This is a genomic window from Sphingomonas sp. NFR15 (assembly GCF_900103265.1).
Classification (GTDB): Bacteria; Pseudomonadota; Alphaproteobacteria; order Sphingomonadales; family Sphingomonadaceae; genus Sphingomonas; species Sphingomonas pollutisoli.
In genome coordinates this window covers 566,792-623,298 of the sequence record NZ_FMWX01000001.1, presented here as the reverse complement: position 1 = coordinate 623,298, position 56,507 = coordinate 566,792, and the positions used below count along the sequence as shown (strand labels likewise).

Genomic DNA, 56,507 nt, shown 5'->3' with positions numbered 1-56,507 from the left:
GTTCAAATGCATCGTCCAGCATGACGGCGTGTTCGATGCGCGCGCGATGGCGTATGAAACCGAGGAACTCTGGTTCGACGAATGGGAGCATGGCGGGCATCCCTATTACGAAGACCCGCAGGCGTTCGAGAAGTGGAACCCGGTCAACCACGTCACCGCATGGAAGACGCCGCAGCTCGTCATCACCTCCGAAGGCGATTACCGCATCCCCTATACGCAGGGAATCGCCGCGTTCACCGCGCTCCAGCGCCGCGATGTGCCCTCGCGGCTGGTCGTGTTCCCCGGCGGCAGCCACTGGGTGCAGAAGCCCAAGGAAAGCCGCCAATGGTATCATGAGGTGCTCGGCTGGCTCGACCGGTGGACCGGCAAGGCGACGCAATAAGGTTCAGAGCGTCGCCGCCAGCACCGGCCACAGCATCATCACGATTCCCGCCACGCTGACGAGGAACACGAGCGAGCGGAGATAGGGAATCCCGCCCGCATACAGCGGGATATAGACGATCCGCGCGACCAGCCACACGACCGCGCCGATCGCGGTCCAGCGCGTGTGGATGTCGGTGATGCCGAGCAGCGCCACCGCCGCGACGACGATCGGAAACGTTTCGAAGAAGTTCGCCTGCGCGCGTGCGAGCCGGCCGCCCAGCGGCGTCGGCGGCGGCATCGGTGCGTCGCGCGGGCCGGCGTTCCACGCCATGCCGAGCTGCGCAGTCCGCACCTGCGCGGCGCCAAAGATGTGGATGAAGCCGAGGACGCACCCCCAGGCGAGAACCGCATATTCGACGTGCATGGTCCGTTCCTTCGATCGCCCCGAGACACCCACAACGTCCGACGCGGCGCGACGTTGCTTTCATCGGCCGTTCAGCTTCGCGGAATACATTCCATGCGGTTCTTCAAGCACTGAGGAGGCATTCTCATGAACCTGTTTGCGAAGATCGCCCTGGCGGGGATCGGCACCGCCGCGCTCGCGGGCAGTGCGCTCGCCGCCGACCGCGCGATGCACATGATGGACGTGAACCTTCCAGACGGATCGGTCGCGCATGTTCGCTATGTCGGCGATGTCGCGCCGAAGGTCGTGCTCGTCCCCGTCGCCCAGTCGATGCCGGTCGCGCTGTTCGATCCGATCGCGTCGTTCGCCTCGTTCGACCAGATGTTCGCCGATATGGATCGTCAGCGCGACGCGATGTTGCAACAGGTCGCGGCGATGCAGCGCGCCGCACCAACGAACGGCAAGATCGATCGGGCCGCGCTCAACAGCTTACCTGCCGGCGGTACGGTCAGCTATTCGTTCACGTCGTATAGCAGCGGTGACGGCAAGGGTGGCGGTTGCACGCAAAGCTATCAGATGACGTCTTACGGTGCGGGCGCGCAGCCGAAGGTCGTGTCACAAAGCTCCGGCGATTGCGGCACCGCGCCGAAGTTCGGCACCGCGCCTACGCCCGTGACGGCGCCGGCACCCGAGCCCAAGACGGTGCCGCACGACGCCGTGTGAGCCAAGCCGCGCGCGCCTCGCGCCACGTCAGGCGCGCGCGAGCACCTCATAAGCCATCACAGCCGTCGCGACGGCGGCATTGAGGCTGTCGGCCTTGCCGAGCATCGGGATCTTCACGAGCAGGTCACAGGCTTTCGCATAGTCGTCCGGCATGCCTTGGGCTTCGTTGCCGGTGAGAAGGAATGTCGGCGCGGTGTAGTCCGCTTCGCGATAATGCTGATCGGTGTCGAGGCTGAGGCCGACGAGTTGGCCGGGGCCGGCGCGCAGCCACGTCAGGAAGTCCGCCCAGCCGCTTTGAACGATGGGCACGGTGAACAGCGCGCCCATGCTCGCGCGCACTGCTTCGAGCGAGAACGGATCGACGCACTCGCCGATCAGGATCAGTCCGCCCGCGCCGACCGCGTCGCCGGTACGCAGGATCGTGCCGAGATTGCCGGGATCGCGCAGCCGCTCGGCGACCAGCCAGATTTTGGCGGCGCCGCGATCGAGCTTGGTCAGTTCGGCCGCGAATTCCTCGAAGACGCCGACCACGGCCTGCGGATTGTCCTTGCCCGACAGCTTGGAGAGGATGTCGGGCACGGTCTCGATCGCCTCGCCACCCGCCGCCTCGACGTCCGCGATGAGGGCGCGCACCAGCGGATGCGCCGCGCTGTCCCGCGCGAAGAAAAGGTAGATCGGCAGGCGGCCGCTCTCGCGCGCTTCCGTCAGGATGCGCAGCCCTTCGGCGAGGAACAGCCCTTCTTCGCGGCGATGACGTTTCTCGCGCAGCGCACGCACGCGTTTGATGAGCGGGTTCGAATAAGCGGTGATCTCGCGCGGCATCGCCCGCCTATGCCGCAACCAAAGCGCCGCGTCGATGATTGAGCGACGCGCACGTGTTCTGCTACCGCGCACCAAACCGCTGTTTCCAAAGGCCCGTCGATGAGCGTGATTGCCGCCTACCTCTACCGTGACGGCAAAAAAGTGCGCGAGATCGACATCGATGAGAAGGTCGATTGCGCGCACAACAAATCGGAGTTCGTCTGGATCGGCATCGCCGAACCCGACGAAGCCGAACTGCGTACCCTGCAGAAGGCGTATAATCTTCATCCGCTCGCGATCGAGGATGCGCTGAAGGCCGACCAGCTTCCGAAAGTCGATGTCTATGGCGACCAGCTTTTCGTCGTCGCCCGCACCGCGCACCTGGAAGGCGACAAGATCATTTATGGCGAGACGTCGATTTTCGTCGGGCACAGCCACATCATCAGCGTGCGCCACGGCTCGCCGCGCAAACATCTGTCGTTGCGTGACAATCTCGAAAAGGCGCCGACGCTGCTCGCGCAGGGCGTCGACTACGTCCTGCATGCTATCCTCGATTTCATCGCGGACGGCTATCTGCCGATCGTAGAGACGATCGAAGAAGAGGTGATCGCGATGGAGCGCCGCGCCATCGACGCGTTTCTCAACCGCGACGAGGTCGCGCGGATCTTCGCGCTGCGCCGCGAGCTGATGCGCTTTCAGCGTGTTCTGGTGCCGATGGGGGAGGTTGCGGGCAAGTTCGTGCGGCTGGATCTGCCATGTATCGACGTTGATGCGCGGCCCTATTTCAGCGACGTGCTCGACCATGTCCGTCGCGTACAATCAATGGTCGAAGGGCTGCGCGAGGTGCTGACGTCGGTGTTCGAATTTAGCAATCTGCTCGAAGGGCAGCGCACCGGCGCGATCACCCGTCAGCTAGCGGCCTGGGCCGCGATTCTGGCGGTGCCGACCGCGATCGCCGGCATCTACGGGATGAATTTCGAGCATATGCCCGAACTGAAATGGGTATGGGGTTATCCGCTGACGCTGGCGGTGATCGTCGGGGTATGCGCCGTGCTCTATTGGCGGTTCCGGCGCTTGGGTTGGCTGTGAGCGATCACCGCCGCGGGCGGCGGTTCCGAAGGATCAGCAAACCGCCCGCGACCACGAGGACCGCGCCGTAGAGTACCCAGCGTCGGGCATCGATCATGAAGCTCGATGCCGGCCAACGGATCACCCCGAGACCTTGGCCGATCCACAGCAATCCCATCGCCAGCGCGAGCGCGCCGGCGATGAGGAGGACGATGCGGAGCGCGTCAGCGGGTCGCAAGGGGAACGTAATCGCGCTGCGTCGCGCCGGTGTAGAGCTGGCGCGGCCGGCCGATCTTCTGCGCCGGATCCGAGATCATCTCGTTCCACTGCGCGACCCAGCCGACGGTGCGCGCGAGCGCGAACAGCGCGGTGAACATCGTGGTCGGGAAGCCGATCGCCGAAAGGATGATGCCCGAATAGAAATCGACGTTCGGGAACAGCTTCTTCTCGATGAAATACGGATCGTTGAGCGCGATCTCCTCGAGCCGCAAAGCGGTTTCGAACACCGGATCGGTCACGTTGAGCGACGCGAACACCTCGCGCACGGTCTTCTGCATCACCGTCGCGCGCGGATCGTAGTTCTTGTAGACGCGGTGCCCGAAGCCCATCAGTCGGAACGGATCGTTCTTATCCTTGGCGCGCTCGATATAGTGCGGGATCTTGTCGGGCGTGCCGATCTCGCGGAGCATGTTGAGCGCGGCCTCGTTGGCGCCACCATGCGCCGGACCCCACAGGCAGGCGATGCCCGCCGCGATGCACGCGAACGGGTTGGCGCCCGACGAGCCGGCGAGCCGGACGGTCGAGGTCGAGGCGTTCTGCTCGTGATCGGCGTGGAGGATGAAGATGCGGTCCATCGCCTTTTCGACGATCGGGTTGACCTCATATTCCTCGGCGGGGACGCCGAAGGTCATGCGTAGGAAGTTGCCGGTGTAGCTCAGGTCGTTCTTGGGGTGCATGAACGGCTGGCCGATCGAATATTTGTACGCCATCGCCGCGATCGTCGGCATCTTGGCGATCAGCCGGTGGCTGGCGATCATACGCTGCATCGGGTCCGACACGTCGGCCGAATCCTGATAGAAGGCCGACAGCGCGCCGACCACGCCGCACATTACCGCCATCGGATGCGCGTCGCGGCGGAAGCCGCGATAGAAGGTCGCGAGCTGCTCGTGCAGCATGGTGTGGCGGCTGATCGTATATTCGAACTTGGTGAGTTCGTCGGCCGAGGGAAGCTCGCCGTTGAGCAGGAGGTAGCAGGTCTCCATGAAGCTTGACTGTTCGGCGAGCTGGCCGATCGGATAGCCGCGGTGCAGCAACACACCCTGGTCACCGTCGATATAGGTGATCGCGGAGTCGCAACTCGCCGTCGAGGTGAAGCCGGGATCGTAGGTGAACATTCCGGTCTGCGCATACAGCTTGCGGATGTCGATCACGTCCGGGCCGACCGTGCCCGAAATCACCGCGTTCTCAACGTCCTTGCCGGCTACACTCAGTTTCGCGGTGTCGGTCATCGATGTCTCTTCCTCTATTCAGTTCTGTATCTGATCGGCGATCCGGCCGAGGCTTTCCTCGCGCCCGAGCAGCACAAGCACGTCGAAGATACCGGGGGAGGTCTTGCGTCCGGTCAAGGCGGCGCGCAGCGGCTGCGCGACCTGGCCGAGTTTGACCCCCGCATCCTCGGCGACCTGCCGAACCGCAGACTCGAGCGCCTCCGTATCCCAGCCGTCGAGCGCGTCAAGCGCCGTGTGCAGTGCAGCGAGCAACGGTTGCGCATTTCCGGCGAGAAGCGGCGCGGCTTCCACCGCGATCGCGAGCGGGCGCTGGCGGAACAGGAATTGCGCGCCATCGGCGAGTTCGATCAGGCTGGCTGCCCGCGGCTTCAGCGACGGCATCGCGCGTTCGAGCAGGGCGCGCTGATCCTCGCTCAATGCGGGATCGAACCGCGCCGCGACCAACGCGGCCAGTCGGCCGTCGTCCGCCTCACGGATATAATGCCCGTTGAGGTTTTCGAGCTTCTTGAGGTCGAAGCGTGACGGCGACTTGCCGATGCCGTCGAGATCGAACCACGCGACCGCCTGCTCGCGGCTGATGATTTCGTCATCGCCGTGACCCCAGCCGAGCCGAAGCAGGTAATTATCCACCGCTTCGGGCAGCATGCCGAGTTCGTCGCGATAATATTCCACGCCGACCGCGCCGTGCCGCTTCGAAAGCTTGCCCCCGTCCGGCCCGTGGATCATCGGCACATGCGCGTAGATCGGCTCGGGCCAGTCCATCGCCTTGATGATCGGCAACTGGCGGAAGGCGTTGTTGAGATGATCGTCGCCGCGGATGACGTGTGTCACGCCCATATCGTGATCATCGACCACCACGGCCAGCATATAGGTTGGTGTGCCATCAGAGCGCAGCAGGATGAGATCGTCGAGCTCGGAATTTTGAACGGTGATGCTGCCCTGGACACGATCGACGATCGTCGTCGCGCCCTCGGTCGGCGCCTTGAGGCGGATGACGTAGGGCTTGTCGCCCGCTTCCGGCGCGCGGTCGCGCCACGGGCTGCGGACGCGCAGGGGGCGCTTGGCCGCCTCCGCCTCCGCGCGCATCGCCGCCAGTTCTTCGTGCGTCATGTAGCAGCGATAGGCGTGGCCGCTTTCGACCATCTGGTGCGCGACCTCGGCGTGGCGCGCCGCGCGTTCGAACTGGAACACGGCATCACCGTCCCAGTCGAGCCCGAGCCACCGCATCGAGGTGAGGATCGCGTCGATCGCCGGCTGGGTCGAGCGCGCGCGGTCGGTATCTTCGATCCGCAGCAGGAACTTGCCGCCCTTGGCCTTGGCGTACAGCCAGTTGAACAGGGCCGTGCGCGCGCCCCCGATGTGGAGATAGCCGGTCGGCGAGGGCGCGAACCGGGTGACGATGTTTGCGGTTTCGGGCGTGCCGGACGTGGCCGCCGCGCTATCAGATGTTGCGCCCAACCGCGCTTGCTCCCAGACATGAATATCGATGGCCAGCTCAGCCGCCGACGCCCCTAGCACGCGACCTTCGCCGCTTCAAATCGGCTGGCCGCCCGCTTGGGTGGCGGCGTTGGAGCGCTGGCTCGAAGCCGAGCGCGACCAACTGGTGCTGTGGCTGCCGGTGATGCTCGGCGCGGGTGTCACGCTGTGGCTGGAACTTCCCGATCCGTTGACATGGACCGTCGTCGCGCTGGGGGCGGGGGGCGTATCGCTCGCGGCCGTGGCGATCGGACACGGTGGACGCGCCGGGCGAGCGCTCGCGGTGGCAGCGATGCTCGTCGCGTGCGGCGTCCTGCTCGTCTGGTGGCGTGCCGAGTCGGTCGGCGTCCCGCCGCTGCCCGGCCCGGTGCTGGCCCGGTTCGAGGCGAAGGTGGAGCGGATCGACCCGATCGCGGCGCGCGATCTCGTACGGTTGCGGCTGGCGCCGTCGCGCGTGCTTGCGGAAGGCGATCGTATTGCACCGGTGTTGCCGCCGCACCTGCGCGTCAATCTGGCCGCCGCGGACGTGCCGGGGGGGCTGGGGGTGGGCGCGACGATACGGCTGCGCGCGCGGCTGCTCCCGCCGCCGGCGCCGGCGGTGCCGGGCGCCTATAACTTCGCGCGGGTGGCCTGGTTCGATGGGATCGGTGCGACCGGTCGCGGCATCGCCCCCGTGGCGGTGTTGAAACCCGGCAGAGAGACGGGTGGGGGTTTGCGGCAGCGCTTGTCGCGCCACATCCAAGCGAGCGCGCCGGGCGGGGCCGGCGCGATCGCCGCCGCGCTGGCGACCGGCGACCAGGGTGCAATCCCGGAGAGCGACGCGGAGGCGATGCGGCGTTCGGGGCTCGCGCATCTGCTGTCCGTGAGCGGGCTGCATATCACCGCCGTGGTCGGCGCGGTCATGCTGATCGTCGGACGGCTGCTCGCGTTGGTGCCGTGGATCGCGCTACGCTGGCGCGTGCCGTTGATCGCGGCGGGGGCGGGCGCGCTCGCCGCGATCGGCTATACGCTGCTCACCGGCGCCGAAGTTCCGACCGTGCGGTCGTGCGTCGCGGCGCTGCTGGTGCTGGTCGCGCTGGCGATGGGGCGCGAGGCGATCACGCTGCGGCTGGTCGCGGCGGGCGCATTCGTGGTGCTGTCGCTCTACCCCGAGGCGCTGGCGGGGCCGAGCTTCCAGCTTTCGTTCGCGGCGGTGGCGGCGATCGTATCGCTGCACGAGCATCCGGCGATCAAGCGCTGGTTCGGGCCGCACGAGGAGGCGCGCGCGCGGGCGATGTTGCGCGGGCTTGGCTCGTTGCTGCTGACCGGCGTCGTTGTAGAGCTGGCGCTGATCCCGATCTCGGTGTTCCACTTCCACCGCGCCGGTGTGTACGGGTCGGTCGCCAATATTGTCGCGATCCCGCTGACGACGTTCGTGACGATGCCGTTCGAGGCGCTGGCGTTGCTGTTCGACTGCGTCGGCGCCGGCTGGCCGTTCTGGTGGGTCGCGGCGCGGTCGCTCGATCTGCTGCTGTGGATCGCGCATTCGGTGGCGGGGTTGCCGGGGGCGGTTGCGTCGATACCGACGATGCCGGCGGGTGCTTATGCGTTGATGGTCGCGGGCGGGTTGTGGATCGCCTTGTGGCGGACGCGGTGGCGGCGGCTCGGCGCGGTGCCGCTGGTGATCGGCGCTGCATGGGCGGTGCTGACGCCGGCGCCCGATCTGCTTGTCACCGGGGACGGGCGGCACGCGGCGATCCGGACGGCGGGCGGCAACCTCGCGGTGCTGCGCGACCGGACCGGCGATTATACCGCGTCCACCTTCGCCGAGAATGGCGGGGTCGATGCGGTGCCGCTGCTGCTGTCCGAGCAGCCTGACGCGCGGTGCAGCCGCGATCTGTGCCTCGTTCGGCGCGGCGCTTGGCGAATCCTCGCCACGCGCAGCGCTTACTTAGTTCCGAGCGAGCAGCTCGTTCCGCTCTGCGCCGGCGTCGATATCGTCATTTCCGAGCGGCGGTTGCCGCGCGCTTGCTCGCCGCGCTGGCTGAAGCTCGACGCCGCCACGCTGGCCGAGACGGGCGGGGTGGCGATCACCTTTTCGACCCGAAACATCGCTATCGTGCGCCACAGCGAGGACCGTCACCCGTGGCGGATCAGTCGTAGCGGCGGAGCAGGCCGGCGAGTTTCCCCTGGATACGCACCTGCGCGGGGGCGTAGCGCTGGGGATCATAGGCGCGGTTGGCGGGATCGAGACGGACCATCGCGCCCTCGCGGCGGAAATATTTGAGCGTCGCCTCGGCGTCTTCGATCAGCGCCACCACGATCTCGCCGTCGCGGGCGGTCTCGGTGCGGCGGATCAGCGCGTAATCGCCATCGAGGATGCCGGCATCGACCATCGAATCGCCCGCGACTTCAAGCGCATAATGCTCCCCATTGCCGAGCAGCGCGGCGGGCACCGCGAGCATCGACTGGCCCTCGAACGCCTCGATCGGCACGCCGGCGGCGATGCGGCCGTGGAGCGGGATCTCGATCACGTCGTTGGCCGGCTCGGGCAGCGGGCGGAGGTTGGCGGGCGGCGCGACAGCCGCCTTCTTGGTGGCGGCGACCCGCTCGGGCATGCGCAGCACCTCGAGCGCGCGCGCGCGGTTGGGCAGGCGGCGGATGAACTGGCGCTCCTCAAGCGCGCTGATCAAACGATGCACGCCCGACTTCGACTTGAGATCGAGCGCGTCCTTCATCTCCTCGAACGAGGGCGACACGCCGGTTTCCTCCAGGCGATCGTTGATGAAGCAGATCAGCTCGTGCTGCTTGCGAGTGAGCATCGCGTTCCTCCGTCCGAACAGATGCGGAACCAATATGGAACGGTAGGAGCCAAGTCAAGCGGTGTCCATCAGCCGATCGGCAGGATTTCCACCGAGTCGCCGGCGCGCGCCGGAGGTGCGTTCGGTGCGCGGATCACCAGGCAATCGGCGCGGGCGAGCGTGCGCAGCATCGAACTGTCCTGAATCGCCGCGACATGGACGCGGCCCGCGCGCGTCTCGGCGCGCAGATAATCGGCGCGGTGATCGTTGGCGGGCAGGTCTTCGCCGAGGATCGCGGTCGCGCGGCGCGGCTGCGGATCGGCGGCGCCCGCCATGTGCGCGATCAGCGGGCGCAGAAACAATGTCGCGGTGACGAACGCCGAGACCGGGTTGCCGGGCAGGCCGAGCACCACCGCGCCGTTCAGCCGCCCCGCCAGCATCGGCTTGCCGGGGCGCAGCGCGATCCGCCAGAAATCGAGGCTGCCCCCCGCCGCCTCAAGCGCGGGCCGCACGAGATCATGATCGCCCACCGACGCGCCGCCGGTGGTGACGAGAATGTCTGCCTCGACGCGCGCGAAGGCGGCGGTGATCGTGTCGAGCCGATCGGGCAGGATGCCGAGATCGACGATCTCGACCGGCAGATCGGCAAGCATCGCGGCGAGCATCGCGCCGTTCGATTCGGGGAGCGCGCCGGGCGGCAGCGGCGCGCCGGGCGCGACCAGCTCGTCGCCGGTCGCGACGGTGGCGACGCGCACGCGGCGGCGGACCGGGAGCGTGCCGTGCCCGCCGGTCGCGGCGACCGCGATCCGCGCCGGGGTGATCCGCGCGCCCGCCGGCACGAGCACGTCGCCCGCGTGGAAATCGAGCCCCGCGCGGCGCACGTTGCGACCGGCATAAGCGGGGCCTGCGCCGGTGACGCTGAGGACCGCGCCGTCGCGCGCGGCCTCCTCCTGCACCAGCACGCTGTCCGCGCCGGCGGGCATCGTCGCGCCGGTGAAGATGCGGACCGCCTCGCGCGCGCCGACCGTCCCGTCGAAAGGCGTGCCGGCCGCGCTCTCGCCGATGACGGTGAAGGGGCCGGGCAGGTCGGCGAAGCGCAGCGCATAGCCGTCCATCGCGGAGAGATCGGCGTAGGGCTGGGTGCGGAGTGCGGCCACGTCCGACGCGGCCCAGCGGCCGGCGGCGGCGCGGATCGGGACGGTTTCGGGCGCGACAGGGTGCGCGAGCGCGAGGAGGCGGGTGAGGGCGGAGTCTACGGAGAGGAGGGGGGGCATGTGGTTGATTTTCCGGGGAGTCGTGGAAAGGCGGCTGTGAAGGTCCGGTATTCGGGTAACGCAAGACTGGCCAACCGCATAGTGACGGACATGCCAGCAGAGTTGTAGCTTGCCTGTGGGCAGCCGTTGGTTCAGCTTCGTAAAATCAACAGTGCTGCTGTCTAGGTGTTCTGAAAGTATGCGATTGACGCGTATGATGATGGGGTTGGCGGTCGCCTTTACGGTCGCCATCACGCAAAGCAGTGCTTATGCTGCCGACAAGATGGAGACTATTGCCGACGAGGCAGTTGCAGTCGCGATAGCTCTTCCGCCAGGATACAAACGCGACAGCGTACTTCGCGCTGTTTCAAGGAATCTGCGAGAGTTTGGAAAGCCTGTGGCCGGAACGCGGGCCGCTCGCGCAATGTCCGACGGTGGCGCTAGCGAGATTCCGGCCGAGGCCGTCGTTGGGCTGTCCCGATCGGCTCCGATACGAGAGGCTATGCCGATGGGCAGCCCGTGCGCGCTCGGGTTATGGCGTCAGGATGGCGGCGGCGAAGCGAAGACACCCAAAGACCGCGAGGCTTGGGCGCAAGCGTGCCTGTTGAGACGCGACGTTGATCTGTTCGGCTTCCCATCCGCAAATGAACTTCGTGAAATCGCTTTAGGCTTGCCCGCAGGTCGGATCAAAGGCGCTGTGTTGGCCATGTTACTTCGCGGTCACGGCGACGCGGACGCTCAGCGCTTTGTGATGGTCGAAATCAACAAGAAAGAGTTTCCGCTGCCGGATGATGTTAGAGACGCCTTGCGGAAGGTGCTCGCGGAGCCGGCATTTTTATATCGATCAGGCCAAAAGGAAGAAGCCTTGGCATCTGCGCGAAAGAGCCGCACTTTCGCTTCTCGCGCTGAGATCATCTATATTCTTGCTGGCGCCGGAGACACGGACGCTGCAATTGAAATCTTTAATCTGCTCGGTAGCACGCCGCCGAGATTTGGTGACGAGTGCTTTGGATGGTTTGGACCGTTCGGAGGTCTTGACCTGTCGCGTCTCGGGAGCGCGTCAGCGCCTTCGCATGCGCTGGGAGCATTTATCGACCGACTTCCAGCTTCAGCGCTTTTCAGGAAGGTTTGCCCAAGCGGTTTGAACGCTGATCTTTTCGTGGAGTACCTGCTTGCGGCTGGAAGATTTGATGAAGCGATCGCACGTGCTCGTCAGGAGAGAACGACACCATTCCTGCTGATCGACGCCCTCCTGAACATCGGCGTGACACGACTCCGCAGCGGGGATCACGGTGCTGCCCAAGCCCTTGCCAAAGAGGCTGCGGCTGTTCTCCCGCCGTTCGACCCGGGTGATCCGATTGTGGGGGCACGGAGCACGGACTCCATGACTGACCCAACGCCTGACCATCCCGCACGGAAGCAGGGAGAACGTGAGGGCGACACTCGTCGGCGATTTGAATTGATCCAGCTTCTTGCCGCGACCGGAGCTGCGACCGAAGCAGAAGCGCTCGCCCGCAAGCAAACCGGCGCATTGCGCGCCGTGGCGCTCTCTGCAGTTGTCGCGGGGGCCGCTGGGCTCCGATTTGATGATAAGGCGCCGATGCTAAGCACGATCGACGCAGATGACCTCTGACTCCGGGAGGCGCATGCTTGCTACCGCGCTACAATAGTCGTACGTTACATGTGACGTCTGGACGAACCGCATCATGCCAGCACCTCTAAACGAACGAGTCCGCAAGCGCCGCGACGCACTGCGCGCCGCCGGTTTGCGACCGATCCAAATTTGGGTACCCGATACGCGCCGCGCCGGATTCGCCGAAGAATGCCGGCGACAAGCGCGTATCGTCGCGGCGGCCGATGTGGCCGATCCCAATCTGGATGCGTTCCTCGATGCCGCACTTGCCGATGTGGACCCCGCAGGCGAGGCGTGAAGCGGGGCGATCTCGTCACGATCGCTTTGTCGGGGGATTTCGGCAAGCCGCGTCCGGCGGTCGTCATCCAGTCCGATCAGTTTGCCGAAACCGGCACGGTGACGGTGCTGCTTATCTCCAGCACTCTGGTGGACGCGCCGCTGATCCGCACGACGATCGAGCCGACGCCCGATAACGCGCTGCGGGTTCGGTCGCAGATCATGGTGGACAAGGCGATGTCGGTGAAACGCGACAAGATCGGTGCGGTGATCGGCAGCCTTGATGCCGAAGCGATGCTCGCGGTTACGCGTGCGCTGGCGGTGTTCTTCGCGATCGCGTGAGGGCGGGCTTTGTCTGCGCGGGTTACGCGCGCGGCTTGTCCTTCGATACGCGTCTTCGACTTCGCTCAGCCGCTACTCAGGACGAACGGAACTGGTTACGTCTTCCGTGGGGGCGAGCCACCCCCCCGATTTCCCCCCACGCTTCTCCAGCAGCCGCACGCCGGTGATGACCATCGCCTTGTCGATCGCCTTGGCCATGTCGTAGATCGTCAGCAGCGCGACGCTGGCGGCGGTGAGCGCTTCCATCTCGACGCCGGTCTTGCCCTCGGTCGCGGCGGTGGCGGTGACGGTGACGCCCTCGGCGTCGGGGGCGAGATCTACGCGCACACGGGTGAGCGGCAGCGGGTGGCAGAGCGGGATGAGGTCGCTGGTGCGTTTGGCGGCCATGATGCCGGCGATGCGCGCGACGGCGAGGACATCGCCTTTCAGCGCGGTGCCGTGGCGGATCGCGTCGGCGGCGGCGGCGGACATGGTGATGCGGCCGGTGGCGATCGCCTGCCGCGCGGTGACGGGCTTGCCGCCGACATCGACCATGTGCGCGGCGCCGGTTTGGTCGAGGTGGGTGAGGGCGGTCATGTGCGCTCCCCTTTCGGAAAGGTCGCGGGTGGGTTGGCCTGAGGGGATCGCAGCGTTTCCGCGCGGGCCGACCCACCCCTCGGTCCCCTCCCTTCCAGGGAGGGGAAGGGAAGTGCGGACGCCGCGCTCATCCCACCAGCGCGCGGGTGGCGGCTTCGAGGTCGGCCTGCCGCATCAGCGCTTCGCCGATCAGGAAGCAGTGGATGCCGTGTTCGGCCATCGCGTCGAGATCGGCGCGGGTGGTGAGGCCGCTTTCGGCGACGAAGGTGCAATCCTTGGGCGCCTTCGACACCAGTTCGTAGGTGCGCGCGAAATCGACGGTGAAGTCGCGCAAATTGCGGTTGTTGACGCCGATCAGCCGCGACTGGAGCTTCATCGCGCGCTCCATCTCCTTGGCGTCGTGGACCTCGACCAGCACGTCCATGCCGCATTCGGTCGCGCTCGCCTCGATCTCGGCGAGGAGGCCGTCGTCGAGCGCGGCCATGATGAGCAGGATGCAATCGGCGCCAAGCCCGCGCGATTCGGGCGCCTGCCACGGATCGATCATGAAATCCTTGCGCAACACCGGCAGCGTGCAGGCGTCGCGCGCGATGGTGAGATAGTCGTCGGCGCCCTGGAACCATTCCTCGTCGGTCAGTACCGACAGGCAGGCGGCGCCGCCGGCCTGATAGGCGATGGCGTGCGCGCGCGGATCGAAATCGGCGCGGATCAGGCCCTTGGAGGGGCTGGCCTTCTTGATCTCGGCGATCAGCGCGTGGCCGGTCTTCGCCTTGGCGTCGAGCGCGGCGCGAAACCCTCGCGGCTTGGTCTGGCGCGCGATGCGCTCGTCGATCTCGGCGAGCGAGGTGGTCGCCTTGCGCGCGGCGACATCGGCGCGCTTGGTTTCGAGGATACGGTCGAGCACGTCGGTCATCGGTAGGCGATCCATCTGTCGAGCAGCGCGGCGGCGCGGCCATCGTCGAGCGCGGCGGCGGCGGTGTCCGCGCCTTCGCTCAGGGTGTCGGCGGTGCCGGCGACGATCAGCGCGGCGGCGGCGTTGAGGAGGACGGCGTCGCGGTACGGGCCGGTTTCGCCGTCGAGGAGCGCGCGCAGGGCACGGGCGTTATGCGCGGGGTCGCCACCGCGGATCGCGCTGAGCGGGTGGCGGAGCAGGCCGGCGTCTTCAGGGGTGATGCGCTCGGCGATATTGGGGATGCCGAGCGCGACGACGACGCTGGGGCCGGCGCAGGAGAGTTCGTCGAGCGACTCTTCACCCGCGACGACCAAAGCCGCCTCGGTGCCGAGCTCGGCGAGCGCGGCGGCGTAGGTGGCGGCGTAATCGGGGCGGGCGATGCCGATGAGCTGGCGGGTGACGCGCGCGGGGCTGGCGAGCGGGCCCATCAAATTGAAGATCGTGCGGCGGCCGATCGCGCGGCGGATCGGCGCGAGCCGCTTCATCGCCGGGTGGTGGCTGGCGGCAAACAGGAAGGCGATGCCGATATCGGCGAGGCTGCCCTCGGCATCGCGCGCGGCGCGGTCGAGATCGAGCCCGAGCATCTCGAGCGTGTCGGCGGCGCCCGCCTTGGACGAAGCCGCGCGGTTGCCGTGCTTGGCGACCGGCACGCCGCACGCCGCGACGACGATCGACACCGCGGTCGAGACGTTGAGCGTGTGGTGGCCGTCGCCGCCGGTGCCGCATACGTCGATCGCGCCGGGCGGGGCGGAGATCGCGATCATGCGCTCGCGCAAGGCGCGGGCGGCGGCGGCGATCTCGATGCTGGTCTCGCCACGGATCGCGAGGCCGGTGAGGAAATCGGCGATTTCGGCTTCGGGCGCGGTGCCGTCGAGGATCGCGGCGAACGCCTCGCCCGCGCTCTCGCGCGACAGCGGCGAAATGGGGTCGGGGAGAAGCGCGATCGTCGTCAAATTCCCCTCCCGCTGGCGGGAGGGGTTAGGGGAGGGCTTGTCCCCGCATGCGCCGTTTGTGAGGAGGACAGGCCCTCCCCCGACCCCTCCCGCAAGCGGGAGGGGAGTTTGGTGGCGATCCCCGCCAGCCGCACGAAGTTGGCGAGCAAGGCGTGGCCGTGTTCGGTGGCGATGCTCTCGGGGTGGAACTGGACGCCGTGGATCGGGAGCGTCGCGTGGCGCACGCCCATCACCGAACCGTCGTCGGCATGCGCGTTGGCGATCAGCCCCTCGGGCAGATCCTCGACGATCAGCGAGTGATAGCGGGTGGCGGTGAAGGGCGAGGGCAGGCCCTCGAACAGCCCGGTGCCGTCGTGGACGACGGGCGAGGTCTTGCCGTGCATCAGCCCGCCGCGCACGACGCGGCCGCCGAAATGCTGGCCGATCGCCTGATGGCCGAGGCACACGCCCAGCAGCGGCTTGCCCGCCTCGGCACAGGCGGCGACGAGATCGAGGCTGATGCCCGCTTCGTTCGGGGTCTTGGGGCCGGGCGAGATCAGGAAGCCTTGCGCGTTGCTCGCGACCGCGTCGCGCGCGGAAAGGGCGTCGTTGCGGACCACCTTCACCTCCGCGCCCAGCTCCATCAGATAATGGACGAGGTTCCAGGTGAAGCTGTCATAATTGTCGATGACGAGGATCATGCCCCTCGCCATAGCCTTTGTGGCCGACAGCGCAACCACGCCCCGATTCCGCCGCCTTTTCGGACGATCCGCGCTGTAATAGGGGGGAGCGATTCGGGTGGGCCGAGCGTTCGGTTCACCCCAAGGAGATCAAGACGATGGTTCGCGCCCTGTTTCTCGCCGCCGCGCTCAGCCTGCCGATGACGGCGATCGCGCAGACCACGTTCGCGCAGACGCCGCCCCCGCCGGCCGCGCGATCGGGCGACACGATCACCGCGGCGGACGTGGCGGGCAAGGATTTCGCCGAGCAGGACCACGCCGGGGTCGCCGAGCAGGCCGAGTCGGGCCAGCCGGTGAAGCGCATCCGCAACATCGCGATCACCGGGACCGCGCCGTGCCCCAAGGCGAGTTCGCCCGACGAGGTGGTGGTCTGTTCGCGGATCGACGAACCCTATCGCATCCCCAAGCCGCTGCGCGACCGCAAGCCGATCCCGGCGCAGAACCAGAGCTGGGTCAATCGCACCGCGTCGATGGACCAGGTCGGCCGCGAGGCGGCCGGGCTGCCCGATTCGTGCTCGCCGGTCGGCTCGGGCGGGCAGACCGGCTGTAGCGCGCAGCGGCTGCAACAATGGACCGCCGAGCGGGTGGCGAAGCGCAACGGCCAGTCGATCGACCCGACCGCGCCCTGAACGCGCCGGCCGCCCGGTCAATCGTCCATCAACGCCCGCTCTCGCGTGACATCGTATTTGCGGATGTCGCCCGAGATGCGATCCCGCCACCGGTGCAGGAACCGCGCCGTGTCCGCCGCTTGCAGGTGCGCGGTCAACGCCGCCTGATCGCGCCAGCGCTCGGCGATCAGCAGCCGCCCGGTGGACGGATCTGCCACGGCGGCGTCGTACGCGAGATTGCCGTCGCGCCGTCGCGCGGCGGCGGCGAGCGCGCGCAGATCGCGGCTGAACGTTGCGAGCGCCGATGGCGCGACGGAGATGTGCCCGGTGACGATCAGCATGATGCCGTGCCTTTCCTGGACCCGATGACGATCAGGCGACCGTGAGGACGATCTTGCCCTGAATGGCGCCGCTTTCGGCACGGCGGTGCGCGCGCGACGCTTCGGCGAGCGGGAACGTGCTGTCGATGACGATCCGAAGCGTGCCGTCGTCGAGCAGGCGGGCGGCTTCCGCCAATTGGGCACCGTTCGATCGAACCTGGGTCGAGGAGACATGGACGCCGCGCGCGGCCGCCGCCGCCTGACCGGCGAACCCCAGCGGATTGACCAGGAACAGCGCGCCGCCGGGTTTGATGACCCGCAGGAAGCGTTCCATGTTCGCGCCGCCCACCGCATCCAGAACCAGATCGGCGTCGCGAACCGACTCCTCGACGGCGGTCGTCCGATAGTCGATGAACCGATCGACGCCGAGTTCGCGCATCAGCGGCGCGTTCTTGGGCGATGCCACCGTGATGACCCGCGCGCCCCGCCATTTCGCCAGTTGCACGGCCAGATGCCCGACGCCGCCGCCGGCACCGTTGATGAGCACGGTCCTGCCCTCGAGCGGCACCGGGGCATGGCGGAACGGCTGGAACGGGTTCGGTTCATCATGGCCAAGCTCGATGAGGAACTGCCATGCGGTCAGCAGCGACATCGGCGCGGCGGCGGCGTGGACATGGTCGATGCCAGCGGGTTTGCGCGCGAGCTGCGATGCCGGCACGGTGACATATTCGGCGTAAGCGCCGCTGCCGGTCATCACATTTTCGGGGAAGCGGACCATCGCGTACACCGCGTCTCCGGCGCGGAAACGATCGACCCCGTCGCCGACCGCCTCGACCACGCCCGACACATCGGTGCCGAGGATCAGCGGAAAGGCCGCATCGGGCCGCCATTCGGGCGGCAGTGCGCGATAGCCATCGCGCAGATACCAATCGGGCGGGTTTAGCCCCGCCGCCCGAACGCGGACGCGCACCTCGCCGGGCTGCGGGTCGGGCCTGGGGGCGTCTTCATATATCAGGACGTCGGGGCCGCCGAAGGCGTGGAGCCGCGCCGCCTTCATCATATCGTGCATGGTCATCTCCGCTAAGAAAGTCGATGTGCGGGATGTAGCCCCGTGCCGGAGTGGTTGATAATCGGCCGGTATGGCGCTTTAGTAATGCCGTGACGGAACAGATCATCCTCGACCGGCTGACCGGCCTGATCGCGTTCGCGCGCGCGGGATCGCTCGGCAGCTACACGGCGGCGGCGCGCGCGCTGTCGATCTCGCCGTCGGCGGTGAGCAAGAGCATCCAGCGGCTCGAACGGCACCTCGGGGTGACGCTGTTCACCCGCACGACGCGCTCGCTCGCCCTCACGCCGGAGGGGCGCGACCTGCACGAGCGCGCGCTGCGGCTGCTGCGCGAAGCGGAGGAGATCGAGCAGACCGCGATGCGCGCGCGCTCCGAACCATCGGGCACGCTGCGGGTCGCGGCGTCGCTGCCGATCGGGCTTCATCTGATCGCGCCGGCGCTACCGGCGTTCCGGCGGCTTCACCCAAAACTGTCGGTCGATTTGCGGCTGAACGACCGGATGGTGGATATCGTCGAGGAGGGGATCGACATCGCGATCCGCATCGGCGATCTCGCGGACAGCCGCCTGCTATCGCGCAAGCTCGCGCCGCATCGGCTCTGCTGCTTCGCATCGCCGGACTATCTGAAGGCGCATGGGACGCCGCTCGACCCCGACGATCTGGACGGGCATGAGACCGTCAACCTGCGCTATCAGAACACCGGCCAGACCTTCCGCTGGCCGTTCCGGCTCGGCGACCGCGAGATCGAGATCGTGCCCAAGGCCGGTGTGGTGGCCGATGCCAGCGAGGCGGTGATCGCGATGCTGGTGGCGGGCGGCGGGATCGGCATGGGAACGACGTTCATGGCGGCGCCGCACGTGATGCGGGGTGAACTGGTGCCGGTGCTTTCCGCCTTCGCGGTCGAGCGGAACACCATCACCGCGCTATGGCCGGAGAGCCGGCGCGCCAATCCGGGAGTGCGCGCCTTTCTGACGATGCTCCAGACGGTTTTGCCGGAGCGCATGGCGGGTGCGCGGATCGCGTGACGTCGGGGGGCGGTTCCCTGTGGTTCGGTTCGTGCGCTCGGTCTGGTGGAGGCGCCTGCTCGATCGCTGCTCTGTGATTGGGCGGGGTATGTCGTTACGCTTGGGGGCGCCTGGGACATTGGTCCGATCGGGAGGAGCGGGGTTGGTGGGAACGAGACAGGCCGCTTTCAACGGCACAATCAAGAAAGCCGCCTGACATGCCTAGTCGGCCTCCACGTCGTCATCATCCCGTATCGGATTGTAGAGCCTAAAAGCTGGTGCACTACGGAGCTTGGGGTGCTTGTTTTCCGGCTTCACCAGCGGAGACAATAACGACGGAGCCGAAGGAACGGGTGCCGTTTCGGGGTATGGCTCGCCTCGAAAGTAGTGATTAACGCTTATTTCTAAAGCGCGAATATAATCATTGAAATTCGCGAGGCTGTTGGAAAAGGACGTAAGAGCATCGCTGTTGATGAAATCATTTGTAAACCTGCTCTTATGCTTAGCTGATTTGTGATAGACATGCCCAAATGGCCCCTCTTTCATCAATTCCCACACGGGTGTATCATTCTCGATATCTTCGTCGGTCAATGAAAACCCAAGCCCGGTAACCCCGCGAATACCATGAACATAATAATTTCGATATTGTCGAGCGCGAGTCAGGTAGTTTACTGCAAACTTGATAGCATCCCGCAAATCGCTCTGCTCATCTGCGAACTCTTCGGCCATGCAGTCGAGAGCTTGAGCGATGCCGACCGAGTTCATTTCGACGATAAGGATTTCGGCCGCCTTCCAACTCCGATATTCGCCTGCACAAACAAGGCTACGTAGCATCTGGCGAAGACCAAGCTCGCAGCTATTCCAAGCAATGCAGATCAAACCAAGGGCCATGGGAATGTCGCGGTGATCCCCGGTCAATACGAAGTTCTCAGTATCTGCCATTGCACGACCATAGCGACAATCACCAAGCAGCGCATGTCGGATTTCGGGCTAAGTCCACTTACCGCTCTACGACCACAAGTGGGCGCGACCCGCCCTCCCAAGCCGCTCAAACCCCTCAGGCCATCACGCCTACTGCCCGAACCCCGGCGCGCTCGCCCGTGCCACCGCCTCGCGCGCCGCCGCGAGCAGCGCGCCGGCCTTCGCCTCGCATTCACGCTGTTCGTACTCGGGGTTCGAATCGGCGACGATGCCCGCGCCCGCCTGGACGTGCATGACCCCGTCCTTGACGATCGCGGTGCGCAGCACGATGCACGAATCCATCGACCCGTCGGGCGAGAAATAGCCGACGCCGCCAGCATAAGGCCCGCGCACCGCGCCTTCCAGTTCGGCGATGATCTCGCAGGCGCGCACCTTGGGCGCGCCGCTGACCGTGCCGGCCGGAAAACCCGCGAACAGCGCGTCGAGCGCGTCGCTGTCGGGCGCCAGCGTGCCGACCACGTTCGAGACGATATGCATGACGTGGCTGTAGAATTCGGTGGTGTAGCTCGCCGTCACCTGCACGCTGCCCGCCGCCGCGACCCGGCCGACATCGTTGCGGCCGAGATCGAGCAACATCAGATGCTCGGCGCGCTCCTTGGGATCGGCGAGCAGGCTGACGCGGTTGGCCTCGTCCTCCGCCGCCGTCTTGCCGCGCGGGCGGGTTCCCGCGATCGGGCGGATCGTCACCTCGCCATCGCGGACGCGCACCAGGATTTCGGGTGACGAGCCGCTCAGCGAAAAGCCCGGCAGATCGAGATGGTAGAGGAAGGGCGAGGGGTTGATCCGCCGCAGCGACCGATACAGTTCGAACGGCGGCAGCGGGAACGGCGCGGTGAAGCGCTGCGCGAGCACCACCTGGAAGATGTCGCCCGCGACGATATAGTCGCGCGCCGTTTCCACCATCTCGGCGTAGCGGCCGGCGGGGAGCGTCGGGGTGAGCGCGATCTCGGGCAGGTCGGTGGCGCGGACGGGTGCGGGCAGCGGCGTCGCGGCGAGGCGCCCGGCGACCGCGTCGATCCGCTCGGCGGCTTGCGCGATGATCGCGTCCGGCGCGCGCGTGGCGTCGGGCCACACCGGCGCGACGAGGAACAGCGCGTCGGCGAGCCGGTCGAAGATCAGGATAACGGTCGGGCGCACGAAGATCATGTCGGGCAGGCCGAGCGGATCGACATCGGGGCGCGGCAGCGTTTCGACCAGCCCGATCGTCTCATAGCCGAAATAGCCGACCAGACAGGCGAGCGCGCGCGGCAGCTCGGCGGGCACGTCCATCCGGCACGACGCGACGAGATCGCGCAACGCGGCGAGAGTCGGCTTGGCGGCGGGCGCGAAGGCATCGCGGTCGGTGAGCCAGTTCGGGTTGAGCTCGGCGGACTGGCCGTGCGCGCGGAACACGAGATCGGGCGCGAGGCCGATCAGGCTGTGCCGCCCGCGCGTCTCGCCGCCCTCGACCGATTCGAGCAGGAAGTCGCCGCGACCCGGCTCGATCAGCCGCAGCGCGGCGGCGACCGGGGTCTCGGTGTCGGCGATCTGGCGCCGCCACAGCAGCGCCGGGCGCCCGGCGGCGAGCGCGGTGGCCGCCGCCGCCATGCCATCGCGATCAGGGCTGATCGGTCGTCTCCTGTCCGGTCAGCGCCGCCTTGAGCTTGGCGAGCGCGATCGCATCGGTCTTGACGCCGACCGTGCCGCGCACCGCCTTGACGAACTGCTGGATATATTCGCCGCCGGTCGCCTTGCCGATATCGGCCTGGGTCGCCGCGACGATATCGGGGCGGCCCCGCGCGTCACCCTTGTCGATCCGGTCGAGCCACAGCACGAACCAGCCCGCGTTGTTGGGCACGGCGACGATCTTGGCGGTGTGCGGCGCCATGCTGAACAGCATCGCGAGCGGCGCGGGCACGCCGGCGGGGTTGGCGGTGATCTCGGCGCGGGTCTTGTCGAGCGGCTGGACCGGGGGCAGCTTGACCCCGGCGGCGGCGACCGCCTGCGCGAGCGGCGTGCCCGTGTTGGCGGCGTCCATCACCTTCTTGGCGACGGCGCGCGCGGCCTTGGCGGCACGTTCCATGGTGAAATCGCGCGCGACCGCGTCACGGATCTCGGCGAGCGGCGGCGGGGCGGACGGGAACACCTTGGCGGTCGCGACGATCGCGAAGCTGTCGGCATCGACCGGTACGAGCTGCGGCGTGTCGCCCGGCTGGCTGGCGAAGCCCGCATCGACGATCGCCTTCGCGGCCGGGGGCACCTTGGCGTCGGGGTGCGCGGGATCGACCCCGCTCGCCAGCACCGGCGGCGAGACCTGCGGGGTCAGCTTCTGCTGGCTGACGAGTTGGTCGAAGGTGGCGCGGTTCGAGATCGCATCGTCGAGCGCATCGTGGATCTTGCGGAGCTGATCGTTCTTCTTCTGCGTGGTGAGCTGCTCGGTGAGCTGGGCCTTGGCCTGCGCGAGCGGGATTTCACCGCGATCGTCGATGCTCTCGACGCGGCCGACGACATAGCCGAGCGTGCCCTTGACCGGGCCGATCACGCTGCCCTTGGCGGCGGCGAACACGGCATCGGCGAACGCCGGCGAGGTCTGCGCGGCGATCGCGCTCTTCTCCAGCGCGGTCATCGTCGCGGGTTCGAGGCCGGCGGCGCGCGCGGCCTGGTCGATCGGTGTGCCGGCCTTGATCTTGGCGGCGAGCGTATTGGCGCTGGCGGCGTCGCCGACGATCACGCGCACGACGGTGCGGCGCTGGACCGCGCGGAAGCTGGCGATCTGCGCCTGATAGGCCGCCGCGATCTCGGCGTCGCTGACCGTGACCGGGGTGGTCAGCGCCTTGCCCGACACGGTCGCGTAGCGGATCGTGCGGCGTTCGGGCACGCTGTAGCGCGCGGCGTTGGTCTTGTAATACGCGGCGAGCTCGGCATCGGTCGGCGCCGGACCGGTGGCGAGCGCGCCGGCGGGGATCGCGGCGATCTGCGCGTGGCGCTTCTCGAGCAGCAGCCCGGCATAGGTCAGCGCGAGCGCACGCGGCACCTGCGGCGTGTCGGCTTGGAGCGGGGTGACGAGCAACTGGGCGATCATGCCCTGTTTCATGTCGGCGCGCAGCGCGGCATCGGTCTGGTGCGCTTGTTTGAGCGCGCGGTCATAGGCGTCCTGGCTGAACTTGCCGTCGGGGCCTTGCAGCGACGGGATGCTGGCGATGCGGCCGTCGACCAGCCGGTCGCTGACGAACATGCCCTGCTTGTGGCCGAAGCGTTCGAGCGCGATCGTGTCGATCATGCGGTTGAGCGTGCCGTCGACCCCGCCGCCGGCGACGAATTGCGCCATGTCGAGCGTCGGGTTCTGCTGGCGATACCCCTCCAGCTCGCGCTGCGCGCGGCTGCGGATGTCGTTCGCGCCGATCTTGGTGCCGCCGACGGTCGCCAGCGATTCGCCCGATCCGGTCGCGCCGCCGCCCCCGGTCAGCCCGGTGATGTCGGTCAGCCCGAACATCAGGGCGATGACGATCAGCCCGGCGAGGGTGACGACGACGCCGACCTTCGAGTTGATGATCCGGCGGAAGAAACTGAGCATAACGCGGGCGTGCCGATCTGTTGAAGGCGGAGTAGCGCGCCGCTTTAGGCGGCGGGGGCGGGCGCTTCAAGCTTGTGTGACGGCGGAACCTCGGTATCGCAGCGCAACAAACACCTAAAAAGGGGGAGACTGGGGATGAGACGACGCAAGCTGATTGCGGGCAACTGGAAAATGAACGGCGATCTCGCCGCGCTCGCCGAGATCGAGACGATCGCGGCGGCGGCCAGGGGCTATCCGGGCGTGGACGTGGCAGTCGGCGTGCCCGCGACGCTGATCGCACCGGCTGCGGCGCGCGCGCCGGGCTTCGCGATCGGCGCGGAGGATGTCCATCCTGCGGACAGCGGCGCCTTTACCGGCTGTATCTCCGCCGGAATGGTGCGCGAGGCGGGGGCGAGCTTCGCGATCGTCGGCCACAGCGAGCGCCGCGGCGGCTACGCGGAAACCGACGCCGAGGTGAAGGGCAAGGCCGAGGCGCTGCTGCGGCATGGGCTGAACGGCATCCTGTGCATCGGCGAGACGGCGGAACAGCGTGGCGCGGGGGCGGCCGTCTCGGTCGTGACCGGCCAATTGCGCGGATCGATGCCGCACGGCGCGGCATCGGGCTGGCTGTCGATCGCCTATGAACCGATCTGGGCGATCGGGAGCGGGCGCACCCCGACGCCCGAGGACGCGGCCGCGATCCACGGCGCGATCCGTGCGACGCTGGCCGAACTGCTCGGCGACGACGCATCGGCGATGCGTATCCTTTACGGCGGATCGGTGACCGGGGACAATGCCGCCGCGCTGCTCGCGGCCGACGATGTCGACGGCGCGCTGGTGGGGGGCGCGAGCCTGAGCGCGGCGACGTTCGTGCCGATCATCGCGGCGGCGGCCGGGTTGGGATAGCGCCACCGTCCGCCCCGAGCGAAATCGAGGCGGCGCCTCCGCGCGCCGGTGTCTCGACTTCGCTCGACACGAACGGTTGGCGGGCGTTCGCCTACGCCGTGAAGAATCGGCTCAGCCCCATGTCGCGGAGCAGCCGCCGATAGGCGAGCGAGCTCATGTCGGCGGGGATGTGCGCTTCCATCATCGGATCGAGCGGCAGCTCCTCGGGCATCTGCGCCTCGACGATCGCCTTGTCCTCCTGGAACACGCGCAGGTTGAAATCATACACCGCCTGCACCGGCAGATCGGTATCGAAATTGCGCGCGATCGGCGCAAACAGCCGCGTGACCTTGGCCGAAACCGGCGAGGCGAGATTGACCACCACCAGCCGGTCGGCGCCAGGGAAGTGGATTTCGAGCGACGCCGAGAAGGGCAGGTGGCAGCGGAAGTGGCGCAGCCAGCGGAAATCGGGCACGCCGCGCCCGCTCACGCCGATCGGATAATTGCCGACCGTGCTCCAATATTCGGCCTCGAAACCATGTTCGGTGGTGCGCGGCTTGTACGCGGGCACCTCTGCGTTGTTGGCATCGCCGAAGGTGCCGGTGTGGACGAAGGCGAAATGCGCCACGTCGAGGAACCCCTCCATCTGCCGCCCGGCGAAGCCGTGGATGTCGATCCACGGGCAGACGATCTGCTGATAGCCCGGCTCGTCCCAATGCGGCACGTCGAGGATGTCGCCCGGCGCGGGCCGCGCGCCGGGCGCGGCGGTGAGGCAGGTCCAGATCAGCCCGTACCGCTCGACATGCGGATAGGTCTTGAGGTGCATGCGATCGGGGATTCCCTTGGCGGGGTGCGCGGGCACATGCACGCAGCGCCCGCCCGCGCCGAACGTCAGGCCGTGATAGGCGCAGACCACCCCGCCGCCGGTCTGGGCGCCCATGCTGAGCGGCACGCCGCGATGCGGGCAGATATCGGGCGCGACGACGATCTCGCCCTCGGCGCGGTAGATGACCAGCGGCTGATCGAGCAATTTGGTGCCGAGCGGGGCATCGCCGATCTCGCGGACGAGCGCGACCGGATACCAATGCCGCGCGAGGATCGCCCAATCGGCGGGATCGAATGTGCAGTTGCGCGGCAGGGCCGGCCCCTCGGGAGTGAAGATCGCGGCGGTCGCCATGGGGGCCTCATCGATAGCGGATGAGCGGGAGATGGCGGGGTTGAGGCGCACGATCAAACGCAATGATTTTCACGCGGCGTTGCGAAAATTAGGGCGGCGGGGGGCGGCGCATTTCATGCGTTTCCCAGTGATGGCAACCACCTGCCGCTGCGCCACGTCCCAGCCCTCCGCCAGGCGCCTCCGCCTCGGCCGGAAAAGTGACGGACTACGTATTGAAACCGTTTCGGACGTATGTGATCCGACCCCTTAGTGGCCCGGATGATGATCACGGGGCGCCCGGTGCTTGAGGAGGTCGGGTTGGGGAAGACGGGCAATGGCGCGGCGAAAGACGGGCTGGGTGTCACCATGGCGGATCTGGTCGAGATGGTCGGCTCGCTCTCATTCGCGGTGATGAACACCAACAACGCGGTGGCGGCGCTCGCGAACGGAGATGTCGAGCGCGCTCGACGGAACCTGAAAGAATCGGACACCGACATGGACGCCGTTCTGAAGAAAGCGCGGGCCATACTTCCCGGGCATGACGGCTAGCGCCCCACTTGCGGTCGTTTGAGGCGCAACTGATGGTTCCCGGAACGGATATTGGTTCAGGCCGACCTATTTCATACCTCCATCTGCACGCTGCAATTTCGGGAAATGCCAGTCGTGAACAGGCTTGGGGAAGCGAAACGCGTCCATGGCCGTCAGCCCGCTTGGCGCAGCCGGTTTCCTCCAAGTCGAGGAACCGCTCTTCAATCCTCGTTGCTGATCCAGAAAAGGTCTTCTACCCTCTTATCGAGATCACGGGCGATCTTTAGCGCCAGCAGCGCAGAGGGTGAAAAGACCAGGTTCTCAATCGTGTTGATCGTTTTACGAGATACGCCGACGCGCTGTGCCAAATCGGCTTGAGTCAAGTTTAGCCGCTCCCGCTCTGCGCGAAGCCCGTTCAGCAGGCGTTCGGTCATTGACGTGCCGAAATACGTTCCGCGACGCCGAAGCTTATCAGAGCAGAACAGATGCCCACGGACATGATTATTTGGATGGCATCTCGCGGCCCATAATCCTTCACATATGTCAAAATGTAGCAAACCACGGCTGTGGCGAGCATGTTCCAGAAGCCGATCATCAAGGAGCGTCGTCTGCTAACGTCGCTTCCTTCATCGTTGAGAATGCCGCGCAACACCGTGTTGCGGAATAGGCCGCTCGCCCAAAGCAGGAAGATGGCAACGACTACGCCGGTGACGATCCATGTGATCGGACCGGCACCGCTCGCGTCCATCCGCTGCGTTTGAGTTGCTGCTAGAACGGTGCCCATAACGATTGCGGCTATGGCTCTGTGCTTTGACAGACGCTCCGCCCGTTCGGCGACAACCGATTGCATATGCGCACTCCATTGGTAACCCACGGGTTACATAAGTAACCTTTGGGTGATACGGAGTCAACTGCGCTGGAATGGCTTGATATCCGGCAAGGCGCCCGTTTCTCGATCCGTGTGTTCCTCGGCCTCCCCGCCGCCGGCTTCGTCACCCGCCGGCGCGAGCGCCATCCCGACCGTCGCGCCAATATGGCGGCAGGTGCAGGACGTGGCGGAGTGTGCGGTGTGCGCGTTTCAGCGGTTTGCGGTCGCTTCGGCCGTCCCGCTCAATGACGCCGAGATCGCGGATGAGCGCGTGCGCGGTGGCGAGATCGTTGAGTTCGCCGAGCCGGTCCTGAAGCTTCCCGAGCGCGCGGGAGAAGCGGGCGATGCGGCGGGGGCGGTTGGCCGCCGTGAAAATCGGCGCGAAGAAGTCGTCGGCGTAATGCAGCCGCTTGGCGGCCATGCGCGTGCGGTGGCGGGCGGCGGGGCTGAGGCGTTCGAAGTGTCTGGCGCGGCGTGCGAGGCGGCGACGCGCGCGGGTCAGCGCGTCGCGCGCGAAGGCGGCGAGGGGGCGATCGTCGATCGGTGATTGCGGGCCGGGCGCCGCGATATCCGCGAGCCAGGCGGTGGCATCGAGGAACACCGCGCGCGTCTCGGGCGCGCGGAGCGTCGCCACCAAGGCGGCATAGGCGGCCGCCTGCCGCCGTTTGAGGACGGGGCGGTACGGCGCGAGGTCTTCCCGCTGCAACGCCACGTCGAGATCGCGGACCGCCCCCAATTCCCGGGCGAGGCGCGCCAGTGCTTCATCGACGTGCCGCGCGCGTGCATCGAGCAGCGCGCGGAAGATCGCGAGCGCCGATCGTAACCGGCGCAGCGCGACGCGCGCCTGATGGACCGCTTCGCCCTCGTGTCGGTCGAGCAGGATCGCTTCGTTGAGCCGATAGTGGCGCAGGCAGGCGTTGATCAGCACCGGCAGCGCCTGAGCGACCGTCATCCCGTGATCGAGCGCCACCGGCTCGGCCTTGTACGCGGCCGCGACCGGCCCGAGCAGGCGATAGCCGCGCTCGGCCTTGCTCAGCACCGCGATGTGCAGCGGCGCCGCCGCGTCGAGCTGGCGGACCAGCGCGAAGGCCGCACCGATGCCACCGCCGCCGGGTTCGAGTTCGACCTCGGCTTCGTGGAAAATGCATTGCCGATCGCTCGCCTGGATCAGCGCGCGGTCGGTGACCAGCGTGGCCGAATCCGGCGACGCGAGGCGCCACCGCGTGCGCGCGGTTTCGATCACGAAGACGGGGACGAGCGCGTCCACCCTCTCGGCGTCGAGGGGGAGCCCGGTGACGCGCGAATCGGCGACCGGGCGGAGCGCCGTCACCGGCCGTTCCCATTCACCTCGACCGAACAGGCCCGCGCCGGGCGACAGCGTCTTCACCGTCTGGACGAGACGGCCGCCGCACGCGCGGATACGCAGCGTGAAGCCGGCCGCGATCAGCCGGTGGTCGGGCGTGTCGAAATAGACGGCGCGCTGTTCGAGCCGTTCCGGCCGGGCGCGGGCGGACAGCGCTGTCTCGAGCATCGCCGCCGCCGCGCCGTCCAGATCCAGCTTGATCTCGACCTCGCGCGGCGCGTCCGTACGCTGGGCCGGAAGGGATCGTGGCGAGTCCATCGCGTGACGATATCGGTAGGCCCGGTCGCGGCCATTCGTAATGGCCCGAACCCGCGCGCCCTCACGCTGCGGTGTAGCGGTCCTTGAGCATCGCCCAGACGGCGCGCAAACCGAGCGCCTCGCCGCCCTTGGGGCGGCCCGGCCTGGCGCTCGGGCGCCATGCGAAGGTGTCGAGATGCGCCCATTGCGCGCCTTCGGGAACGAAGCGGCGCAGGAACAGCGCCGCCGTCACCGCGCCGGCGAAGCCGCCGTCGGGGGCGTTGAGCAGATCGGCGATGTCCGAGGCGAGCATGTCGTCATAGCCGTCCCAAAGGGGCATCCGCCACAGCGGGTCTTCGGTCGCGGTGCCGGCCGAGAGCAAGGCATCGGCGAGCGCATCGTTATTGGCGAAGGTGGCGGGGAGGTCGGGGCCGAGCGCGACGCGCGCGGCGCCGGTCAGCGTGGCGAAATCGAGGATCAGTTCGGGGCTGGTCTCGCCGGCGCGGGTGAGCGCGTCGCCGAGGATGAGCCGGCCCTCGGCATCGGTGTTGGTGTTCTCGACGGTCAGCCCCTTGCGGGTCGCGAGCACGTCGCCGGGGCGGAAGGCGTTGCCGGCGATCGCGTTCTCCACCGCCGGGATCAGCAGATGGAGCCGCACCGGCAGATGCGCGCCCATGATGAGCCCGGCGAGCGCGAGCGCGTGGGCGGCACCGCCCATGTCCTTCTTCATCAGCCGCATGCCGGCGGAGGGCTTGATGTCGAGCCCGCCCGAATCGAAACACACGCCCTTGCCGATCACGGCGAGGCGGGGATGCGCGGGGTTGCCCCATTCGAGTTCGATCAGCCGGGGTTCGCGCCCGTGCGCGGCGGCCTGGCCGACCGCGTGGATCATCGGATAGCCGCTGGCGAGCGCGGCGCCCTTGGTAACGGCAAGCTGCGCGCCGTGCGCTTCGGCCAGCGCGGCGGCTTCGGCCTCGAGCTCGGCCGGGCCGAGATCGGCGGCGGCGGTGTTGACGAGATCGCGCACCTGCGCGGTGGCGCGGGCGAGCGCCAGCGTTTCGGGGATGCGCGCCGGCTCGGTGGTGAGCAGCACGCGGCCGGGGGTGCGATCGGGCTGTTTGTAGCGGGTGAAGGCGTGCTGGGCGAGCGCCCAGCCGAGCAGCGCCGCGCCCGCTTGCGCGCCGTCGAGCCGGTAGCTGCCATCGGGCAGGGTTTCGGCGAGTTTGGCGAGATCCCACGTGCCGAGCGGGGTCTTGGCGACGCATAGCAGCACCGACCAGTCCTTGGCCTCGGCGCCGGGCAGGATCGCGCTCGCGCCCGGCTTGGCTTCGACACGCGCGGCGTCGAGCGCAGCGCGTACACGCGGCGGCTGGGCGGTGCGCCAGCCCGCGAACGCATCCGTGGTGACGATGTGGATCGTGCGGGCGCTCTGGCCGCGATCGGGTTGGAGCAGGGGCGTGGGATCGTAGGTCATTGGCTCGGCATCACCAGGAATTGTTCGTAGCGCCCGCTCTCGCCGGGTTCGGCATAGGTCACGACGTTGAGCGTGCGATCGGCATAGACCGCGCGATAGGTGCGGTTGACGAAACCGCCGCGCAGTCGCGGCGCGCGTACGAGATCGAAGCTCCTGGGTTCGCCGAGTGGGCCGAGCGTCGCCTTGTAGTCGGCGAGTGCGGTGGCGGTGAAATAGCCGTTGGAGTCCGCGGTCATCAGCGTGCGGTCGAGCGTGCCCGATCGCAGCATCGTATAGACCCGGCGGGCCTTGTCAGTGCTCGCGGCCTCGGCGCGCTGGGTGGGCGACGGCGGCAGGATGGTTTCGGCGATCCGCGCGGCGATGCTGCTGAACGCGTCGCTGAAATCGCCGTTGACCAGCACCACCACCGCCGCCTTGTCATCGGGGAAGACGGTGTTCTGCGACAGGAATCCGACCGCCTCGCCGCTATGCTCGACGAAACGGTGGCCGAACTGCTCGCCGGCGGTGACGCCGAGGCCGTAGCCGTTGGTGGTGCCGTTGGTGAGCTTGACCGGGGTCTCCTGCTCGGTCCAGTCGGCGGCGGGCAGCACAGTGCGGTTGATCCGGGCGATGTCCCATCTTGCGAGGTCACTTGCCGACATCGCCAGTTCTCCGGCCGCGAACAGCCAGCCGTGCGCGGCGGGCGGCTCGGGGCGGACCGGGCCGAGCGCGAAGCGCTGATAGCCCTGCGGATAGCCGGGGCCGGTGGCGAGATCCTGATCGACCGGGGCGATGCCGAGCGGGGTGAAGACATGGGCCTTGAGGAAATCGAGCAGGGGCATGCCGGCGACTTTCTCGACGATCATGCCCGCGACGACATAGCCGGTGTTCGAATATTGCCATTGGGTGCCGGGCGCGAAATCGAGCGGCTTCTTCGCCCAGCGATCGACGATGTCCTGCGGGGTGACCGGATTGCGCATCGCCGCGAAGCTGTAATCCTGCGGCCAGTAATCCTGCAGACCGGAGGTGTGGCTGAGCAACTGGCGGATCGTGATGACGTCGCCGCCGCTGATGCCGGGGATGTATTTCGAGACCGTGTCGTCGAGGCTGAGCTTGCCCTGATCGCGCAGCAGCAGCACCGCGGCGGCGGTGAACTGCTTCGAGATCGAGGCGATCGGGTATTTGGCGTCGGCGCGGGGCTGGCGGATCGTCTCGGACTGCTTGCCATAGGCCTTGGCGAGAACGATTCGGCCGTCGCGCACGACCGCGATCGACGCGGAGGGCACGCCGGTGCGCGCGAGGCTTTCGGTGACGATCGTGTCGATCCTGGCGGTCTCGACCGGCGACAAGTGTTGCGCGGAAACCGGAGCGGCGGTGAGCAACAGCGCGGCGAGCAGGGCTTTCATTCGTCGTCTTGTATCGCACCCGTGCGGAACGGGAAGCGCGAAACCCGCATCACCGCCTGCACGTGCGGCGCGCGCGCGAAATCGGACGGCGCGATGAAGCCGCGCCCGTCCCACGGGATCTTCACGCCGAGCCGCTGATAACATTCGTCGAGATATTCGGAGCAGAAATATTCGTCGTTGGGCTGGATCATGTGCGGCAGCCGCACGCCGAAGCGCGCGAGGCCGATGCGGAGCGCGATCTTGGCGAGTTCGGCCGCGTCGAACGGACAGCCGAGCTGGCCGGTGGCGAAACCGCTCATCCGCCGCATCTGATCCTGCGTGGCGCGCGCGACCTGATCGTGGCGGGCGATCACGACCTTGCCGTTGAAGGGCTTGTGACGCGGCTGGAAATCGGTGACCCAGCGGCTGAGCGGCACGCAGCGCACGCCGATCTTCTGCACCGCCTCCAGCACCATCACCCGGTCGAGCTCTTCGAGCCGGACGATCATCGCGATGTGGCTCCACTGGCTCTTGGTCGCCCATTGGATGGCGCGCGAGAACATCTGGTTGCCCGAGCAGATCGCGAGATCGCCGGTGCGGACGGCGCGGCGCACCGCGGCATAACGCTGCGGCTGCCAGCTTGCGAGCGCTTCGGCAGGAGTCGTCACGCGGCTACGGGCACCCCGAACAGATCATGTTCGTCGGCATCCTCAATCGCGACCCGTACGATGTCACCGGGGGCGAGGTGGCCGGCGTCGCGCAAGTGGACCTCGCCGTCGATCTCGGGCGCGTCGGCCTTGGAGCGGCCGGTCGCGCCATCCTCGCCGACCGCGTCGATGATGACGTCGAGCGTGCGGCCGATCTTGGCCTGGAGCTTCTCCGCCGAGATGCGCGCGGTGAGCGCCATCAGCCGGGCGTAGCGCTCTTCCTTGATCTCTTCCGGCACAGGATCGGGCAGCGCGTTGGCGGCGGCGCCTTCGACGGGTTCGAAGCGGAACGCGCCGACACGGTCGAGCCGGGCTTCCTCCAGCCAGTCCATCAGATAGGCGAAGTCATCCTCGGTCTCGCCGGGGAAGCCGACGACGAAGGTCGAGCGGATCGCGATATCGGGCGCGATCGTCCGCCAGTGCTTGATGCGCTCCAGCACCTTGGTCTCGTTGGCGGGGCGCTTCATCAGCCTGAGCACGTTGCGACTGGCATGCTGGAACGGGATGTCGAGATAGGGGAGGACCAGCCCCTCGGCCATCAGCGGGATGACCTGATCGACGTGCGGATAGGGATAGACATAGTGGAGCCGCACCCACGCGCCGAGCTTGCCGAGTTCGCGCGACAGATCGGTCATGTGCGCGCGCACCTCCGCGCCATGCCACGGGCGCGGCTGGTGGCGGATGTCGACGCCATAGGCCGAGGTATCCTGGCTGATGACGAGCAGCTCGCGCGTGCCCGCCGCGATCAGCTTCTCGGCTTCGCGCAGGATCGCATCGGGCCGGCGGCTGACGAGATCGCCGCGCAGGCTCGGGATGATGCAGAACGAGCAGCGGTGGTTGCAGCCCTCGCTGATCTTGAGATAGCTGTAATGGCGCGGGGTGAGCTTGAGGCCGCTGTCGGGCACAAGATTGAGGAATGCGCTCGGCGGCATCGGCGCAGCGTCATGGACCGCGCCGACCACTTCCTCATATTGATGCGCGCCGGTGACGGCGAGAACGTTGGGGAAGCGCGCGCGGATCGTCTCGGCTTCCTTGCCCATGCAGCCGGTGACGATGACGCGGCCATTCTCGGCGATCGCCTCGCCTATCGCTTCAAGCGACTCCTCCTTGGCGGAATCGAGGAAGCCGCAGGTGTTGACCAGCACGACATCCGCGCCCGCGTAATCGGGGGACATCTGATAGCCGTCGCTGCGCAGCTTGGTGAGGATGCGCTCGCTATCGACGAGGTTCTTGGGACAGCCAAGCGAAACCATGCCGACGCGCGGCGGGGAGGGGAGAGTCGTTGCCATGAGAGAGGGCGCATGTAGGCGATTGGCGCGATCTTTGCCAGTGGCGCGGGCGTGCGGGCGGATCAGGCGTCGAGTTCGGCCACGTCCATGCGCGCGGCATTCTCCTGGATGAAGGCGAAGCGGTGCGCGGGGTTGGTGCCCATCAGCCGATCGACCAGATCCTTGACGCCGGCACGCTCCTCATATTCCTGCGGGAGCGTGATGCGCAGCATCTGGCGGGTGGCCGGGTCCATCGTGGTCTCGCGGAGCTGCATCGGGTTCATCTCGCCGAGACCCTTGAAGCGTGCGACATCGACCTTCTTGTTCTTGAACGGGCCGGACTCGATGCGGCCGCGATCGGCATCGTCCATCGCGTAGAGGCTCTTGGTGCCCGCCGTGAGCCGGTAGAGCGGCGGCTGGGCGAGGAACAGATGCCCGCGCCGCACCAGATCGGGCATCTCCTGGAAGAAGAAGGTCATCAGCAGCGTGGCGATATGCGCGCCATCGACATCGGCGTCGGTCATGATGACGATGCGTTCGTAGCGCAAATTCTCCGGGTTGCAGTCCTTGCGCGTGCCGCAGCCGAGCGCCTGGATGAGATCGGCGATCTCCTGATTGGCGAGGATCTTGGCCGACGTGGCGCTCGCGACGTTGAGGATCTTGCCGCGGATCGGGAGGATCGCCTGGGTCTTGCGGTCGCGCGCCTGCTTGGCGGAGCCGCCCGCCGAATCGCCCTCGACGATGAAGAGTTCGGTGCCTTCGGGGCTGTCGGCGGCGCAATCGGTGAGCTTGCCGGGGAGGCGCAGCTTGCGCGCGCTGGTCGCGGTCTTGCGCTTGACCTCGCGCTCGGCCTTGCGGCGGAGGCGATCGTCCATCCGATCGAGCACATAGCCGAGCAGCGCCTTGCCGCGCTCCATATTGTCGCTGAGGAAATGGTCGAAATGGTCGCGCACCGCGCGCTCGACCAGCGCGGCCGCCTCGGGGCTGGTGAGCCGGTCCTTGGTCTGGCTCTGGAACTGCGGGTCGCGGATGAACACGGAGAGCATCAGTTCGCTGCCGGTCATCACGTCCTCGGGCGCGATGTCCTTGGCCTTCTTCTGCCCGACGAGATCGGCGAAGGCCCGGATGCCCTTCACCAGCGCGGCGCGCAGGCCCTGTTCGTGCGTGCCGCCGTCGGGGGTGGGGATGGTGTTGCAATACCAGCTATAGCTGCCGTCGCTCCACAGCGGCCACGCCACCGCCCATTCGACGCGGCCCTGCTCGCCTGGAAAATCCTGCCGCCCGACGAAGAAATCGGTGGTGGCGCATTCGCGGTTGCCGATCTGCTCGCGCAGGTGATCGGCGAGGCCGCCGGGGAACTGGAACACCGCCTCGGGCGGGGTGTCGTCGGTGATGATCCCGGCGGCGCAGCGCCAGCGCACCTCGACGCCCGCGAACAGATACGCCTTGGAGCGGACGAGCTTGTAGAGCCGGGCGGGCTTGAAGTGGAGTTCCGGCCCGAAGATCTCGGTATCGGGCACGAAGCTGACCGAGGTGCCGCGCCGGTTGGGGGTCGGCCCGAGCGCCTCGAGCGGGCCGAGCGTGACGCCGCGCGAGAAGCGCTGGCGATAGAGCGTCTTGTTGCGGGCGACCTCGATCGTGGTGTCGGACGACAAAGCGTTGACGACGCTGATGCCGACGCCGTGCAGGCCGCCGGCGGTCTGATACGCCTTACCCTCGAACTTGCCGCCCGAATGCAGCGTCGAGAGGATCACTTCGAGCGCGGATTTGCCGGGGAATTTGGGATGCGGATCGACCGGGATGCCGCGGCCGTTGTCGATGACGGTGAGACGGTTGCCCGCGTCGAGCACCACCTCGATCCGCGTCGCATGGCCGGCGACCGCCTCGTCCATCGCATTGTCGACCACTTCGGCGGCGAGATGGTGCAAGGCGCGCTCGTCGGTGCCGCCAATATACATGCCGGGGCGGCGGCGCACCGGCTCAAGACCTTCGAGCACCTCGATCGAGGAGGCGTCATATTCGAAATCGGGCTTTGGCGCGGCGGCGAACAGATCTTCCTTGGACATGATGTGCGGATAGCGCAGGCGGGGCCTTGCGGCTAGAGGATGTTCCCTAACCGTTCGTGTCGAGACCACGGGCAGCGCTTGAGGCGCATCCCTCGACTTCGCTCGGGACGAACGGCGGTAATTCGCTCGGGATGAACGGTGGTAATTCGCCCGGGACGAACGGTGGTACGGGGGCGGGCCGGTCGCTGCTTACCGCAGCGCCTGCCAGATCGTATAGGCGCTGGTGACCGTCAACAGCGTGCCGACCATCGCCATCAGCGGCCGCGCGGGCACGTGTTTCGCGACCATGCCGCCGAGCGGGGCGGCGGCCAGTCCGCCGATCAGCAGGCCTAGCGTCGCCAGCGAGAAGGCCGCCCAGCCCATCTGCGTGAAGAAGGTGATCGAGACGGTCGCGGTGAGGAAGAATTCGCTGGTGTTGACCGTGCCGATCGTGGTGCGTGGGGCCGAGCCCTGCACGAGCAGGTTCGAGGTGACGACCGGACCCCAGCCGCCGCCGCCCGCCGCATCGAGGAACCCGCCGGCGAGACCGAGCGGCGCGACGATCCTGGGCGAGCGCAGCGTCAGCGCGCCGCGCCAGGCGCGGAACAGCAGGAACAGGCCGATCGCGGCGAGATAGGCCATCACGAACGGGCGCGCGACGGCGGCGTCGATGTTGCTGAGCACATAAGCGCCGAGCACGCCGCCGAGCACGCCGGGAGCCACCAGCCGCCCGAACAGCCGCCAGTCGACGTTGCGGTGGACGATGTGGCTGGTGCCCGAGGCGGCGGTGGTGAAGGTCTCGACCGCGTGGACGCTCGCCGAGGCGAGCGCGGGCGGCATGCCGAGCATGCTGACCAGCAAGGTCGAATTGATGAGGCCGAACGCCATGCCGAGCGCGCCGTCGATCACTTGTGCCGCGAAACCGATCGCGATGAAGGGCAGGATAGCGGCGAAGTCGATCGTGGAAAAATCCGGCATTCGCGCTCCTTGCGCAAGCATAACGCGCCGGAATGGCTCGGTTTCCAATTCCTACAGGGAAGATGGGGTTTAAATCCAGCGGCTTCGCGGTTTTCGTCGCACTTTTATTCGCACGCGCGAACGCCTAGATACCGTCGATCGAAGAGGGGACGTGCGTGATGTTGCAACGGTTGGTCGCGTATCTCGACTCGATCAAGGCGCGCGATCCCGCGCCGCGATCGCGTCTCGAGATTCTGACCTATCCGGGGGTGTGGGCGCTGGTCTGGCACCGCGTCGCGCATCGGCTGTTCACGGCGCGGCTGTTCTTCCTCGCCCGGCTGGTCAACCATTTGTCGCGGATGACGACCGCGATCGACATCCATCCCGGCGCCAGGATCGGCAGGCATTTCTTCATCGACCACGGCTTCACCGTGATCGGCGAGACCGCCGAGATCGGCGACAATGTGACGATCTACCAATGCGTCACGCTCGGCGGCACCAGCCCCGACAATGGCGTGGCGGGCAAGCGCCACCCGACCTTGTGCGATAATGCCATCATCGGTTCGGGCGCACAGGTGCTCGGGCCGATCACGGTGGGCAAGGGCGCGCGCATCGGCGCGAACGCGGTGGTGACCCGCGACGTGCCCGAGGGCGCGGTGATGGTCGGCATTCCGGCCCGGCCGACGATGATCGAGGGCGGGCAAGCGAAGCCGGGGTTCCTCGCCTATGGCACGCCGTGCAGCGACGTGTTCGATCCGCAGACCCAGAAGGTCGAGCTGCTCCGCTGCGAGATCGAGACGATGCGCAAGCGGCTCGACGCGTTGCTCGCGGAGCAAGAGGATGTGCGCAGCCGCGCCTGATGGGGACGGTCACGCCTTTTCCCCAGCCGCCGGGCAGGCCCGCGCAGATCGGCTTCGAGCGGCTCGAACTCAACCGTATTCTCGATCTGTACGGGCGGATGGTCGCGGCCGGGCATTGGCGCGATTACGCGATCGACCTGGGGCGGGAGGCGGCGGTGTTCTCCTGCTATCGCCGCACCGCCGAACGCCCTGAGTTCCGCATCGAGAAGCGGCCGGCGCTGCGCAACAAGCAGGGCATGTGGGCGCTGGTCGGCGAACAGGGCGCGGTGGTGAAGCGCGGGCATGAACTTGGCCCGGTGCTCGCGCCCGTCGAGCGGCGGCTGATGAAGCTGGTCGAGGAATAGCCTCCTAGCGTCACGCCGGCTTACGCTGGGTGACGGTTGGGGAGGGCGGTCGCCCCCGCGCCGGTGCAGCATCCTCCATCACCACCCCAATCCTTTCGCGCCGAGCGAAGGCGAGGCGTCTGCGCTCCGCGATCATCCCTCGACTTCGCTCAGGCCGAACGGAGAGGAAGGCGCGCGGACGAATGTCCCCAAACGAAAAACCGCCGCCCGGGCATCCCCGGACGGCGGCTTTCGCGTTGGTGTCTGACGAGCCGATCAGCTCTCCAGATAATCGCCCGCGTCGGCATCGGTGCCGGTGCCCGAGGGCTCGACGGCGGCAAGCGCGTCGCGCGTGCCGGCGGCGTCACGCGGGCTGCGGGCCAGTTCGGCTTCGTGCTCTTCGGCCGCCGAGTTCGGCGCGACGAAGGCCACTTCCGACATGCGGCGCATCGCCACCCGCTGTGCCGCGTCCCGCGACGAGGCCGCGATCCGCAGGCGGTTCATGCCGGCGCCGGTGCCCGCCGGGATGAGCCGGCCGACGATGACGTTCTCCTTGAGGCCGATCAGCGTGTCCTGCTTGCCCTGGACCGCCGCCTCGGTGAGGACGCGGGTGGTCTCCTGGAACGATGCCGCCGAGATGAAGCTGCGGGTCTGCAGCGACGCCTTGGTGATGCCGAGCAGGACGGGCTTGCCGACGGCACGCGCCTGGTTCGGCTCGAGCTTGGCGTTGATCGCATCCATCTCGTCGCGATCGACCTGCTCGCCCGCCAGCAGCGTGGTGTCGCCGCCGTCGGTGATCTCGACCTTTTGCAGCATCTGACGAACGATCGTCTCGATGTGCTTGTCGTTGATCTTCACGCCCTGCAGACGATAGACCTCCTGGATTTCCGAGACGAGATATTCCGCCAGCGGTTCGATGCCGAGCACTTCGAGAATATCGTGCGGATCGGGGCTGCCGCCGATCAGGTTGTCGCCACGCTTGACGTAGTCGCCTTCCTGAACGTCGATCACCTTCGACTTGGGCACCAGATACTCGACGACCTCGCCGCCATCCTCCGGCTGGATGCCGATCTTGCGCTTCGCCTTATAGTCCTTGCCGAACACCACGCGGCCCGAGACCTTGGCGATGATGGCATTTTCCTTGGGCTTGCGCGCCTCGAACAGCTCGGCGACGCGCGGCAGACCACCGGTGATGTCGCGGGTCTTGGCGGACTCGCGGCTGACGCGCGCCAGAACGTCACCGCCCTGGACTTCCGCGCCATCCTCGACCGAGAGCGTCGCGCCCGGCACCAGCATGTAGCGGCCGGCCTCGCCCGAACCGCTGTCGAGCAGGGTCAGACGCGGACGCAGATCCTCCTTCGCCTTGCTGGTCGCGCGGTATTCGATGACCACGCGCTGCGAGATGCCGGTCGCTTCGTCGGCCTGTTCGGTGAGCGTCTTGCCCTCGATCAGATCCTGATACTTCACGATACCGGGGTTCTCGGTGATGACCGGCATGGTGAACGGATCCCACTCGGCCAGACGATCGCCCTTCGAGACGATCGCGCCGTCGTCGTGCAGCACGTACGCACCGTAGGGGATGCGATCGACCGAACGCTCGCGCCCGTCCATGTCGACGATCGCGACTTCGCCCGAGCGCGACAGCACGACGCGGCGGCCGCGCTGATCGGTGATGATGCGCAGATCGCGGTATTCGAGCGTACCGTCGGTGACCGCTTCGAGGTTCGACTGCTCGTTGAGCTGCGCCGCGCCACCGATGTGGAAGGTACGCATCGTGAGCTGCGTGCCCGGCTCGCCGATCGACTGCGCCGCGATGACGCCGACCGCCTCGCCGATGTTCACCGGCGTACCGCGGGCGAGATCACGCCCGTAGCACTTGGCGCAGACGCCGATCTTGGTCTCGCACACCAGCGGCGAGCGGATCTTGACCGCCTGCGTGCCGATCGCCTCGATCCGCGCCACCATCGGCTCGTCGAGCAGCGTGCCGAGCGGGATCACGATCTCGCCGGTCTTGCTGTCGATGATGTCCTCCGCCGTGGTGCGGCCGAGAATACGCTCGCCGAGCGAGGCGATCGTCGAACCGCCCTGCACGATCGCGCGCATCTCGAGCGCACGCTCGGTGCCGCAATCGAGTTCGATGATGACGCAATCCTGCGACACGTCGACCAGACGGCGGGTGAGGTAGCCCGAGTTCGCGGTCTTCAACGCCGTGTCCGCGAGGCCCTTACGGGCGCCGTGGGTGGAGTTGAAGTATTCGAGGACGGTCAGACCTTCCTTGAAGTTCGAGATGATCGGCGTTTCGATGATCTCGCCCGACGGCTTGGCCATCAGCCCGCGCATGCCGGCAAGCTGCTTGATCTGCGCCTGCGAACCGCGCGCACCCGAGTGCGCCATCATGTAGATCGAGTTGATCGGCTTCTCGCGGCCCTTGTTGGGGCCGTCCTCGTAGCGCTTGACCGCCTTGATCTCGTTCATCATCGAGTTCGCGACCTGATCGCCGCACCGGCTCCAGGCGTCGATCACCTTGTTGTACTTCTCCTGCTGCGTGATCAGGCCGTCCTGATACTGCTGCTCGAAGTCCTTCACCTGCTCGCGGGTCTCATCGACCAGCTTGTCCTTGTCCGGCGCGATGATCATGTCGTCCTTGCCGAACGAGATGCCCGCCTTGAACGCGTGACGGAAGCCGAGGCTCATGATCGCGTCGGCGAACAGCACGGTCTCCTTCTGACCGGTGTGACGATACACCTCGTCGATCACGTCGCCGACGTCCTTCTTGGTGAGGAGGCGGTTGACGGTATCGAACGGCACCTTCGACGACTTGGGCAGGCACTCGCCGAGCAGCATGCGACCGGGGGTGGTCTCATAGCGCTTGAGGTAGGGCTGGCCATTCTCGTCGGTCTGCGGAACGCGGCTGATGATCTTGGTGTGGAGCGTGACCGCGCCAGCCTCGAGCGCCTGATGGACTTCCGACATGTCCGAGATCAGCATGCCCTCGCCGGGCTCGCCTTCCTTGAGCATCGACAGATAGTACAGACCCAGCACCATGTCCTGCGACGGCACGATGATCGGCTTGCCGTTGGCGGGCGAGAGGATGTTGTTGGTCGACATCATCAGCACGCGCGCTTCGAGCTGCGCCTCGAGGCTGAGCGGCACGTGGACCGCCATCTGGTCACCGTCGAAATCGGCGTTGAACGCCGAGCAGACCAGCGGGTGAAGCTGGATCGCCTTGCCCTCGATCAGCACCGGCTCGAACGCCTGAATGCCGAGACGGTGAAGCGTCGGCGCGCGGTTGAGCATGACCGGGTGCTCGCGGATCACCTCGTCGAGGATGTCCCAGACTTCCTTGCGCTCCTTCTCGACCCACTTCTTCGCCTGCTTGAGCGTCATGCTCAGGCCCTTGGCGTCGAGGCGCGCGTAAATGAACGGCTTGAACAGTTCGAGCGCCATCTTCTTGGGCAGGCCGCACTGGTGCAGCTTGAGTTCCGGACCGGTCACGATGACCGAACGGCCCGAATAGTCGACGCGCTTGCCGAGCAGGTTCTGACGGAAGCGGCCCTGCTTGCCCTTGAGCATGTCGGACAGCGACTTGAGCGGACGCTTGTTGGCGCCGGTGATCGTGCGGCCGCGGCGGCCGTTGTCGAACAGCGCGTCGACCGCTTCCTGGAGCATGCGCTTCTCGTTGCGGACGATGATGTCCGGCGCGCGCAGTTCCATCAGCCGCTTCAGGCGGTTGTTGCGGTTGATGACGCGGCGGTACAGATCGTTCAGATCCGAGGTCGCGAAGCGGCCGCCGTCGAGCGGCACCAGCGGACGCAGCTCGGGCGGGATGACCGGCACGACTTCGAGGATCATCCACTCGGGGCGGTTGCCCGAATCGATGAAGCTCTCGACGACCTTGAGGCGCTTGATGATCTTCTTGGGCTTGAGCTCGGACTTGGTGGTCGCGAGTTCCTCGAGCAGATCCTTGCGCTCGCCTTCGAGATCAAGCGATTCGAGCATGATGCGAACCGCCTCGGCGCCGATGCCGGCCGAGAACGCGTCCTCGCCATATTCATCCTGCGCGTCGAGCAGCTCGTCCTCGGTGAGGAGTTGATACTTTTCGAGCGGGGTGAGGCCCGGCTCAATCACGATATACGCCTCGAAATACAGCACGCGCTCGAGCTGCTTGAGCTGCATGTCGAGCAGCAGGCCGATGCGCGACGGCAGCGACTTGAGGAACCAGATGTGCGCGACCGGGGCGGCCAGCTCGATATGGCCCATGCGCTCGCGGCGGACCTTCGAGACGGTGACCTCGACGCCGCACTTCTCGCAGACGATGCCCTTGTACTTCATGCGCTTGTACTTGCCGCACAGGCACTCGTAATCCTTGATCGGACCGAAGATGCGCGCGCAGAACAGGCCGTCACGTTCGGGCTTGAACGTGCGATAGTTGATCGTCTCGGGCTTCTTGATCTCGCCGAACGACCACGAACGGATGCGATCCGGCGAGGCGATGCCGATCTGGATCTGGTCGAAGGTTTCCGGCTTGGCGACCGGATTGGCGAAGTTGGTCAGTTCGTTCATTTTTCAGCTCCAATTCCCCTCCCGCGTGCGGGAGGGGCTAGGGGAGGGCATGTCACGTCGGGGAGGTGCTCGGCCCACAGGCCCTCCCCCGACCCCTCCCGTGAACGGGAGGGGAGAAGTCGGTTACTCCGCCGCGATCGCGACGCCGTCGGTGTCGAACTCCTCGACCGTCTTCAGCTCGACGTTCAGGCCCAGCGAGCGCATTTCCTTGACGAGCACGTTGAAGCTCTCCGGAATGCCCGCCTCGAACGTGTCGTCACCCTTGACAATCGCCTCATAGACCTTGGTGCGGCCGACCACGTCGTCCGACTTCACCGTCAGCATTTCCTGCAAGGTGTACGCCGCGCCGTAAGCCTGCAGCGCCCAGACCTCCATTTCGCCGAAGCGCTGGCCGCCGAACTGCGCCTTACCGCCCAGCGGCTGCTGGGTGACGAGGCTGTACGGTCCGATCGACCGGGCGTGGATCTTATCGTCCACGAGGTGGTGCAGCTTGAGCATGTAGATGATGCCCACCGTCACCTTGCGATCGAACTTGTCGCCGGTGCGACCATCGAACAGATCCGACTGACCCGAGGTGTCGAGCCCGGCGAGGCTCAGCATGTCCGAAACGTCCTTCTCGCGGGCGCCGTCGAACACGGGGGTGCCCATCGGCACGCCGGTCTTCAGGTTCTCCGCCAGTTCGACGATCTGGTCGGGCGTGCGGCTCTCGATGTCGGCGACATAATGTTCGCCATAGACTTCGAGCAGACGCTGCTTGACCGCATCGGGCATCGCGCCGCCCTCGGCATCGGGATTGGCCTCACGCCAATCCTCGAGCGCGCGGTGGACCTGCTGGCCCAGGTTGCGCGCCGCCCAGCCGAGATGCGTCTCGAAGATCTGCCCGACGTTCATGCGGCTCGGCACGCCCAGCGGGTTGAGCACGAGATCGACCGGCGTACCGTCGGCGAGGAACGGCATGTCCTCCGCCGGCAGGATGCGCGAGATGACGCCCTTGTTGCCGTGACGGCCGGCCATCTTGTCGCCCGGCTGCAGCTTGCGCTTCACCGCGACGAACACCTTGACCATCTTGAGCACGCCCGGCGGCAGCTCGTCGCCACGCTCGAGCTTGTCGCGGCGATCCTGGAACTTGTCCACGATCACCTTGACGGCATCGTCATACTGCACCTTGACCGCTTCCAGATCGCTCTGGACCTTGTCGTCGGCGACGGCGAACTTCCACCATTCGTGACGATCGACGCTGTCGAGCACGTCCTGATCGATGACGACGCCCTTGCGCGGGCCGTTCTTGGGAACGGCGGTCGCGGTCTGGCCGATCAGCATCTCGCGCAGCCGCGACCAGGTCGCGCGGTTGAGGATGGTGCGCTCGTCGTCCGAGTCCTTCTTCAGGCGCTCGATCTCCTCGCGCTCGATCGCCATCGCGCGCTCGTCCTTGTCGATGCCGTGGCGGTTGAACACCCGGACCTCGACGACGGTGCCGGCGACGCCCGGCGGCAGACGCAGCGAGGTGTCACGCACGTCGCTCGCCTTTTCACCGAAGATCGCGCGGAGCAGCTTCTCTTCCGGGGTCATCGGGCTTTCGCCCTTCGGCGTGATCTTGCCGGCGAGGATATCGCCCGGCTCGACCTCGGCGCCGATGTACACGATGCCAGCCTCGTCGAGGTTACGCAGCGCTTCCTCGCCGACGTTGGGGATGTCACGCGTGATGTCTTCCGGCCCGAGCTTGGTGTCGCGCGCCATGACCTCGAACTCCTCGATGTGGATCGAGGTGAAGACATCGTCCTTCACGATACGCTCGGAGATGAGGATCGAGTCCTCATAATTGTAGCCGTTCCAGGGCATGAACGCGACGAGCGCGTTGCGGCCCAGCGCCAGCTCGCCGAACTCGGTCGAGGGACCGTCGGCTATCACGTCGCCGATGTTGACCACGTCGCCCACCTTCACCAGCGGGCGCTGGTTGATGCAGGTGTTCTGGTTCGAGCGCTGGAACTTCATCAGCGTGTAGATGTCGACGCCCGACTGGCCAGCCTCGACCTCACCGGTCGCGCGGATGACGATACGGGTCGCATCGACCTGATCGACGATGCCCGAACGCTTGGCGGCGATCGCCGCGCCCGAGTCCCGTGCAACCGTCTCTTCCATGCCGGTGCCGACGAACGGCGCTTCCGCCTTCACCAGCGGCACCGCCTGGCGCTGCATGTTCGAGCCCATCAGCGCGCGGTTGGCGTCGTCGTTTTCCAGGAACGGAATGAGCGACGCCGCGACCGAGACGAGCTGCTTGGGGCTGACATCCATCAGCGTGATGTTGCCCGGCATCGCCATCAGGAATTCGCCCGCCTGACGCGACGAGACCAATTCCTCGGTGAAGCGGCCTTCGCTGTCGAGCTCGGCGTTGGCCTGCGCGATCGTGTGCTTGGCCTCTTCCATCGCCGAGAGGTACACGACCTCGTCGGTGACCTTGTGGTCGATGACCTTGCGGTACGGCGTCTCGATGAAGCCGTATTTGTTGACGCGGCTGAACGAGGCGAGGCTGTTGATGAGGCCGATGTTCGGGCCTTCCGGCGTCTCGATCGGGCAGATGCGGCCGTAGTGCGTCGGGTGAACGTCGCGGACTTCGAAGCCGGCGCGCTCGCGGGTCAGACCACCCGGCCCGAGCGCCGAGACGCGACGCTTGTGCGTCACTTCGGAGAGCGGGTTGGTCTGGTCCATGAACTGCGAGAGCTGCGACGAGCCGAAGAATTCACGAACGGCGGCCACGGCGGGCTTGGCGTTGATGAGGTCGTTCGGCATCACGGTCGACACGTCGACTGAGGACATGCGCTCCTTCACCGCGCGCTCCATGCGGAGCAGACCGACTCGGTACTGGTTTTCAAGCAGCTCGCCGACCGAACGGACACGGCGGTTGCCGAGGTTGTCGATGTCGTCGATCTCGCCCTTGCCGTCCTTAAGGCCGACGAGCGTCTTGACGACTTCGAGGATGTCCTCGGTGCGCAGCGTGGTGACGGTGTCCTCGACGTCGAGGTCGAGACGCATGTTGAGCTTGACGCGGCCGACCGCCGACAGATCGTAGCGATCGGGATCGAAGAACAGGCCGGAGAACAGCGATTCCGCGGTTTCGAGCGTCGGCGGCTCGCCGGGGCGCATGACGCGGTAGATGTCGCTGAGGGCCTGCTCGCGCTCCTCGGCCTTGTCGGCCTTGAGCGTGTTGCGAATCCATGGACCGGTGGTGACGTGGTCGATGTCGAGCAGCTCGATCCGGTCGATGCCGGCCTTGTCGAGCTTTTCGAGGTTCTCGGCCGAAACCTCGTCGCCCGCCTCGATATAGATCTCGCCGGTGGTCTCGTTGATGAGATCATAGGCGCTGTAGCGGCCGAAGATTTCCTCGGTCGGGATCAGCAGGTCGGTGAGGCCGTCCTTGCCGGCCTTGTTGGCGGCGCGGGGGCTGATCTTCTGGCCGCTGGCGAACACGATCTCGCCGGTCTTGGCGTCGACGATGTCGAACATCGGCTTCTGGCCGCGCCAGTTCTCGGCCTGATAGGGGACGATCCAGCCGCCCTGGCCGCGCACGAAGGTGACGCGGTTGTAGAAATAGTTGAGGATTTCCTCGGAGTTCAGGCCGAGCGCATACAGCAGCGCCGTCACCGGCAGCTTGCGCTTGCGGTCGATACGGACGTTGACGATGTCCTTGGCGTCGAACTCGAAATCGAGCCACGAGCCGCGATAGGGGATGACGCGCGCGGCGAACAGATATTTGCCCGAGGCGTGGGTCTTGCCGCGATCGTGATCGAACAGCACGCCCGGCGAGCGGTGCATCTGCGAGACGATCACGCGCTCGGTGCCGTTGATGATGAACGTGCCGTTCTGCGTCATGAGCGGCATGTCGCCCATGTACACGTCCTGCTCCTTGATATCGAGCACCGAGCGGGCTTCGGTATCGGCGTCCACCTCGAACACGATCAGGCGCAGCGTGACGCGCATCGGCGCCGCATAGGTGATGCCGCGCTGGCGGCATTCGTCGGTGTCGAACTTCGGCGGCTCGAGTTCGTAATTGACGAAGTCGAGCTCGGCGGTGCCGGCGAAATCGCGGATCGGGAACACCGAACGCAGCGTCTTTTCGAGGCCCGAGACATAGCCGATCGAGGGATCTGAGCGGAGGAACTGTTCGTAGCTCTCGCGCTGCACCTCGATCAGGTTCGGCATCTGCACCACTTCGTGGATGTTGCCGAACACCTTGCGGATGCGGCGCTTCGCGGTGCCGCCTTCGATCGCTCTGGTTGCCATGTGTCTTTAGCCCTCACGTCAAAATTTCGTGCCCGGATCGCCCGGGCGGGCACGCGGAAAGACGCAAAAAGCCGCATGTCCTCCGCGATACTCGGAAAACAGCAGCTTCTCGGCGTCCTCGTAAGGCCACAACCTCCAATCCGATCGACATGCTGCGCGAGGGCACGTCATTTCCCGAAAGTCGTGGTGAAGGACGCCATATAGGCGCGGTGTTGGAGCGTGTCAAATCCGGCCGACAATCCGCGCGATCGGGTCGGCGCGCGCGGCGCGTCTGGCGCTTGTCTTATCATGACGCGGTCGTATGGCATGGGCTTGAACGACGCACCGAGGCGATTTTGACTTTGCTTTTTCCTGCGACCCGCCGCGCGCGCGCGGTGCTCGCGCTGGCCGTGACGGTCGGGACGGTCGGGACGGCCGGAAGCGCGGGCGCGCAGAACAGCCAGCCGCCCGCGACGATCCCGGGACTCGAAGGCTTCAGCCTGCCGACCGAGCCGACACGCCCGACGCCGGTGCCGACGCCCGAGCCCAAGGTCGCGCCGCTGCCGCGCCCGACGCCGAGCGCCACCGCCACGCCGAGCGCGACCCCGACGCCCGCCACGGTGACGCCGCCGCCGGTGCGCCCGACGGTTCGGGCGACGCCGACGCCAAGGGCGACCCCCGCCGCTACGCCGACACCGATCGCGCGCGCGACCGTGCCCGCGCCGGCGCTCACACCGGCCCGCGCACCGACGGCGATCCCGACGTCAGCGCCCGCGCCAGAGGCCGCGCCGCCGGCGGCTGTGGTCGCGGCGACCCCGCCATCCGCCCCGGCCGCGAAGAATTGGGGATCACTCGGGCTGTGGGCGGCCGGTGTGTCGCTGATCGCCGTCTGCGCCGGTGTCGTGCTGTACCGGCGGCGGCGGCGCGGGGACGATGAGATCACCGCCGAAGCGGAGCCGGCGACGGCGCCGCCACCCCCACCGGCACCATCGCCGCTTGCGCCCGCGCCCGTCGCCGAGGCGGTGGCGGCGCCGCGCGCGCGGATCGCGATCGCGCTCGAGGTCAAGCGGGCCGGCACCAACCTGCTGAGCGCGGCGGTCGAATATCGCATCGTGCTGCACAATGCCGGCGAAGTCGATGCGCGCGCGATCGCGCTCGATCTGCGGCTGTTCGGAGTCGAGCCGGGGCTGGAGCGGACGCTCGACGCCTTGTTCGCCGCGCCGATCGAACGCGCGGTCGTCGCGCGGTTCGATCTCGCCGCCGGTGCGACCGCCGCGCTGGAAGGCACCGCGATGCTGCCGCGCGACGTGATGCCGCCGCTCGCGATCCAGGGGGTCGGTGAGGGGCGGGCGCTGTTCGTGCCGGTGATGACGGTCGCGCTCGATTATGCGTGGGAGGGCGGGCACGGGCGCAGTGCCGCTTCGTTCGTCGTCGGGCTTGATCGCGGCGCCGACGCGAAGCTCGGGCCGTTCCGCCTAGACGGCCCGCCGCGCATGCATGATCGCGTGCGGCATTTGTCGTTCACGGTGTCGCGGGACGATTGAGGATAAGCCGTCGCCCCGGCGGAGGCCGGGGCCGTTTCGGTTCTGGCAACCCGCCCGGCAGACAACTTGGCGGCCCCGGCCTGCGCCGGGGCGACGGTGGGTATAAGAAAGGGGCGGCATCCTCGCGGATGCCGCCCCTTCTTTTTGCAAGCCGTCATGGGCGAAGCCCATGACGTCGGACGCGGGCTTGGCGCCCGCGCCGGCCGGCCTTGTCGGTCTCGCGGGCTGGCGTGCCAGCCCGCGTGCCGACTGCGGCTTACTTGATTTCGACGGTCGCGCCGGCGGCTTCGAGCTGCGCCTTGATCTTGGCGGCCTCGTCCTTCGACACGCCTTCCTTGACGGCCTTCGGAGCCGACTCGACCAGCGTCTTGGCTTCGGTCAGGCCGAGCGAGGTGATCGCGCGGACTTCCTTGATGACGTTGATCTTCTTGCCACCGTCGCCGGTGAGGATGACGTCGAATTCGGTCTGCTCTTCAGCGGCCGGAGCAGCGGCGCCACCGGCGCCACCGGCGGCCGGCGCAGCGGCGACGGCCGCAGCGGCCGAAACGCCCCACTTCTCTTCGAGCAGCTTCGAAAGCTCGGCGGCTTCGAGGACGGTCAGTTCGCTAAGCTGGTCAACCAGCGCGTTCAGGTCTGCCATGTGTAGTCTCCAATAGGGGGCATCGCCCCGGTCTGTTCAGGTAAGAAAAATCTCGAAAGAGCCTGAAATCAGGCGGCTTCCTTGTCCTTGTCGGCATAGGCCTGGAGGACGCGGGCGAGCTGTGCCGCCGGAGCCTGCGTGATCGTGGCGAGCTTGGTTGCAGGAGCAACCAGCAGGCCGATGATCTTGGCACGCAGTTCATCCAGCGACGGCATCGTCGCCAGCGCCTTCACGCCGTCTACGTCGAGGACGGTCGCGCCCATCGCCCCGCCGACGATTTCGAACTTGTCGTTCGTCTTCGCGAATTCGACGGCCACCTTGGCGGCCGCGACGGGATCAACGGAAGTGGCGAGACCGACCGGACCCGTGAGCATGTCGCCCAGCGAGAGATAGTCGGTGCCGTCGAGCGCGATCTTGGCAAGCTTGTTCTTCGAGACCTTGTAGCTCGCGCCGGCATCCCGCATCGCGTTGCGCAGCTTGGTCGACTGTGCAACGGTCATGCCGAGGTTGCGGGTGACGATCACCGCGCCGACTTCGGCAAAAGTGCGGTTCAGCTCGGCGACGAGCTCGGTCTTTTGAGCACGATCCATGCCATTCTCCACGTGTTGGCCCACCGCGAACGGCGGGCCGGTTGACCCGGAGGAACGCGGCGCAACAGCCGCACCCTTCCGGGGGCTGTCCAGCGAAGGGGCATGGCGGACCGCGACACATGGCGACGGACCGAAGGGCGCGGGCGCGGAACGCCCGGACCAGAATTCCATTCCCCGTCTCGGCGGGAAATTAAGCGACGGCAAACCCGGCGCACCCACTGTCTCGGACGGACCCGGCATACGCGAACGCGTGCCGGGCGAAGGCGCGCTGTTAGCGGCATTGGCGGCAAAGTCAATCGCCGTTGGTGGATCCTTTATAAGTGTGCCGAGACGTGTGATTTCGTCGGTGAAACGAGCCGGAGGTGACCGCCGCGCGGCATCAACCTTGTAGCATTGCCAGAGGCTTTGCGAGACACTCGACGGGTTCCGCCGATTCACCTTCGATGAGTCGGCCGCGCCGGAGGTTTCGCGGACAGGCTCGCCCGACAGGGCTGCGAGTGAGGAGAGGAGGGGCCGGAGCAACCGGCCCCTTTACCCCGACCGCGCTTACGCCTTCACCGTCACCCACACCGAAACCGGCACGACGACCTTGCCCGGCGCGGGCTTGCCGACCTCGACGCGGTCCGCGGTGACGAGTTCCCCGGTGGCGAGATTGAAGGATACCCAGGGCTTGGGCATGCGCCCGAAGGTCATTTTCTGGATGGGCTGGCCGGTGGCCGTGTTCATGATGGTTGCGATGACTGCCATGCGCGCGCTGATAACGATGCGCGAGGCGCTGTCCAGATCGCGTACGCACGCGCAACCAAATGTCTGTCCGACGATTGAGACCGTGAAAGAGGGGCGATCGAACTATGGCGATGACACCGGCGACGCGGTCGCTCCTGCGGCGCGCCGGTTGGGCCGGGCTGATCGTCGCCGGTCTCGCGGCGCTGCTCGCGCTCGCGCTGGGGGCGCTGCCGTTCGGGCTGCTGCGCCCGGCGATCGAGCGGCGGATCGCCGCCCGGCTCGGCGCGCCCGCGCATATCGGCGCGATCCGCCGTTTGCAGGCTTTCTCCTACACGCCCGACATCGTGATCGAAGACGTGCGGATCGAACAGCCCGGCTGGGTGGGTGGTGGCGATTTCCTGCGCGCGCGGGCGGTGACGATGCGGCTGCCGGTGTTCAAGCTGCTGTTCGGCGGAGTGAAGCCCGACGCGCTGGTGATCGACGGGCTCGAGGTCGCGCTGGTGCGCGACGCGAGCGGTCGCTCCAACTGGAAGGGGCGGCCCCGGCCAGCGGATGCGCCGCCGGCCACGACGGGGCCGGGGCTGACCCGGCTGACGATCCGGGACGGCCGGCTCAGCCTGCGCGATGCCAAGCGGCAACTGAGCGTCGCCGGGCCGTTCGCGGTGACGGGTGCATCCGGGCTGCGGCTGGCCGCGAGCGGCACGTTCCTCGGTACGCCCGCGCGGCTCGACGTGACCGGCGGGCGGATCGACGGGATCGATCCGGCGGCGGCATGGCCGGTCGAGCTGCATCTGGTGTCGCCGGCGCTGCGGCTGGAGGCGAAAGGGACGACCGACGGCGTGCTCAACACGCATCGCTTCGGCGCGACCGTGACGGCGCGCGCACCCACGCTCAAGAACCTCGACCGCGCGATCGAGGCCGGGCTGTTCGGCACGCGGCCGATCGCACTGATCGCGCAGGTGCGGCACGATGCGCGCGACTGGTATCTCGACCGGATCGGCGGCGGCATCGGGCGTTCGCGTTTCGTCGGCAAGGCGAGCATCCTCAAGCGCGACGGACGCACCAGGATCGACGCGCAGATGCGCGCCAGCCAGTTCGATTTCGACGACCTCGCCGACGAAGCGGGGCGTGCCAGGGCGGCGGCGAGCAAGGCCGCGATCGGCCCGCGCGTGCTGCCGCCGACGCGGATCAACCTTTCGCATCTCTGGCGGACCGACGGTACGATCGCGTTCCGGGTCGATCATCTGCTGTCCGGCGGCGGGACGGTGTTTCGCACGCTCCGCGGGCAGCTTCGTCTCGACCATCAAGTGCTAACGGTCGACCGCCTCGTCGCGACGCTCGCGACCGGACGGATGACCGGCGTGATCCGGGTCGATCACCGCAGCGGCCGACCCAAGCTGTCGACCGATCTGCGGCTGGAGGGGATGACGCTCGACACGCTGGTCGGGTCGCCCGACGACATCACCGGCATCGTGCGCGGGCGGATCGCGCTCAGCGGGCAGGGCGATACAGTGCGCGAGGCGCTGAGCCATGCCGACGGCAGCGCTGCGATCGTCTCCAACGCCGGCACGATCAAGGCCGTGGTCGCGGATGTGCTCGGGCAGGATCTTGGCGGCACGATCAAACAGGCGATCCTGCACCCGTCCGAGCGGGTGCCGCTACGCTGTCTCGTCGCCGCGTTCCGCGCGCGGGGCGGCGTGCTGACGCCGAACCCGCTGGCGATCGACACCGGCAGTTCGATAGGGCGCGGCAGCGGGCGAATCGACCTGCGCGACGAGCGCATCGCGCTGACGCTGGCGGGGCGCACGCGCGACGATCCGGCGCTGCGCATCGTCGACCCGATCCGCATCGGCGGCACGCTCAGCAAACCCGCCATCGCGATCGCGGGGAGCGACGCGCCCTCGGGCAAGCCGGGTGTCGGCGGCTTCTTCAAGGCGCTCGGGCGCTCGATCGGCGAAGCGATCGGGCTGGGCGACAAGCCTGCGCCGCGCCCGGCGTTCGCGCCACTCGATTGCGCGCGGTTGAGCGCGGCGGCGTTGCGGTAGCGGCTCAGGCGATCGGCGGCTCCGCGGTCACGTCGAACGCGATCGGCGGCAGCGTCTCGAAGCCGGGCCGGGCGAGCAGATAGCCCTGGACGTAGCGGACGTTCATCGCGCGGAGCGCCGCCAATTCGCCGGCGGTCTCGATCCCCTCGGCGATGACGGTGATGCCGAGCGCGGCGCACATCTTGACGACGCCATCGACGATCATCCGGCGCGGCAGGCTGCTGTCGAGCCCGCGGATCAGCTCCATGTCGAGCTTGATGATGTCCGGCTGGAACCGCGCGAGCAGGTTGAGCCCGGCATGCCCCGCGCCGAAATCGTCGAGCGCGGTGCCGAAGCCCATCTTGCGATAGGTCGCGATGATATCGGCGACGTGCGCCGGATCGGCCATCCGCTCGTTTTCGGTGAATTCGAAGATCAGCCGGTCGGTGGGGAACGCCACCGCCCTGGCGGTCTTGAGCGTCAACTGGATGCACGCGGCGGGCGAATAGACCGCGTTGGGAAGGAAGTTGATCGACAGGCGCGCGCCGGTGTCGATCAGCCCGGCGGCGGCCGCGACCGAAATGGCGCGCACGCGGCATTGCTGATCGAAGGCATAGCGGTTGGCGTCCGACACGCGCGACAGGACGCTGGCGGCGCCTTGTCCGTTGGGGCCGCGCACCAGCGCTTCGTAGGCGAAGGGCGTGCCGGTGACGATATCGACGATCGGCTGGAACGCCATCGAAAAGGCGAAATCGAGATCGCCGCCGTCGCGGCATCCGGCACAGGGGGCGGGCGCGGGCGCCGATGGGGTCACGGGAAGGGCCATGCGCGCATCATGCCCGTGAAAGTTCAAAGAAAAGCCTTATGAATCAGGAAAGTGGTTAACCTCGATCATGGGCGCACGCAAAAAGGGCCGGGATCGCTCCCGGCCCTTCGTGTTCTTGCCCGTGGAGGCGTGGCTTACGCCGCGCTCACCTCGGCGGTGTCGACCTTGATGCCGGCGCCCATCGTCGAGCTGACGGCGACCTTGCGGACATACTTGCCCTTGGCGCCCGCCGGCTTCGCCTTGACCACGGCATCGACCAGCGCGTCGAAGTTCGCGCGCAGGTCTTCGGCCGGGAACGACGCCTTGCCGATGCCCGAGTGGATGATGCCGGCCTTCTCGACGCGATATTCGATCTGGCCGCCCTTGGCGTCCTTGACCGCCTGCGCGACGTTCATCGTGACGGTGCCGAGCTTGGGGTTCGGCATCAGGCCCTTCGGACCCAGGATCTTGCCGAGCCGGCCGACGACGCCCATCATGTCCGGGGTCGCGATGCAGCGATCGAAGTCGATCTTGCCGCCCTGGACGATTTCCATGAGGTCTTCGGCGCCGACGACGTCGGCACCGGCGGCGAGCGCCTCCTCAGCCTTCGCGCCCTTGGCGAACACGCCGACGCGCACGGTCTTGCCGGTGCCCTTGGGCAGCGTGACGACGCCGCGCACCATCTGGTCGGCGTGACGCGGATCGACGCCGAGGTTGAGCGCGACTTCGATCGTCTCGTCGAACTTCGAGGTCGCGTTGGAGCGGGCCAATTCGATCGCCTCGTTGATGCCGTACAGCTTGTCGCGGTCGATCACGGTGGCGAGGGTCTTCGCCTTCTTGGTCAGCTTTGCCATGATATCAGCCCTCCACCACTTCGAGGCCCATCGCGCGGGCCGAGCCCTCGATGATGCGCGTTGCCGCTTCGATGTCGTTCGCGTTCAGATCCTTCATCTTGGCCTGCGCGATTTCCGACAGCTTCGACCGGGCGATCTTGCCCGCCGAGGTCTTGCCCGGCTCCTTCGAACCCGACTTCAGGTTCGCGGCCTTCTTGATGAGATAGGTCGCCGGCGGCGTCTTGGTCTCGAACGAGAAGCTGCGGTCGGCATAGACGGTGATGATGGTCGGCAGCGGGGTGCCGACTTCCTGATCGCCCGTCGAGGCGTTGAACTGCTTGCAGAACTCCATGATGTTCACGCCGCGCTGACCCAGCGCCGGGCCGATCGGCGGCGAGGGGTTCGCCTTGCCTGCAGGAACCTGCAGCTTGATGTATCCGGTAATCTTCTTTGCCATGTCACTCTCTTTCGGTCGGGCCCGCACGGTGGCGTGCCCCGATCAAGTCTAGCGGTTGGTAGCGGGCGCGTGTCACAGCGCCCTCCCGCACGAATCCCATTGCTGTCGCTCTGGAAGCGCGGGCGCATAGCGCAAGCGGCGTGGCGATGCAATCGGCGCGCCGCGGTTGACGTGACGGCGAGGGGCGATATCCGCCGAGCTATGAAGCTGTGGTTCAACCAGGCGTTTTCGCTCCGCAACATCGTCTCTCGCATCGCCGTCGAGCGGCCCGGCATTTCGTTGTGCGTCAGCGCGATCGACCCGGAGTCGCCGGTGCGCGATGTCGCGCCCGAATTCTGGCGCGAGCCGGCACGCGGCACCTTCGATTACCCGGAATGGCTGCTCGCGACCGCGATCGAACGCGGCGTCGATGCGCTGGTCGCGCAGCGGGGGCGCATGGATGTCGCCGGGATGGCCGACCGGTTCGCGGCGGAAGGGATCGCGCTGCATGTCGCCGCCGACGCGGCGACATTGCGGCTGCTCGACGACAAGGCGGCGTTTTCGGCGGCGCTGGCCGGGGATGCGATGCTGTGCCCGACGATCCCGGTCACGACGGCGGCGGCGTTCGAGGCGGCGGTGGATGCGATCGCGCGGGGCGGTGCGGTCGCCTGCGTCAAGCCGGCGACGGGGATTTACGGCGCCGGCTATTGGACGCTCGATGCGGCGACCGCGCTCCAGCATCTCGCCGATCCCGATGCGCGGCGGATCGCGCCCGAGGTCTATGCCGCCGCGTTGCGGGCGGGCGAGGCGCGCGGCGAGACCTTCTCGCTGCTGGTGATGGAGCATCTGCCGGGGCTGGAGGCATCGGTCGACATCGTCGCGGATCGTGGCGACACGCTGGTCGCGGCGGTGCGGACCAAGCTCGACGCCAACCGGCAGCGCATCGAGACGCGGCATCCGCTGATCGCCCACGCCGTCGGTCTGGTCGCGCGCTACGCGCTGCACGGTGCGGTCAACGTCCAGTACCGGCAGGATCGCGAGGGCGCGTGGCGCATCCTCGAAATCAACACGCGCGCGGCGGGCGGCGCGTCCTATTGCGACGCGGTGGGCGTGCCGTTCAGCGCGACCTGGGTCGATGTCGTGACCGGCGCCGCGCGGCGCTTCGACGCCGATGTGAACGTCGAAATCGTCGCGGTGGTCCATGCCGAGCGGCGACGACGAACCGATGCGGCGCGGGGATGAGGCGGAACCGCTGGCCTTGTGGTTTGTAGGTCAACTGTCATAATCGCTTGGCATACAGAACGTTACAAAACGAAAATATGGAGAAGCCAGCGTGGTCAGTCTGCAAAAAGGCCAAACTGTAAAGCTGGAAAAGTCGGGCGGCGGCACGCTGACGCGGGTGGCGATGGGCGTGGGCTGGGACGTGCGCAAGTCCAAGGGGCTGTTCGGCCTGTTCGGCGGCGGTGGCGGCGATATCGATCTCGACGCGTCGTGCCTGCTGTTCGATGCGGGCGGGGCGCTGCTCGATCAGGTGTGGTTCCGGCAGCTCGTCAGCGCGGACGGCAGCATCGTCCATAGCGGCGACAACCGCACCGGCGCCGGGGACGGCGACGACGAGACGATCAATGTCGATCTCACGCGGGTGCCCGCCACGGTGCGATCGCTGGTGTTCACGGTCAACAGCTTCACCGGCGAAAGTTTCGACCGGATCGAAAACGCCTATTGCCGCGTTGTGGATTCGACCAATGGCAAGGAAATGGCGCGCTATGATCTCAGCGGATCGGGTCCGCACACCGGGCAGGTGATGGCGAAGCTGGTGCGCTCGGGCGATGGCTGGGAGATGAAGGCGCTGGGCGAGCGCACCACCGGACGGACCTTCCACGATATGATGGGTGTGATCCGCGGCGTGCTCTGACGCCGCCCGCCACCATCCTTTCGCCGACACGAACAGGAGATCGCATGACCGATCTGCAACAGGGCGGCAATGCGCCCGTCCCGGGCGACGCGCTGGCCGTGACGTTCGCCTGGAGCGCGACGGGCGGGGTGGACGCCGATGCGTCCGCTTATCTGCTGACCGCGACCGGCAAGGTGCGCGGCGACGCCGACATGGTGTTCTACAACCAGCCCGAGGGCGATGGCGGCGGCATCCGTTTCGATGCGTCGCGCGGGCAGGGCGCGTTCGAGGTCGATCTTGCGCGGCTACCCGCCGAGATCGAGCGGATCGTGTTTTGCGTGACGCTCCCCGACGCGCAGACGCGAGGCGAGACGCTGGCGCGGCTCGACGGCGCCGAGATCACCGTTGCGCCGCGTGGTGGCGGGGAAGCGTTGCGCTTTCGGCCGCAGCTCGCCGGGGCGAGCGAGGCGGCGATGACCTTCGGCGAACTGTATCGCCGAAATGGGCAATGGAAGTTCCGTGCGGTCGGCCAAGGGTTCAACGGCGGGCTTGCGCCGCTCGCGCGGTCGTTCGGGATCGACGTCGCCGACGAGCCGCCGGCCGCTGCGACACCGCCTCCTCCTCCGCCCCCGCCCGCTCCGCCGCCGGTCAGCCTCAGCAAGGTGACGCTGGAGAAGCGCGGGCAGACCGTAAGCCTCGCCAAGCGCGGCGCGAGCTTCGGCGAGATCACGATCAACCTCAACTGGTCGCGTGGGCGCAAGGGGCTGTTCGGCGGCGGCAGCGCGATCGATCTCGACATCGGCTGCCTCTTCGAGCTCATCGA

At 67.3% G+C, this 56,507-nt stretch carries 50 protein-coding genes and 2 pseudogenes (2 of these 52 running past the window's edge); 18 read left to right on the top strand and 34 right to left on the bottom strand.

Annotated elements, in window-relative coordinates; genetic code table 11:
- On the top strand, positions 1-382 hold the final stretch of the coding sequence (locus tag BLS81_RS02890; RefSeq protein ID WP_093220459.1) for an alpha/beta hydrolase family protein. Its footprint begins 1,664 nt before the window's first position; 382 of the gene's 2,046 nt are visible here — the last part of the coding sequence; its start codon lies beyond the left edge, outside the window; its stop codon occupies positions 380-382.
- Between the two features lie 3 nt (positions 383-385).
- Here BLS81_RS02890 and BLS81_RS02885 read toward each other — a convergent pair whose 3' ends face one another.
- The gene (locus tag BLS81_RS02885; protein WP_093220456.1) at positions 386-787 is read right to left on the bottom strand and encodes an MAPEG family protein; all 402 of its coding nucleotides are present in this window, start codon (positions 785-787) and stop codon (positions 386-388) included.
- 126 nt (positions 788-913) lie between these two features.
- On the opposite strand from BLS81_RS02885, the gene BLS81_RS02880 reads away from it, so the two are divergent.
- Positions 914-1,489, top strand: coding sequence for a hypothetical protein (locus BLS81_RS02880; RefSeq protein ID WP_093220453.1), 576 nt, complete (start codon positions 914-916; stop codon positions 1,487-1,489).
- Between the two features lie 27 nt (positions 1,490-1,516).
- On the opposite strand, the gene BLS81_RS02875 is transcribed toward BLS81_RS02880, so the two are convergent.
- Positions 1,517-2,311, bottom strand: a complete 795-nt coding sequence (locus BLS81_RS02875) for a TrmH family RNA methyltransferase (protein ID WP_093220450.1) — start codon at positions 2,309-2,311, stop codon at positions 1,517-1,519.
- A 99-nt stretch (positions 2,312-2,410) separates the two neighbouring features.
- On the opposite strand from BLS81_RS02875, the gene BLS81_RS02870 reads away from it, so the two are divergent.
- Positions 2,411-3,379 (top strand): magnesium and cobalt transport protein CorA, encoded by a 969-nt coding sequence (locus BLS81_RS02870; RefSeq protein WP_093220448.1) that lies wholly within the window; start codon positions 2,411-2,413, stop codon positions 3,377-3,379.
- A 4-nt stretch (positions 3,380-3,383) separates the two neighbouring features.
- Here BLS81_RS02870 and BLS81_RS02865 read toward each other — a convergent pair whose 3' ends face one another.
- The 3 genes from BLS81_RS02865 to gltX are packed head-to-tail and all read right to left on the bottom strand — an operon-like array spanning position 3,384 to position 6,324.
- Positions 3,384-3,596 carry a hypothetical protein gene (locus BLS81_RS02865; RefSeq protein ID WP_093220445.1) on the bottom strand — a complete coding sequence of 71 codons (213 nt, stop codon included), beginning with the start codon at positions 3,594-3,596 and terminating at the stop codon, positions 3,384-3,386.
- On the bottom strand, positions 3,583-4,866 hold the full coding sequence (locus BLS81_RS02860) for a citrate synthase (RefSeq protein ID WP_093220443.1): 1,284 nt from the start codon (positions 4,864-4,866) through the stop codon (positions 3,583-3,585). Before BLS81_RS02860 ends, BLS81_RS02865 begins: the two co-directional genes overlap by 14 nt.
- A gap of 18 nt (positions 4,867-4,884) precedes the next feature.
- Positions 4,885-6,324, bottom strand: a complete 1,440-nt coding sequence (gltX, locus tag BLS81_RS02855) for a glutamate--tRNA ligase (RefSeq protein WP_256326036.1) — start codon at positions 6,322-6,324, stop codon at positions 4,885-4,887.
- Positions 6,325-6,487: 163 nt separating this feature from the next.
- On the opposite strand from gltX, the pseudogene BLS81_RS02850 reads away from it, so the two are divergent.
- Positions 6,488-8,470, top strand: a pseudogene (locus BLS81_RS02850) (ComEC/Rec2 family competence protein); the annotation flags it as partial.
- A 4-nt stretch (positions 8,471-8,474) separates the two neighbouring features.
- Here BLS81_RS02850 and lexA read toward each other — a convergent pair.
- On the bottom strand, positions 8,475-9,143 hold the full coding sequence (gene lexA / locus BLS81_RS02845; protein WP_093220440.1) for a transcriptional repressor LexA: 669 nt from the start codon (positions 9,141-9,143) through the stop codon (positions 8,475-8,477).
- Positions 9,144-9,211: 68 nt separating this feature from the next.
- On the bottom strand, positions 9,212-10,396 hold the full coding sequence (gene glp / locus BLS81_RS02840; RefSeq protein WP_093220438.1) for a molybdopterin molybdotransferase MoeA: 1,185 nt from the start codon (positions 10,394-10,396) through the stop codon (positions 9,212-9,214).
- A 481-nt stretch (positions 10,397-10,877) separates the two neighbouring features.
- Between glp and BLS81_RS20280 the strand changes: the two genes are divergently transcribed.
- The 3 genes from BLS81_RS20280 to BLS81_RS02825 all read left to right on the top strand — a co-directional run bounded on the left by BLS81_RS20280 (position 10,878) and on the right by BLS81_RS02825 (position 12,626).
- Positions 10,878-12,008 carry a hypothetical protein gene (locus tag BLS81_RS20280; protein WP_143023273.1) on the top strand — a complete coding sequence of 377 codons (1,131 nt, stop codon included), beginning with the start codon at positions 10,878-10,880 and terminating at the stop codon, positions 12,006-12,008.
- A 73-nt stretch (positions 12,009-12,081) separates the two neighbouring features.
- The gene (locus BLS81_RS02830) at positions 12,082-12,306 is read left to right on the top strand and encodes an antitoxin MazE family protein (RefSeq protein ID WP_093220433.1); all 225 of its coding nucleotides are present in this window, start codon (positions 12,082-12,084) and stop codon (positions 12,304-12,306) included.
- Positions 12,303-12,626 (top strand): type II toxin-antitoxin system PemK/MazF family toxin, encoded by a 324-nt coding sequence (locus BLS81_RS02825; RefSeq protein ID WP_093220430.1) that lies wholly within the window; start codon positions 12,303-12,305, stop codon positions 12,624-12,626. The genes BLS81_RS02830 and BLS81_RS02825 overlap by 4 nt, the downstream gene beginning before the upstream one ends.
- A gap of 72 nt (positions 12,627-12,698) precedes the next feature.
- On the opposite strand, the gene moaC is transcribed toward BLS81_RS02825, so the two are convergent.
- The 4 genes and pseudogenes from moaC to BLS81_RS02805 form a co-directional block, all read right to left on the bottom strand.
- Positions 12,699-13,202: a cyclic pyranopterin monophosphate synthase MoaC gene (gene moaC / locus BLS81_RS02820; protein WP_093220428.1), complete on the bottom strand. Its 504-nt coding sequence runs from the start codon at positions 13,200-13,202 to the stop codon at positions 12,699-12,701.
- Between the two features lie 127 nt (positions 13,203-13,329).
- Positions 13,330-14,115 carry an indole-3-glycerol phosphate synthase TrpC gene (gene trpC, locus BLS81_RS02815; protein WP_093221754.1) on the bottom strand — a complete coding sequence of 262 codons (786 nt, stop codon included), beginning with the start codon at positions 14,113-14,115 and terminating at the stop codon, positions 13,330-13,332.
- Positions 14,112-15,107, bottom strand: coding sequence for an anthranilate phosphoribosyltransferase (gene trpD / locus BLS81_RS02810; RefSeq protein WP_093220425.1), 996 nt, complete (start codon positions 15,105-15,107; stop codon positions 14,112-14,114). Before trpD ends, trpC begins: the two co-directional genes overlap by 4 nt.
- 107 nt (positions 15,108-15,214) lie before the next feature.
- Positions 15,215-15,787, bottom strand: a pseudogene (locus BLS81_RS02805) (aminodeoxychorismate/anthranilate synthase component II); the annotation flags it as partial.
- 137 nt (positions 15,788-15,924) lie between these two features.
- Here BLS81_RS02805 and BLS81_RS02800 point away from each other — a divergent pair.
- Positions 15,925-16,455 carry a hypothetical protein gene (locus BLS81_RS02800; RefSeq protein WP_256326035.1) on the top strand — a complete coding sequence of 177 codons (531 nt, stop codon included), beginning with the start codon at positions 15,925-15,927 and terminating at the stop codon, positions 16,453-16,455.
- A gap of 17 nt (positions 16,456-16,472) precedes the next feature.
- On the opposite strand, the gene BLS81_RS02795 is transcribed toward BLS81_RS02800, so the two are convergent.
- Positions 16,473-16,775 carry a putative quinol monooxygenase gene (locus tag BLS81_RS02795; RefSeq protein WP_093220420.1) on the bottom strand — a complete coding sequence of 101 codons (303 nt, stop codon included), beginning with the start codon at positions 16,773-16,775 and terminating at the stop codon, positions 16,473-16,475.
- A 31-nt stretch (positions 16,776-16,806) separates the two neighbouring features.
- Positions 16,807-17,829, bottom strand: a complete 1,023-nt coding sequence (locus BLS81_RS02790) for an NADP-dependent oxidoreductase (RefSeq protein ID WP_256326034.1) — start codon at positions 17,827-17,829, stop codon at positions 16,807-16,809.
- Positions 17,830-17,912: 83 nt separating this feature from the next.
- On the opposite strand from BLS81_RS02790, the gene BLS81_RS02785 reads away from it, so the two are divergent.
- Positions 17,913-18,845 (top strand): LysR family transcriptional regulator, encoded by a 933-nt coding sequence (locus tag BLS81_RS02785; protein ID WP_093220418.1) that lies wholly within the window; start codon positions 17,913-17,915, stop codon positions 18,843-18,845.
- 201 nt (positions 18,846-19,046) lie between these two features.
- On the opposite strand, the gene BLS81_RS20275 is transcribed toward BLS81_RS02785, so the two are convergent.
- From BLS81_RS20275 to BLS81_RS02775, 3 genes are all read right to left on the bottom strand, one after another.
- Positions 19,047-19,766 (bottom strand): hypothetical protein, encoded by a 720-nt coding sequence (locus BLS81_RS20275; protein WP_143023272.1) that lies wholly within the window; start codon positions 19,764-19,766, stop codon positions 19,047-19,049.
- 129 nt (positions 19,767-19,895) lie between these two features.
- Positions 19,896-21,392: an anthranilate synthase component I family protein gene (locus tag BLS81_RS02780; RefSeq protein WP_093220415.1), complete on the bottom strand. Its 1,497-nt coding sequence runs from the start codon at positions 21,390-21,392 to the stop codon at positions 19,896-19,898.
- 10 nt (positions 21,393-21,402) lie between these two features.
- Complete coding sequence (locus BLS81_RS02775) at positions 21,403-23,358, bottom strand: peptidylprolyl isomerase (RefSeq protein WP_093220413.1); 1,956 nt, start codon at positions 23,356-23,358, stop codon at positions 21,403-21,405.
- Between the two features lie 135 nt (positions 23,359-23,493).
- Here BLS81_RS02775 and tpiA point away from each other — a divergent pair, with 135 nt between their 5' ends.
- Positions 23,494-24,243, top strand: a complete 750-nt coding sequence (tpiA, locus tag BLS81_RS02770; protein ID WP_093220409.1) for a triose-phosphate isomerase — start codon at positions 23,494-23,496, stop codon at positions 24,241-24,243.
- A 91-nt stretch (positions 24,244-24,334) separates the two neighbouring features.
- On the opposite strand, the gene BLS81_RS02765 is transcribed toward tpiA, so the two are convergent.
- The gene (locus BLS81_RS02765) at positions 24,335-25,399 is read right to left on the bottom strand and encodes an aromatic ring-hydroxylating oxygenase subunit alpha (protein ID WP_093220406.1); all 1,065 of its coding nucleotides are present in this window, start codon (positions 25,397-25,399) and stop codon (positions 24,335-24,337) included.
- A gap of 249 nt (positions 25,400-25,648) precedes the next feature.
- On the opposite strand from BLS81_RS02765, the gene BLS81_RS02760 reads away from it, so the two are divergent.
- Positions 25,649-25,927 (top strand): hypothetical protein, encoded by a 279-nt coding sequence (locus BLS81_RS02760; protein ID WP_176786990.1) that lies wholly within the window; start codon positions 25,649-25,651, stop codon positions 25,925-25,927.
- A 200-nt stretch (positions 25,928-26,127) separates the two neighbouring features.
- Here the strand turns inward: BLS81_RS02760 and BLS81_RS02755 are convergent, their stop codons facing one another.
- The 9 genes from BLS81_RS02755 to BLS81_RS02715 form a co-directional block, all read right to left on the bottom strand.
- Positions 26,128-26,340 (bottom strand): helix-turn-helix transcriptional regulator, encoded by a 213-nt coding sequence (locus BLS81_RS02755; RefSeq protein WP_093220400.1) that lies wholly within the window; start codon positions 26,338-26,340, stop codon positions 26,128-26,130.
- Positions 26,337-26,756 (bottom strand): hypothetical protein, encoded by a 420-nt coding sequence (locus tag BLS81_RS02750; protein ID WP_143023271.1) that lies wholly within the window; start codon positions 26,754-26,756, stop codon positions 26,337-26,339. Before BLS81_RS02750 ends, BLS81_RS02755 begins: the two co-directional genes overlap by 4 nt.
- A gap of 142 nt (positions 26,757-26,898) precedes the next feature.
- On the bottom strand, positions 26,899-28,395 hold the full coding sequence (locus BLS81_RS02745) for a CYTH and CHAD domain-containing protein (RefSeq protein ID WP_093220395.1): 1,497 nt from the start codon (positions 28,393-28,395) through the stop codon (positions 26,899-26,901).
- Between the two features lie 61 nt (positions 28,396-28,456).
- Positions 28,457-29,848: a leucyl aminopeptidase family protein gene (locus tag BLS81_RS02740; RefSeq protein WP_093220392.1), complete on the bottom strand. Its 1,392-nt coding sequence runs from the start codon at positions 29,846-29,848 to the stop codon at positions 28,457-28,459.
- Positions 29,845-31,233: a serine hydrolase domain-containing protein gene (locus tag BLS81_RS02735; protein WP_093220389.1), complete on the bottom strand. Its 1,389-nt coding sequence runs from the start codon at positions 31,231-31,233 to the stop codon at positions 29,845-29,847. Before BLS81_RS02735 ends, BLS81_RS02740 begins: the two co-directional genes overlap by 4 nt.
- Complete coding sequence (locus tag BLS81_RS02730; protein WP_093220387.1) at positions 31,230-31,880, bottom strand: YiiX/YebB-like N1pC/P60 family cysteine hydrolase; 651 nt, start codon at positions 31,878-31,880, stop codon at positions 31,230-31,232. The genes BLS81_RS02735 and BLS81_RS02730 overlap by 4 nt, the downstream gene beginning before the upstream one ends.
- A complete protein-coding gene (gene rimO / locus BLS81_RS02725; RefSeq protein WP_093220384.1) occupies positions 31,877-33,208 on the bottom strand; it encodes a 30S ribosomal protein S12 methylthiotransferase RimO in 1,332 nt (443 codons plus the stop codon). The genes BLS81_RS02730 and rimO overlap by 4 nt, the downstream gene beginning before the upstream one ends.
- Positions 33,209-33,270: 62 nt before the next feature.
- Entirely contained in the window at positions 33,271-35,253 is a 1,983-nt protein-coding gene (gene parE / locus BLS81_RS02720) for a DNA topoisomerase IV subunit B (RefSeq protein WP_093220382.1), read from the bottom strand.
- Between the two features lie 189 nt (positions 35,254-35,442).
- Positions 35,443-36,210, bottom strand: a complete 768-nt coding sequence (locus tag BLS81_RS02715; RefSeq protein WP_093220379.1) for a sulfite exporter TauE/SafE family protein — start codon at positions 36,208-36,210, stop codon at positions 35,443-35,445.
- Between the two features lie 158 nt (positions 36,211-36,368).
- On the opposite strand from BLS81_RS02715, the gene epsC reads away from it, so the two are divergent.
- Positions 36,369-37,049: a serine O-acetyltransferase EpsC gene (gene epsC, locus BLS81_RS02710; protein ID WP_093220376.1), complete on the top strand. Its 681-nt coding sequence runs from the start codon at positions 36,369-36,371 to the stop codon at positions 37,047-37,049.
- Positions 37,049-37,393, top strand: coding sequence for a DUF2794 domain-containing protein (locus BLS81_RS02705; RefSeq protein ID WP_093220374.1), 345 nt, complete (start codon positions 37,049-37,051; stop codon positions 37,391-37,393). Before epsC ends, BLS81_RS02705 begins: the two co-directional genes overlap by 1 nt.
- Positions 37,394-37,648: 255 nt before the next feature.
- On the opposite strand, the gene rpoC is transcribed toward BLS81_RS02705, so the two are convergent.
- Entirely contained in the window at positions 37,649-41,935 is a 4,287-nt protein-coding gene (gene rpoC / locus BLS81_RS02700; protein WP_093220371.1) for a DNA-directed RNA polymerase subunit beta', read from the bottom strand.
- 123 nt (positions 41,936-42,058) lie between these two features.
- On the bottom strand, positions 42,059-46,213 hold the full coding sequence (gene rpoB, locus BLS81_RS02695) for a DNA-directed RNA polymerase subunit beta (protein WP_093220369.1): 4,155 nt from the start codon (positions 46,211-46,213) through the stop codon (positions 42,059-42,061).
- A 335-nt stretch (positions 46,214-46,548) separates the two neighbouring features.
- On the opposite strand from rpoB, the gene BLS81_RS02685 reads away from it, so the two are divergent.
- A complete protein-coding gene (locus tag BLS81_RS02685; RefSeq protein WP_143023270.1) occupies positions 46,549-47,736 on the top strand; it encodes a hypothetical protein in 1,188 nt (395 codons plus the stop codon).
- 256 nt (positions 47,737-47,992) lie between these two features.
- On the opposite strand, the gene rplL is transcribed toward BLS81_RS02685, so the two are convergent.
- From rplL to BLS81_RS02670, 3 genes are all read right to left on the bottom strand, one after another.
- Positions 47,993-48,376: a 50S ribosomal protein L7/L12 gene (rplL, locus tag BLS81_RS02680; RefSeq protein WP_093220361.1), complete on the bottom strand. Its 384-nt coding sequence runs from the start codon at positions 48,374-48,376 to the stop codon at positions 47,993-47,995.
- Positions 48,377-48,444: 68 nt separating this feature from the next.
- On the bottom strand, positions 48,445-48,966 hold the full coding sequence (gene rplJ, locus BLS81_RS02675; protein WP_093220359.1) for a 50S ribosomal protein L10: 522 nt from the start codon (positions 48,964-48,966) through the stop codon (positions 48,445-48,447).
- A gap of 546 nt (positions 48,967-49,512) precedes the next feature.
- Positions 49,513-49,713 carry a hypothetical protein gene (locus BLS81_RS02670; RefSeq protein WP_093220356.1) on the bottom strand — a complete coding sequence of 67 codons (201 nt, stop codon included), beginning with the start codon at positions 49,711-49,713 and terminating at the stop codon, positions 49,513-49,515.
- A gap of 104 nt (positions 49,714-49,817) precedes the next feature.
- Here BLS81_RS02670 and BLS81_RS02665 point away from each other — a divergent pair, with 104 nt between their 5' ends.
- The gene (locus tag BLS81_RS02665; protein WP_093220353.1) at positions 49,818-51,737 is read left to right on the top strand and encodes an AsmA family protein; all 1,920 of its coding nucleotides are present in this window, start codon (positions 49,818-49,820) and stop codon (positions 51,735-51,737) included.
- 4 nt (positions 51,738-51,741) lie between these two features.
- Here BLS81_RS02665 and BLS81_RS02660 read toward each other — a convergent pair whose 3' ends face one another.
- The 3 genes from BLS81_RS02660 to rplK all read right to left on the bottom strand — a co-directional run bounded on the left by BLS81_RS02660 (position 51,742) and on the right by rplK (position 53,811).
- Complete coding sequence (locus BLS81_RS02660) at positions 51,742-52,455, bottom strand: EAL domain-containing protein (protein ID WP_093221747.1); 714 nt, start codon at positions 52,453-52,455, stop codon at positions 51,742-51,744.
- A gap of 221 nt (positions 52,456-52,676) precedes the next feature.
- Complete coding sequence (gene rplA, locus BLS81_RS02655; protein ID WP_093220351.1) at positions 52,677-53,375, bottom strand: 50S ribosomal protein L1; 699 nt, start codon at positions 53,373-53,375, stop codon at positions 52,677-52,679.
- A 4-nt stretch (positions 53,376-53,379) separates the two neighbouring features.
- Complete coding sequence (gene rplK, locus BLS81_RS02650) at positions 53,380-53,811, bottom strand: 50S ribosomal protein L11 (RefSeq protein ID WP_093220348.1); 432 nt, start codon at positions 53,809-53,811, stop codon at positions 53,380-53,382.
- 201 nt (positions 53,812-54,012) lie between these two features.
- Here rplK and BLS81_RS02645 point away from each other — a divergent pair, with 201 nt between their 5' ends.
- The 3 genes from BLS81_RS02645 to BLS81_RS02635 form a co-directional block, all read left to right on the top strand.
- A complete protein-coding gene (locus BLS81_RS02645; RefSeq protein ID WP_093220346.1) occupies positions 54,013-55,032 on the top strand; it encodes an ATP-grasp domain-containing protein in 1,020 nt (339 codons plus the stop codon).
- 91 nt (positions 55,033-55,123) lie between these two features.
- Positions 55,124-55,705 (top strand): TerD family protein, encoded by a 582-nt coding sequence (locus BLS81_RS02640; RefSeq protein ID WP_093220343.1) that lies wholly within the window; start codon positions 55,124-55,126, stop codon positions 55,703-55,705.
- Between the two features lie 44 nt (positions 55,706-55,749).
- On the top strand, positions 55,750-56,507 hold the 5' portion of the coding sequence (locus tag BLS81_RS02635; RefSeq protein ID WP_093220340.1) for a TerD family protein. The gene runs 421 nt beyond the window's last position; only the first 758 of its 1,179 coding nucleotides appear in the window; it begins with the start codon at positions 55,750-55,752; its stop codon lies off the right edge, out of view.

Bases quoted from the DNA above. Each gene is read 5' to 3' on its own strand.
- BLS81_RS02885 (WP_093220456.1), bottom strand. From the start codon at position 787: ATGCACGTCGAATATGCGGTTCTCGCCTGGGGGTGCGTCCTCGGCTTC.
- BLS81_RS02880 (WP_093220453.1), top strand. From the start codon at position 914: ATGAACCTGTTTGCGAAGATCGCCCTGGCGGGGATCGGCACCGCCGCG.
- BLS81_RS02875 (WP_093220450.1), bottom strand. From the start codon at position 2,311: ATGCCGCGCGAGATCACCGCTTATTCGAACCCGCTCATCAAACGCGTG.
- BLS81_RS02870 (WP_093220448.1), top strand. From the start codon at position 2,411: ATGAGCGTGATTGCCGCCTACCTCTACCGTGACGGCAAAAAAGTGCGC.
- BLS81_RS02860 (WP_093220443.1), bottom strand. From the start codon at position 4,866: ATGACCGACACCGCGAAACTGAGTGTAGCCGGCAAGGACGTTGAGAAC.
- lexA (WP_093220440.1), bottom strand. From the start codon at position 9,143: ATGCTCACTCGCAAGCAGCACGAGCTGATCTGCTTCATCAACGATCGC.
- glp (WP_093220438.1), bottom strand. From the start codon at position 10,396: ATGCCCCCCCTCCTCTCCGTAGACTCCGCCCTCACCCGCCTCCTCGCG.
- BLS81_RS20280 (WP_143023273.1), top strand. From the start codon at position 10,878: ATGCCGATGGGCAGCCCGTGCGCGCTCGGGTTATGGCGTCAGGATGGC.
- BLS81_RS02830 (WP_093220433.1), top strand. From the start codon at position 12,082: ATGCCAGCACCTCTAAACGAACGAGTCCGCAAGCGCCGCGACGCACTG.
- moaC (WP_093220428.1), bottom strand. From the start codon at position 13,202: ATGACCGCCCTCACCCACCTCGACCAAACCGGCGCCGCGCACATGGTC.
- trpC (WP_093221754.1), bottom strand. From the start codon at position 14,115: ATGACCGACGTGCTCGACCGTATCCTCGAAACCAAGCGCGCCGATGTC.
- BLS81_RS02800 (WP_256326035.1), top strand. From the start codon at position 15,925: ATGGTTCGCGCCCTGTTTCTCGCCGCCGCGCTCAGCCTGCCGATGACG.
- BLS81_RS02795 (WP_093220420.1), bottom strand. From the start codon at position 16,775: ATGCTGATCGTCACCGGGCACATCTCCGTCGCGCCATCGGCGCTCGCA.
- BLS81_RS02790 (WP_256326034.1), bottom strand. From the start codon at position 17,829: ATGACCATGCACGATATGATGAAGGCGGCGCGGCTCCACGCCTTCGGC.
- BLS81_RS20275 (WP_143023272.1), bottom strand. From the start codon at position 19,766: ATGGCAGATACTGAGAACTTCGTATTGACCGGGGATCACCGCGACATT.
- BLS81_RS02780 (WP_093220415.1), bottom strand. From the start codon at position 21,392: ATGGCGGCGGCGGCCACCGCGCTCGCCGCCGGGCGCCCGGCGCTGCTG.
- BLS81_RS02775 (WP_093220413.1), bottom strand. From the start codon at position 23,358: ATGCTCAGTTTCTTCCGCCGGATCATCAACTCGAAGGTCGGCGTCGTC.
- tpiA (WP_093220409.1), top strand. From the start codon at position 23,494: ATGAGACGACGCAAGCTGATTGCGGGCAACTGGAAAATGAACGGCGAT.
- BLS81_RS02765 (WP_093220406.1), bottom strand. From the start codon at position 25,399: ATGGCGACCGCCGCGATCTTCACTCCCGAGGGGCCGGCCCTGCCGCGC.
- BLS81_RS02755 (WP_093220400.1), bottom strand. From the start codon at position 26,340: ATGACCGAACGCCTGCTGAACGGGCTTCGCGCAGAGCGGGAGCGGCTA.
- BLS81_RS02750 (WP_143023271.1), bottom strand. From the start codon at position 26,756: ATGCAATCGGTTGTCGCCGAACGGGCGGAGCGTCTGTCAAAGCACAGA.
- BLS81_RS02745 (WP_093220395.1), bottom strand. From the start codon at position 28,395: ATGGACTCGCCACGATCCCTTCCGGCCCAGCGTACGGACGCGCCGCGC.
- BLS81_RS02740 (WP_093220392.1), bottom strand. From the start codon at position 29,848: ATGACCTACGATCCCACGCCCCTGCTCCAACCCGATCGCGGCCAGAGC.
- BLS81_RS02735 (WP_093220389.1), bottom strand. From the start codon at position 31,233: ATGAAAGCCCTGCTCGCCGCGCTGTTGCTCACCGCCGCTCCGGTTTCC.
- rimO (WP_093220384.1), bottom strand. From the start codon at position 33,208: ATGGCAACGACTCTCCCCTCCCCGCCGCGCGTCGGCATGGTTTCGCTT.
- parE (WP_093220382.1), bottom strand. From the start codon at position 35,253: ATGTCCAAGGAAGATCTGTTCGCCGCCGCGCCAAAGCCCGATTTCGAA.
- BLS81_RS02715 (WP_093220379.1), bottom strand. From the start codon at position 36,210: ATGCCGGATTTTTCCACGATCGACTTCGCCGCTATCCTGCCCTTCATC.
- epsC (WP_093220376.1), top strand. From the start codon at position 36,369: ATGTTGCAACGGTTGGTCGCGTATCTCGACTCGATCAAGGCGCGCGAT.
- BLS81_RS02705 (WP_093220374.1), top strand. From the start codon at position 37,049: ATGGGGACGGTCACGCCTTTTCCCCAGCCGCCGGGCAGGCCCGCGCAG.
- rpoC (WP_093220371.1), bottom strand. From the start codon at position 41,935: ATGAACGAACTGACCAACTTCGCCAATCCGGTCGCCAAGCCGGAAACC.
- rpoB (WP_093220369.1), bottom strand. From the start codon at position 46,213: ATGGCAACCAGAGCGATCGAAGGCGGCACCGCGAAGCGCCGCATCCGC.
- rplL (WP_093220361.1), bottom strand. From the start codon at position 48,376: ATGGCAGACCTGAACGCGCTGGTTGACCAGCTTAGCGAACTGACCGTC.
- rplJ (WP_093220359.1), bottom strand. From the start codon at position 48,966: ATGGATCGTGCTCAAAAGACCGAGCTCGTCGCCGAGCTGAACCGCACT.
- BLS81_RS02670 (WP_093220356.1), bottom strand. From the start codon at position 49,713: ATGGCAGTCATCGCAACCATCATGAACACGGCCACCGGCCAGCCCATC.
- BLS81_RS02665 (WP_093220353.1), top strand. From the start codon at position 49,818: ATGGCGATGACACCGGCGACGCGGTCGCTCCTGCGGCGCGCCGGTTGG.
- BLS81_RS02660 (WP_093221747.1), bottom strand. From the start codon at position 52,455: ATGGCGTTCCAGCCGATCGTCGATATCGTCACCGGCACGCCCTTCGCC.
- rplA (WP_093220351.1), bottom strand. From the start codon at position 53,375: ATGGCAAAGCTGACCAAGAAGGCGAAGACCCTCGCCACCGTGATCGAC.
- rplK (WP_093220348.1), bottom strand. From the start codon at position 53,811: ATGGCAAAGAAGATTACCGGATACATCAAGCTGCAGGTTCCTGCAGGC.
- BLS81_RS02645 (WP_093220346.1), top strand. From the start codon at position 54,013: ATGAAGCTGTGGTTCAACCAGGCGTTTTCGCTCCGCAACATCGTCTCT.